Source organism: Selenomonas sp. AE3005, assembly GCF_000686945.1.
Taxonomy (GTDB): domain Bacteria; phylum Bacillota; class Negativicutes; order Selenomonadales; family Selenomonadaceae; genus Selenomonas_A.
This window is the reverse complement of record NZ_JMME01000006.1, coordinates 1-57671: the sequence shown is the minus strand read 5'-3', so window position 1 is coordinate 57671 and position 57671 is coordinate 1. Positions and strand designations below refer to the sequence as shown.

Annotated in this window: 48 protein-coding genes, 2 tRNA genes and 1 rRNA gene (1 of these 51 running past the window's edge); 12 read left to right on the top strand and 39 right to left on the bottom strand. The window is 47.0% G+C overall.

The annotated features are described in order from the left end of the window. From DL94_RS0105535 to DL94_RS0105525, 3 genes are all read left to right on the top strand, one after another. Nucleotides 1–798, top strand: partial view of a response regulator gene (locus tag DL94_RS0105535; protein ID WP_028129303.1) — the 3' portion only. It extends 69 nt beyond the left edge of the window; only the last 798 of its 867 coding nucleotides appear in the window; its start codon lies off the left edge, out of view; the stop codon is at nt 796–798. 166 nt (nt 799–964) lie between these two features. After that, the gene (locus tag DL94_RS0105530; protein WP_028129302.1) at nt 965–3160 is read left to right on the top strand and encodes a GGDEF domain-containing protein; all 2196 of its coding nucleotides are present in this window, start codon (nt 965–967) and stop codon (nt 3158–3160) included. A 68-nt stretch (nt 3161–3228) separates the two neighbouring features. Next, nucleotides 3229–3789 carry a hypothetical protein gene (locus tag DL94_RS0105525; RefSeq protein ID WP_028129301.1) on the top strand — a complete coding sequence of 187 codons (561 nt, stop codon included), beginning with the start codon at nt 3229–3231 and terminating at the stop codon, nt 3787–3789. Nucleotides 3790–4022: 233 nt separating this feature from the next. Here the strand turns inward: DL94_RS0105525 and ptsP are convergent, their stop codons facing one another. The 3 genes from ptsP to DL94_RS0105510 form a co-directional block, all read right to left on the bottom strand. Beyond that, nucleotides 4023–5735 carry a phosphoenolpyruvate--protein phosphotransferase gene (gene ptsP, locus DL94_RS0105520; protein WP_028129300.1) on the bottom strand — a complete coding sequence of 571 codons (1713 nt, stop codon included), beginning with the start codon at nt 5733–5735 and terminating at the stop codon, nt 4023–4025. A gap of 106 nt (nt 5736–5841) precedes the next feature. Then, on the bottom strand, nt 5842–6108 hold the full coding sequence (locus DL94_RS0105515) for an HPr family phosphocarrier protein (RefSeq protein WP_028129299.1): 267 nt from the start codon (nt 6106–6108) through the stop codon (nt 5842–5844). Between the two features lie 287 nt (nt 6109–6395). Beyond that, nucleotides 6396–8078, bottom strand: coding sequence for a sigma 54-interacting transcriptional regulator (locus DL94_RS0105510; protein WP_028129298.1), 1683 nt, complete (start codon nt 8076–8078; stop codon nt 6396–6398). Between the two features lie 200 nt (nt 8079–8278). On the opposite strand from DL94_RS0105510, the gene DL94_RS16290 reads away from it, so the two are divergent. Together DL94_RS16290 and DL94_RS0105500 are read left to right on the top strand one after the other, a co-directional pair. Continuing rightward, complete coding sequence (locus tag DL94_RS16290) at nt 8279–9439, top strand: tetratricopeptide repeat protein (RefSeq protein WP_197020716.1); 1161 nt, start codon at nt 8279–8281, stop codon at nt 9437–9439. A gap of 14 nt (nt 9440–9453) precedes the next feature. Then, nucleotides 9454–10377, top strand: coding sequence for a PRC-barrel domain-containing protein (locus DL94_RS0105500; protein ID WP_028129297.1), 924 nt, complete (start codon nt 9454–9456; stop codon nt 10375–10377). Between the two features lie 378 nt (nt 10378–10755). Here DL94_RS0105500 and DL94_RS0105495 read toward each other — a convergent pair whose 3' ends face one another. The 16 genes from DL94_RS0105495 to DL94_RS0105420 form a co-directional block, all read right to left on the bottom strand. Then, a complete protein-coding gene (locus DL94_RS0105495) occupies nt 10756–11151 on the bottom strand; it encodes an IS66 family insertion sequence element accessory protein TnpA (RefSeq protein WP_028129296.1) in 396 nt (131 codons plus the stop codon). 666 nt (nt 11152–11817) lie between these two features. Then, nucleotides 11818–12846, bottom strand: coding sequence for a pseudaminic acid synthase (pseI, locus tag DL94_RS0105490; RefSeq protein WP_037371383.1), 1029 nt, complete (start codon nt 12844–12846; stop codon nt 11818–11820). A 2-nt stretch (nt 12847–12848) separates the two neighbouring features. Next, entirely contained in the window at nt 12849–13946 is a 1098-nt protein-coding gene (locus DL94_RS15820) for a GNAT family N-acetyltransferase (protein WP_051586328.1), read from the bottom strand. Between the two features lie 8 nt (nt 13947–13954). Next, nucleotides 13955–14995 (bottom strand): UDP-2,4-diacetamido-2,4,6-trideoxy-beta-L-altropyranose hydrolase, encoded by a 1041-nt coding sequence (gene pseG / locus DL94_RS0105480; RefSeq protein WP_028129293.1) that lies wholly within the window; start codon nt 14993–14995, stop codon nt 13955–13957. A gap of 71 nt (nt 14996–15066) precedes the next feature. Continuing rightward, the gene (locus DL94_RS0105475; RefSeq protein WP_197020715.1) at nt 15067–16221 is read right to left on the bottom strand and encodes an N-acetyl sugar amidotransferase; all 1155 of its coding nucleotides are present in this window, start codon (nt 16219–16221) and stop codon (nt 15067–15069) included. A gap of 17 nt (nt 16222–16238) precedes the next feature. Beyond that, a complete protein-coding gene (locus DL94_RS0105470) occupies nt 16239–16964 on the bottom strand; it encodes a cytidylyltransferase domain-containing protein (RefSeq protein WP_028129291.1) in 726 nt (241 codons plus the stop codon). Further along, nucleotides 16958–17761, bottom strand: a complete 804-nt coding sequence (locus tag DL94_RS0105465; RefSeq protein WP_028129290.1) for an SDR family oxidoreductase — start codon at nt 17759–17761, stop codon at nt 16958–16960. Before DL94_RS0105465 ends, DL94_RS0105470 begins: the two co-directional genes overlap by 7 nt. A 3-nt stretch (nt 17762–17764) precedes the next feature. Further along, nucleotides 17765–18637, bottom strand: a complete 873-nt coding sequence (locus DL94_RS0105460) for an aldo/keto reductase (RefSeq protein ID WP_028129289.1) — start codon at nt 18635–18637, stop codon at nt 17765–17767. Then, nucleotides 18634–19791 (bottom strand): UDP-4-amino-4,6-dideoxy-N-acetyl-beta-L-altrosamine transaminase, encoded by a 1158-nt coding sequence (gene pseC / locus DL94_RS0105455; RefSeq protein WP_028129288.1) that lies wholly within the window; start codon nt 19789–19791, stop codon nt 18634–18636. Before pseC ends, DL94_RS0105460 begins: the two co-directional genes overlap by 4 nt. A gap of 25 nt (nt 19792–19816) precedes the next feature. Next, nucleotides 19817–20800, bottom strand: coding sequence for a UDP-N-acetylglucosamine 4,6-dehydratase (inverting) (pseB, locus tag DL94_RS0105450; protein ID WP_028129287.1), 984 nt, complete (start codon nt 20798–20800; stop codon nt 19817–19819). Between the two features lie 19 nt (nt 20801–20819). Then, nucleotides 20820–22241: a capsular polysaccharide export protein, LipB/KpsS family gene (locus DL94_RS0105445; RefSeq protein WP_028129286.1), complete on the bottom strand. Its 1422-nt coding sequence runs from the start codon at nt 22239–22241 to the stop codon at nt 20820–20822. A gap of 9 nt (nt 22242–22250) precedes the next feature. After that, on the bottom strand, nt 22251–22979 hold the full coding sequence (locus tag DL94_RS14310; protein ID WP_051586327.1) for a glycosyltransferase family 32 protein: 729 nt from the start codon (nt 22977–22979) through the stop codon (nt 22251–22253). Nucleotides 22980–23024: 45 nt separating this feature from the next. Beyond that, complete coding sequence (locus DL94_RS0105435; RefSeq protein ID WP_028129285.1) at nt 23025–24203, bottom strand: glycosyltransferase; 1179 nt, start codon at nt 24201–24203, stop codon at nt 23025–23027. A gap of 68 nt (nt 24204–24271) precedes the next feature. After that, on the bottom strand, nt 24272–25186 hold the full coding sequence (locus DL94_RS0105430; protein ID WP_028129284.1) for a VirK/YbjX family protein: 915 nt from the start codon (nt 25184–25186) through the stop codon (nt 24272–24274). 10 nt (nt 25187–25196) lie between these two features. Further along, nucleotides 25197–26336 (bottom strand): glycosyltransferase family protein, encoded by a 1140-nt coding sequence (locus DL94_RS0105425; RefSeq protein WP_028129283.1) that lies wholly within the window; start codon nt 26334–26336, stop codon nt 25197–25199. Between the two features lie 3 nt (nt 26337–26339). Further along, entirely contained in the window at nt 26340–27068 is a 729-nt protein-coding gene (locus tag DL94_RS0105420; protein WP_369793704.1) for a glycosyltransferase family 2 protein, read from the bottom strand. 228 nt (nt 27069–27296) lie between these two features. On the opposite strand from DL94_RS0105420, the gene DL94_RS0105415 reads away from it, so the two are divergent. The 6 genes from DL94_RS0105415 to DL94_RS0105390 all read left to right on the top strand — a co-directional run bounded on the left by DL94_RS0105415 (nt 27297) and on the right by DL94_RS0105390 (nt 34952). Further along, nucleotides 27297–28739 carry an MBOAT family O-acyltransferase gene (locus tag DL94_RS0105415; protein WP_028129281.1) on the top strand — a complete coding sequence of 481 codons (1443 nt, stop codon included), beginning with the start codon at nt 27297–27299 and terminating at the stop codon, nt 28737–28739. 18 nt (nt 28740–28757) lie between these two features. Continuing rightward, the gene (locus DL94_RS0105410) at nt 28758–29726 is read left to right on the top strand and encodes a DUF1574 family protein (RefSeq protein ID WP_028129280.1); all 969 of its coding nucleotides are present in this window, start codon (nt 28758–28760) and stop codon (nt 29724–29726) included. 145 nt (nt 29727–29871) lie between these two features. Next, nucleotides 29872–31257, top strand: a complete 1386-nt coding sequence (locus DL94_RS0105405; RefSeq protein ID WP_028129279.1) for an MBOAT family O-acyltransferase — start codon at nt 29872–29874, stop codon at nt 31255–31257. A gap of 15 nt (nt 31258–31272) precedes the next feature. Beyond that, a complete protein-coding gene (locus DL94_RS0105400; RefSeq protein WP_028129278.1) occupies nt 31273–32397 on the top strand; it encodes a hypothetical protein in 1125 nt (374 codons plus the stop codon). Between the two features lie 124 nt (nt 32398–32521). Further along, entirely contained in the window at nt 32522–33964 is a 1443-nt protein-coding gene (locus DL94_RS0105395) for an MBOAT family O-acyltransferase (RefSeq protein ID WP_028129277.1), read from the top strand. A gap of 19 nt (nt 33965–33983) precedes the next feature. Further along, nucleotides 33984–34952: a DUF1574 family protein gene (locus DL94_RS0105390; RefSeq protein ID WP_028129276.1), complete on the top strand. Its 969-nt coding sequence runs from the start codon at nt 33984–33986 to the stop codon at nt 34950–34952. 45 nt (nt 34953–34997) lie between these two features. On the opposite strand, the gene DL94_RS0105385 is transcribed toward DL94_RS0105390, so the two are convergent. From DL94_RS0105385 to DL94_RS0105310, 15 genes are all read right to left on the bottom strand, one after another. Beyond that, nucleotides 34998–36536 (bottom strand): L-lactate permease, encoded by a 1539-nt coding sequence (locus tag DL94_RS0105385; RefSeq protein ID WP_028129275.1) that lies wholly within the window; start codon nt 36534–36536, stop codon nt 34998–35000. A gap of 45 nt (nt 36537–36581) precedes the next feature. Beyond that, nucleotides 36582–37106: a D-glycero-alpha-D-manno-heptose-1,7-bisphosphate 7-phosphatase gene (locus DL94_RS0105380; protein WP_028129274.1), complete on the bottom strand. Its 525-nt coding sequence runs from the start codon at nt 37104–37106 to the stop codon at nt 36582–36584. Between the two features lie 22 nt (nt 37107–37128). Next, nucleotides 37129–38115 carry an ADP-glyceromanno-heptose 6-epimerase gene (gene rfaD / locus DL94_RS0105375; protein WP_028129273.1) on the bottom strand — a complete coding sequence of 329 codons (987 nt, stop codon included), beginning with the start codon at nt 38113–38115 and terminating at the stop codon, nt 37129–37131. Nucleotides 38116–38262: 147 nt separating this feature from the next. Next, on the bottom strand, nt 38263–39240 hold the full coding sequence (gene rfaE1 / locus DL94_RS0105370) for a D-glycero-beta-D-manno-heptose-7-phosphate kinase (RefSeq protein ID WP_028129272.1): 978 nt from the start codon (nt 39238–39240) through the stop codon (nt 38263–38265). Then, nucleotides 39240–40394, bottom strand: coding sequence for a glycosyltransferase family 9 protein (locus DL94_RS0105365; protein ID WP_028129271.1), 1155 nt, complete (start codon nt 40392–40394; stop codon nt 39240–39242). Before DL94_RS0105365 ends, rfaE1 begins: the two co-directional genes overlap by 1 nt. Nucleotides 40395–40409: 15 nt before the next feature. Continuing rightward, on the bottom strand, nt 40410–42347 hold the full coding sequence (locus DL94_RS0105360; RefSeq protein WP_028129270.1) for an LTA synthase family protein: 1938 nt from the start codon (nt 42345–42347) through the stop codon (nt 40410–40412). 1 nt (nt 42348) lies between these two features. After that, on the bottom strand, nt 42349–43371 hold the full coding sequence (locus DL94_RS0105355; RefSeq protein WP_028129269.1) for a glycosyltransferase family 9 protein: 1023 nt from the start codon (nt 43369–43371) through the stop codon (nt 42349–42351). A 4-nt stretch (nt 43372–43375) separates the two neighbouring features. Next, nucleotides 43376–43837, bottom strand: a complete 462-nt coding sequence (gene rfaE2 / locus DL94_RS0105350) for a D-glycero-beta-D-manno-heptose 1-phosphate adenylyltransferase (RefSeq protein ID WP_051586325.1) — start codon at nt 43835–43837, stop codon at nt 43376–43378. Nucleotides 43838–43847: 10 nt separating this feature from the next. Next, a complete protein-coding gene (locus DL94_RS0105345; protein WP_028129267.1) occupies nt 43848–44834 on the bottom strand; it encodes a bifunctional heptose 7-phosphate kinase/heptose 1-phosphate adenyltransferase in 987 nt (328 codons plus the stop codon). Nucleotides 44835–44848: 14 nt separating this feature from the next. Then, on the bottom strand, nt 44849–46381 hold the full coding sequence (locus DL94_RS0105340; protein ID WP_051586324.1) for an organic solvent tolerance protein OstA: 1533 nt from the start codon (nt 46379–46381) through the stop codon (nt 44849–44851). A 173-nt stretch (nt 46382–46554) separates the two neighbouring features. Then, a complete protein-coding gene (locus DL94_RS0105335; protein ID WP_028129265.1) occupies nt 46555–47829 on the bottom strand; it encodes a putative porin in 1275 nt (424 codons plus the stop codon). 268 nt (nt 47830–48097) lie between these two features. Further along, the gene (locus DL94_RS0105325; protein WP_028129263.1) at nt 48098–49450 is read right to left on the bottom strand and encodes a putative porin; all 1353 of its coding nucleotides are present in this window, start codon (nt 49448–49450) and stop codon (nt 48098–48100) included. 340 nt (nt 49451–49790) lie between these two features. After that, nucleotides 49791–49867, bottom strand: a tRNA-Val gene (locus DL94_RS0105320). A gap of 2 nt (nt 49868–49869) precedes the next feature. Then, nucleotides 49870–49946: transfer RNA gene (locus tag DL94_RS0105315), tRNA-Val, on the bottom strand. A 49-nt stretch (nt 49947–49995) separates the two neighbouring features. Then, on the bottom strand, nt 49996–51183 hold the full coding sequence (locus DL94_RS0105310) for a multidrug effflux MFS transporter (RefSeq protein WP_028129262.1): 1188 nt from the start codon (nt 51181–51183) through the stop codon (nt 49996–49998). A gap of 327 nt (nt 51184–51510) precedes the next feature. On the opposite strand from DL94_RS0105310, the gene DL94_RS14305 reads away from it, so the two are divergent. After that, the gene (locus tag DL94_RS14305; protein WP_051586323.1) at nt 51511–52914 is read left to right on the top strand and encodes a hypothetical protein; all 1404 of its coding nucleotides are present in this window, start codon (nt 51511–51513) and stop codon (nt 52912–52914) included. A 68-nt stretch (nt 52915–52982) separates the two neighbouring features. Here DL94_RS14305 and DL94_RS0105300 read toward each other — a convergent pair whose 3' ends face one another. The 5 genes from DL94_RS0105300 to rrf form a co-directional block, all read right to left on the bottom strand. Further along, a complete protein-coding gene (locus DL94_RS0105300) occupies nt 52983–54230 on the bottom strand; it encodes a M20 family metallo-hydrolase (protein ID WP_028129261.1) in 1248 nt (415 codons plus the stop codon). 15 nt (nt 54231–54245) lie between these two features. Further along, a complete protein-coding gene (locus tag DL94_RS0105295) occupies nt 54246–55550 on the bottom strand; it encodes an amidohydrolase (protein WP_028129260.1) in 1305 nt (434 codons plus the stop codon). A gap of 22 nt (nt 55551–55572) precedes the next feature. Beyond that, the gene (gene dcuC, locus DL94_RS0105290) at nt 55573–56844 is read right to left on the bottom strand and encodes a C4-dicarboxylate transporter DcuC (protein WP_028129259.1); all 1272 of its coding nucleotides are present in this window, start codon (nt 56842–56844) and stop codon (nt 55573–55575) included. A 180-nt stretch (nt 56845–57024) separates the two neighbouring features. Beyond that, on the bottom strand, nt 57025–57456 hold the full coding sequence (mscL, locus tag DL94_RS0105285) for a large conductance mechanosensitive channel protein MscL (protein WP_197020714.1): 432 nt from the start codon (nt 57454–57456) through the stop codon (nt 57025–57027). Nucleotides 57457–57548: 92 nt separating this feature from the next. Continuing rightward, nucleotides 57549–57665 (bottom strand): 5S ribosomal RNA (rrf, locus tag DL94_RS0105280). Nucleotides 57666–57671: the final 6 nt, after the last annotated feature.

The following is a 57671-nucleotide window of genomic DNA, read 5'->3' as shown; positions in this document are numbered from 1 at the left end:
GAGCTGGGCACCGTCAGCCAGTCACTGCCGTCCGCGGTTGACCTGAGCGCCGCCCAGCTGTCCGCCATCGACATTCTCATCATTGATTTGCTCATGCCGGGCATTGACGGCATCGAGGCCGTACGCCGCCTCAAAGGCGGCTTTGCCGGCAAAATAATCATGCTCTCCCAGGTGGAAAGCAAGGATATGGTGGGCAAAGCCTATGAAAACGGCATTGACTATTACATCACCAAACCGCTGAACCGCAACGAAATCGTCAGCGTTCTGCGCAGTGTCAGCGAACACCTGCGGCTGGAATCCTTTGCCCAAAATCTGCAAAACTCCCTGCAAAATCTCACCCCTAAGGCACCAATGACGGCTGCTCCCAAGTTGACAAGTCAGCAGCGCTGTGACTCTGCCTTAAAGGAACTAGGTATCCTGAGCAGCCCGGCCGCCCCGGATTTATCTGACATCATCAGCTATATCGCCCAAAACAACGGCCAGCTCCCAGCCCTCAAAAACCTGTTCTCCGCCGTTGCCCAAAAAAGGCAGGCCCCCGAACCGGAAAAAGAGGCCAAAGCCATGGAACAGCGGCTGCGCCGGGCTATTTTCCAGGCTCATGTGAATATCGCCACCATGGGTTCGCTCGATTACACCAATCCCCGTTTTGAAGAACTGGCTCCCCTGTACTTTGACTACAACGATATCCGCAACACCATGCGCCTGCTCGAAAATGACGAAAAACCTGCCATGAGTCAGGTTCATATCAACACAAAAAAATTCATTCATGCGCTTTACGATACCGTTTATAGCAGATAATCACCCAGTTATCCACAAACTTATCCACATTATCCCCAATTTAGGTGTATAACCTGTGTACAACCCCGGCTTTATCCACATAATCCTGTAAGATAAGCAGCAGGAAAATCACCGCTTTTTCACGAATAAGTGCCTATATAGCTATGCATACAAGGTGGTGAACAAAATGAAGGCCCTTATATCCTGTATCTTAGCCCTGTGGATAATTTTTTCCCCAGCGTTCCCCGGACAGCTTTCTGCTGAGGACCGTTGTGTAAAAATTGGCTATATTCAACCGGATGCCTCCCTGCTAAATTCCCACATTATCCGTCAGTACTATATTCAATATCTGGACGAATTATCCAAGCGGACTGACCGCGGCTATGAACTTATCACCCTTACCCCGGAAGACGCCTATAACAGCTTGTTCAATGCCGACATCGACCTGCTGCTGTCTGTAGAATATCCCACCTCTTTAAACAACACCCACGCCCTGGTCTTTGGCGAATCCAACTTCGGTTATGACGTGGAGGGATTTTACACCGCACCGGGCGATACCCGTTTCAATCCCAAGGATTTAAACACCCTTAGCGGTGCCCGTGTCGGCATTATAAAAGGACGGCCTGCCAATGCTGCCTTTACCAGATTCCGGCAGGAACACCAGCTGACCGTTTCCGTCTATGAGTACCCTGATCAAACGGCCATGCTGACGGCCCTGAAGGACAAAGACATTGATTTAGTCGTCGATACAGCCACCAATATCACCCCTGCCGAGAAATTCTTACTGGCCTATGCCCGTATCCCCGTCCACGTGGCAACTGTCAGCGCCAAACAGGAACTGCTGCAGGAAATGAGTACCGCCCTGCAAAAACTCTCGCAGGAAAATCCTCATTTAGAACCGGGTCTTTCCCAATTTCTGGCTCAGCAGCTGGACTTCCAGCTGGTACACTACACCCCGGAGGAAAGCCAGTTCATTGCCCAGCAGTCCCCCTTGCGCGTAGCCATTTACGGTGCTGCGCCCCCTTATATCGAATACGATGAAACTAATCATAATGCCCGGGGAATTTACCCTGACCTCATAGATATTCTGGCCAGGAATTCCGGACTCAAATTCACCTATGTCCACGCCGTGGACTACGAGCAGGCCATCAACCTGCTGACCACCGGCCAGGCCGATATGATGCTGGATATCTATGCCGGTTCAGCGGCCCACATGCCGTTTTACTATACCACGCCGCTGCTGGAAGTGGCCTACTCCTACATTGGCAAGGTCCGCAATCTGCCCTCTATCGGGGAAAATGTCAATCTGATTCTCCCCCGGAGCACGCCCTCCATGCTGACTTATTTACGGCAAAAATTCCCTGACTGGCATTTTTCGGAAAGTGCGTTTTCCGCCAGTGAGGCCATCAATCTCGTAAACGAAAATCAGTATGACCTGGCCCTGATTGGCAACAGTACCTTGGATATTGACCGCCCCTTGTCCCTCTACCCGGAACTGACCATCATTCCCGACGCCTCCATAAGCGTCCCCATGAGCGTGGTTATCTCCAATAATCAGCCGCGCATACTGCAGGGGATTTTAAACAAAGCCATCACCCAGATAAATCCCGAAACACGCACGCATATCATTCAAAAACATATCATTGCGAAGGAGCCGGATTTCTCCCTGCAGCATCTCATGACCTTTTACCCCTTGCAGACAGGGCTGGTCTTTGGACTTATCCTCCTGATGCTTGCCGGAATAATCTTTCAGCACCATCACCAGACAGCCATGGAAAAGGCCCGCGCCTTGCTCGAAGAAAAAAACAACGACCTGACGTCGACCATTGAGGAACTGAAAGAGGCCAATCATAGTAAAAAAATCTACAAAGCCATGGCCGAAACCGATGCCCTGACCGGTGTGCTGAACAAAGCTGCCATCGAGGCCGCCGGGGGCGAAATACTCGCCCAGCCGCCCACCGATGGCCATTGCCACGCCCTGTTCATCATCGATTTGGACCACTTCAAAGAGGCCAATGACACCTTGGGGCACCAACGCGGCGACGATATCCTGCGGCGGTTTGCCCTGAGCCTCACCCATATAATCCGGGGCGGTGACGCCCTGGGACGGTTCGGCGGTGACGAATTCATTCTGGTTCTGGACAATATCCCCAGACATGCCATAGAAAAAGTCGCCCGCCGTATCACCGAGGCCGCCCACAAACTGGAGCCGGACGCTCAGCCGCCACTCTCCGCCAGTATCGGCATCGCTCTCTATCCTGCCCACGGCAGTGATTACCAGGAACTATTGCAGAATGCCGACCAGGCTCTGTACCATGTAAAAGAACGCGGCCGCGACAGCTGGAGCATAGCCCACTACCATAGTTCCCATCCTCATAACTAATTGACAGTTATCAGGCACAGTCCTATACTTACATTATATATTTACAACTTTACACAGGAGGCCTATACATGAGTAAATTAACCCTCGCCCGTGCCAAAGAACTTTTAGCCAAATACACCAGCGAAGAACACCTCTTCCACCACGCAGCTGCCGTCAGCGCCGCCATGGGCGCCATGGCCGAGGCCTATGGTGAAGATAAGGACCACTGGGCCGCCATCGGCTGGCTGCATGACGTGGATTACGAACAATATCCTGACGAACACTGCCACCATGTTCGGGAATTCCTCGCCCCTGCAGGCGTGGACGAGGCTGATATCAAAGCCATTATCTCGCACGGGTACGGCATTACCACAGAAGAGGCTCAGCCTGCCACCAACCTGGAGAAAAGCCTCTTTGCCGTGGACGAACTCACCGGTATTATTCAGGCCTACGCCCTCATGCGCCCGGAACGTCTGGACGGCATGGCCGTAAAATCTCTCAAGAAAAAATACAAGGACAAGAAATTCGCCGCCAAATGCAACCGGGAAATCATCGACCGCGGTATCGAAAATCTCGGTATGGAACTCGGCGAAGTCATGGGACACTGCATCAAAGGCATGCAGGAGCACCACGAAGAAATCGGTTTGTAATAAAAATACCGGCAACGTACCTTGCCGGGCCGTCGCTTTACGGGTGCAGCGTATGACGGCTGGCGTTAAGAAACTAATATTTGCATACAAAAATCCCTGCCTAAAGGCGTTGTTTGAGCGTAAGCGAGTTTAGCCTTTAGACAGGGATTTATTTTTTTGCAAATATTGGTTTTAGCCAGCCGTCTCAGCGGAGCACGTAAAGCGACGGCCCGGCAAAACTATGCAGCTTGAAATTACAGCACCTTGCTGAGGTATGCCTTGATTTCGTCGCCGTCTTCCATCTTCATCACGTCAGCGAGGATTTCCTTAGCCTTCGTGGAGCTGATGTTGCGGATTTTTTCCTTAACGCGCGGAATGGACGGAGCGCTCATTGAAAGTTCGCTGATGCCCATAGCCATAAGGATTACAGCAGCGTTCGGATCGCTGGCCATTTCACCGCACATACCAGCCCAGATACCGTTTTCACGAGCGCTGGTGATGGTGCGCTGAATCAGCTGCAGAACAGCCGGGTTGAAGTGGTTGTAGAGTTCAGCGATGTTAGCATTGCCACGGTCGCAAGCCAACGTGTACTGAACCAGGTCATTAGTACCAATGGAGAAGAAGTCCACGTACTTAGCCAGTACCGGCGTCATCACAGCAGCAGCCGGAGTTTCAACCATGATACCAACCTGAACATCATCAGCATAAGCCTTGCCCTCATGCGCCAGTTCCAGCTTAGCCTCTTCGATGAATTCCTTAACTTTCTTGAACTCAGCCACGTTGATAATCATCGGCACCATGATACCAACCTTGCCGTATACGCCGGCGCGCAGGATAGCTTTCAGCTGCGGCAGGAAGAGGTCCTTGCGCTGCAGGCTGATACGGACTGCACGATAGCCCAGGAACGGATTTTCTTCTTCCGGAATGTTGAGGTACGGCAGGGGTTTGTCACCGCCGATATCCATGGTACGGATAACGCAGAGGTTGCCCTGGCACTTTTCAACAGCTTCCTTATAGGCCTTGAACTGGTCTTCTTCATTGGGGATATCCTGACGGCCCATGAATACGAACTCAGAACGGAACAGACCTACACCCTTGGCACCATACTTCAGAGCGTTGTCCACGTCCATATGCGTACCGATGTTAGCCATGAGGTCAACCTTCACGCCGTCCGTCGTAACAGCCGGCAGGTCTTTGAGCTGTGCATAGTGAGCAGCCAGTTCCTGCTGTTTCTTGATTTTTTCGTTGTAGCCAGCCAGTTCTTCTTCGCTGGGGTTCACGATAATCTTGCCTTCTTCACCGTCCATGATTACATGGTCGCCATCAGCAATCTTGTCGATACGGTCTTCCTTGTTGAGGCCAACAATGGTGGGGATAGCACGGGCTTTAGCGATGATAACAGCATGTGCCGTCGTGGAACCGGAACCTAAGATTACACCGGCAATCTTGTCAGTCGGCATACCAGCGATAACGGAAGGCTCGATTTCACGGCCGCAGAGGATAACCTTTTCGTCACCCAGTTCCGGTTCCTTAACGCCCAGAATGTACTTAGCTACACGCTTACCAACGTCACGCAGGTCAACAGCGCGGGCAGCGAAGTATTCATCGTCCATCATTTCAAACATCTGTGCCTGTTCTTCAGCAGCTTTCAGCACAGCCTGCGGAGCATTGGCATCTTCTGCCAGTTTCTCTTCGATTTTCTGAGCCATCATGGGGTCCTGCACCATCATACGATGTGCTTCCATGATTGCAGCCTGTTCTACCATATTCTGCTTCTGCAGACGGTCAATATTTTCACGCAGCGTTTCAGCTACAGCCGTCAAGGCGTCCTGAGCTTTTTTTAATTCTACTTCTTTGCTTTCCGGCTGGTAGTTGACGAGATAACCGTCAAGATTCTGCCCTGCCAGCATGATTTTACCGATGGCGATACCGGAAATAACGCCTTTACCTCTGATTGCTTCTGCCATTTTCTTTCCCCCTGATTCACATACCATTATATATACACAAGAAACGCCTTCCTCCAAAGTTTCCATCTCCTTGGAAAGAAGGCGCCCTAACCTTACAGGTTAATGATTATTCTTCGCCGAACTTGGAATCAACCAGTTCCTTCAGAGCTTTTACAGCATCAGCTTCGTCCGGACCATCAGCAACGATCGTGATTTCCGTGCCTTTTACAAGACCCATGCTCATGATCATGAGAATGGACTTGGCATCAACAGTCTTGCCCTTAGCCTGAATCTGAACCTTGGACTTGAACTTCGTAGCCGTCTGTACGAAGATGGATGCCGGGCGGGCATGGATACCAGTCTTGTTTTCAATCGTTACAGTTTCCTGAGTCATTTTTAAATCTCTCCTCTTTACATAACCATATTCCAACCGCCTGACGCGGCCTGCGAACATGAAATAACTTAACTGCCCTATAATAATGCAACTGCCGTGCCAACTTTAGAAATCATTGGTATTTTTTTCTAAAACAGGGCATATGTCCCATAATATAAGGCCTGCGGAACTTTAAAAATAATATGCATTATGTGTCAAACACCAACAGTCAATAATTATTTTGGTAAATATTACCAACTTTGCTGTTTTTCTTGGTAATATTTACCAATCATGGTATATTTTACCAATCACTCTGACAAACCATACTTGCGCGCCTTGGCGGCCACTGTTTTATGCGTAATTTTCAGTTCCTTGGCAGCCGCATTAAAACTGCCGCACTGTTTCAGTGCTTTGGCGATAATGCGTTTTTCATATTCCTCCCATGGCAGAACCGCGCTGTCCGTATCAAGCTGCCGTACTTCCTTGTCCGCCGCCTCCCCTTTAATATAGGAAGGCAGGGCGGCCACGGTTATGGTGTCGCTGTCCATCAGGGTTATCACCCGTTCAATGACATTTTCCAGTTCACGCACATTGCCCAGCCACTTATAACGCATGAGGATATCCATCGCCTCCGGCGTAATGCTGCTGACATTCTTGCCTGTGGCCACGCTGATTTTCTCCACAAAATGCTCCACCAACAGGGGAATATCATCAATGCGCTCACGCAGCGGCGGCAGGATTATGGGAATAACGTTCAGACGGTAGTACAAATCATCACGGAACGTCCCGTCCTTGACCATAGCCTCCAGCTGCCGGTTGGTTGCAGCAATAATACGCACGTCTACATGCACGGTTTCCTCGCCGCCCACCCGGTCAAATTCCTTCTGTTGCAGGACACGCAGGAGTTTCACCTGCATTTTCTTGTCCATCTCCCCGATTTCATCGAGGAAAATCGTCCCATGGTCAGCCAGTTCAAACTTGCCCAGCTTGCGCTTTACCGCTCCCGTAAAAGCCCCCTTCTCATGGCCGAACAGTTCTGACTCCAGCAACGTCCCCGGAATGGCGCCGCAGTTCACACGGATAAACGGCCCCCGGCGCCGTTCACTGGCGTAATGTATCCCCTCGGCAATAACTTCCTTACCAGTACCGCTTTCACCGCGAATCAGTACCGTAGCCCCGGACTGCGCCGCCTTCGTGGCCAGTGCCAGCACGTCCACAACCTTGCCGCTCTTGCCTATGTAATTGGCAAAAGCATTGGCTGTTTTCTTCGTCCGCAGCAATTCCTGCTCCAGATACTCAGCCTTGGCCGAAACCTGCGAGAGCCGGGCCATAAGATTCTGCAGCTCCGTGATATCCTTAATAACGGACACCACGCCAGCGATTTCGCCGTTGACGAAAATCGGATTGACATTGGCCACAACCGTAGTACCGTCCTTTTTGCGGCTGATACTGCCGATACGGGCCACGCCGGTGCGAAGCACCGCACAGCGGTTGCCTTCCGGTGCCGTCTTAAAGACATTCTGCCCCATGACCATTTCCGGCGTCTTATGGACAATCCGCAGGTAAGATGGATTTACATAGGTAATCTCCCCAGTGCGGTCCACCACACAGATGCCGTCCTGCACAGCCTCCAATATCATCTGCAGGCGTTCCTGCATCAGAGCATTTTCATGGAGCAGTTTATCCATCTCATGAATCTTCTGCGGTTCGCACATTTCAAAATCGCTTTCCAAAAAGCGCACCATTTCATAAACCGCCTGCCGGCCGGCGTCCCCCTCAGCCGATACAAACAGCGAATCGCCCTTGCAAATTTTCAGCGCCACCAATTTCATCAGACTGCGCATTTCAAACCGTTCACTGTGCCTGCTGCGCAAAAACAGAGGCGTCGCGTACTTTTCCCCCAGCTCCTTGGCCCGCTGCACCACCATCGCTGCAATGCGGGCATGGATGCCACTGGCATGGTGTACCACCGCCTCCTGCTCAAACATCATTGCCGACCATTCCTTTCCTAATAATATATTGAAGAATAATTCCGCTATCATCGTGCTTTAACAAAAATTATACACCAAAACACGCATAAATGTGCTATAATATTGAAGACGGTTTGCTAATTTTTGCATAATGCATACATTAGCAGAATTTTTCAGACTTTCATTGAAAGTCGAATAACTATATTACCTACCAGGAAGAGGTGAGTAACACGACATTCATCCTGATAACAGGTTCCATTATGGCCGTCAGCATCTTCCTTATTTATAAACTTTGCCACTTTTTCAGTATTGAAATAAAGTGGAGCTCCTTGGTCTTCTGTGCCGTTATGGCGTTCATTGTCAACGGTGCGGCTATTTCCATGAGCCCATTCCTCGACCGCGCCCATTATCTGCGGCTGGGAATATTAGTAATAACAGCAGCCGCTGCCGTCACCTTTTTCAACGAACGCCTGCTGCGCCGGGAAGAGGCTGTGGCTGGAAATTACACATCATTGGCTACGGAAATCCTGGCACCGGAAGATATGCCGGCACCTCCACCTGAGGAAAAATTGGCTGCGGAAACACCGAGCCCAGCACCAGCAGATGGCGAAACTACAACACCGGCAGATCCTGCCGTGGCTGCACGCTTAGCAGCCAAACAGGAGGCAGAAGAGGCCGTGCGTGCCGCCGAGGCACTGGCTGCTGAAAAAGCTGCTGCTGAAAAAGCTGCTGCCGAAAAAGCCGCTGCCGAAAAAGCCGCTGCTGAAAAAGCGGCTGCTGAAAAGGCGGCTGCTGAAAAGGCCGCTGCTGAAAAGGCCGCTGCCGAAAAGGCCGCTGCTGAAAAGGCCGCTGCCGAAAAAGCTGCTGCTGAAAAAGCTGCTGCTGAAAAAGCTGCTGCTGAAAAGGCCGCTGCTGAAAAAGCCGCTGCTGAAAAAGCCGCTGCTGAAAAAGCTGCCCACCAGCAGGAATTGCAGGCTAAGCTAGGCAACATGAATTCTTTGGACGACATTCTCGACTTTGCGTATGCCACCAAGGACCAGCAGCCTCAGGATGCAATTTTTGCCTATCAAGAGGCAATCGCCCGTTTCAGCGACGACGATTACATGCCCTTCCTCATTATCGAGCTGGGCAACCTTTATAAAGAGCAGGCCGACTACCGTGGCGCTGTTGCCACCTATGCCAAGGCCATGCATTTACCGATAATTGCTGACAACGATGCCATGCGGCAGGAGTTTGCCAAAAACATCCGCTATCTTGGTATCGTTCAGGATATACTAGCCAAACATTCTGCGCTCTCTACGCCCTTCCCCAAAATACCGGGAAGTATCATGCAGGAAATCGAAACCGAATTCCAGTCACAAAATGACAGAGCCGCAAATTAATTGGAGGAATTTTAATGAAAAAAAGTGTAGAAATCTTGGGCCTGCCCATCATTAGCATCACTGAAGGTCGTGAACTTGGTGTCAGCAAGACACTCCTGATTGATGCCAAAAACGGCACCGTAGCAGCTATCACTATCGAAGACGCTGACTGGTACCGCGGCGTAAAACTCATTCCTTATGAATCCGTTATCGCCATCGGTGACGACGCTGTCACCATCACCAACAGCGAAAATATCCTGACGCTCGATGCTGCCGGCGACTATGAAACGCTGCTGGATGAAAATATCCGCATCATCGACACCAAAGCCATCACCAAATCCGGTACCATTCAGGGCAAAGTAACTGAACTGTACATCGGCGACGATGGCAAAATCGAAAAATGCGAAATCACTGCCCCCGATGGAACCACTTCCGATATCGGCACTGACCAAATTTCTATCTTTGGTAAGCAGGTAACGGTTATTGACCCCAACGGGGAAAAAAAAAATGATGTAACGCCTAAGGCTGAACCGGCACCGGTTCAGGCAGCAGCACCGGCACCTGAGGCTCCGAAAGCCGAAGAAAAATCGGAAGAACCCAAAGCTGAGGCTCCGGCTCCGAAAGCTGAAGAACCGAAAAAAGAAGAGGCTTCCAAAGCTGAAGAAGTAAAACCGGAACCCAAAGCTGAACCCAAGAAAGAGGCCCCGAAGGCTGCTCCGGCACCCAAAGCAGAGCCTAAGAAAGAGGCTCCCAAGGCAGACGCCGCTAAACAGGCCGCTGCCGACAAAGCGTCCGAGGAACGCCATCGTCGATTTCTCCTGGGTAAAAAAGCCGCTCGCGACATTAAGATGGATAACGGCATCGTTATCGTAGAGGCCGGCCAGGACATCACCGAAGAAGTCCTCCAGAAAGCCAAACTGGCAAACAAGTTCATTGAACTGTCCATGAACGTACAGTAATAGCAAAAGAGATTCGTCCACAGCGACGAATCTCTTTTTTACAGCCCGCCTTACATTTGAACAATCAGATACGATACTACAAAAATATCTCTAACCTACGAAGGACCTGACCGTTACCGGTCAGGTCCTTTTCGTATATGGAATACACCGTATTGTTTTGCGGTTACGATTGCTGGCCAGCTTATGTCTAATAATGGCCAACTCATGCTGACGGCCTATGAACCTCATATCCACGCCACCTTTTCTTAAATAAAATTAACTTAAAACGTTTTAAGTTAATTTTACTACAAGCCTCCCTAATTCTCAAGCTCTTAGACATTGTGGCCTACATGGCCGCGGCACTCCCCTACCAAAACATTCTTGCCCACCTTCACAGCCTCATGTGCAAACTGAATATACCGAGAACACATCCTTGATATACGCGAGCGTTCTGGCAAGCAAATCTCTCGATGTTTTCTCATTGACTTCCAAGCTCACGGGACCACAGGAAAGTTTCAGCATAGATGGGAGTGTTGCGGTTTGAACTGTGGCCGTAACGGTAGCGGTTGCCAACGTAGCAAATTCAGGAGCAGGCGCATCCTTTTTTGGGATCTGAAGTGCAGAAGTCGCAAAATCTTCGCGAATTTTGCGTTGCCAATAGTAAAAGGCATTGTACTTAATATTCTGCTGGCGGCAATATTCTGAGGCAGTAAGCCCGCTGTTCTGTTGGGCAAGAATGGTCTGCTTCCAGGATGCTAAAGAATGTTGCTGCTTGAGTTGCTGAATTTGAGTCATAACAAAAACCTCCCGGACAAATTTTGACTAAAACGGCTTTTTCACGTTTTTCAGCTTTTTCATGTGGCTTATTTTAGTCAATTATCTCATTTGGGAGGAAAAATTTACATACACCGTATTATTTTGCGGTTACATCACTAAAAACCTCAGATAAGCTATTTTAAAAATTTAAAATTTGCAACAACAACATCTAATTCCTTATCTGTAATACCAGTACTACATGGCAATGTAACAATCCGTTGCCAAACCCCTTCAGCAATTTTTATATCGCTACTGGGACAATCCGCATAAGGTTTCTACAAATGCACCGGTTTCCAAAATGAACGTGCCTCAATTCCTTTTGTCTTTAACTCAGCACACAATTGTTTTGCATCTTCTAATGTTGCTTCAGCAGGCAAAACAATTCCAAAGAACCAGCAGGAAGAACCTTCTGTCGTGGGGAAGAGTGTCACATTCTTTTTCTTAGCCCAATCTGCTAAATTATCTCTCGCCCACTATTGATAATATGTTTACATCTCTGTAATGTTCCTTTATCCAGACTAATACTGGTAAAGCTTCATGTAGTGCATTCCAACCAGTTCCAAGAACGAAGCATATATCAAAAGAAGTGGTTTTAGATTCCTTTATCCATTTAAAATACGTCTTCACCTTTTCCTCCTGCAAATATCACTCTAACAAATTCCACTCCATGGCAGAACCACGCTTTACAGCTTGGCTCACTTTCTTCCCTAGCAGCACATCATAATACTTCGGAGCTAACCCCATCCCTGGACGTATGCTACGCAAGTTTTTTTCTGTCAGCACATCGCCTTTTTCCATATCTTCGACGATGTATAAACTGCGCCGAAATTGCAAAGATTTCTTTTCCTGTTCCTGTGTATTATAGCAAATTTCCCCTAGTGCTTGATATGCGGTATTACATTCCCGCACCAGCAGCTTCATCTCTTCCGGTTCTAATGAAAATGCACTATCCACACCGCCATCTGCTCGTGACAACGTAAAATGCTTTTCAATAACCGTTGCGCCTAGTGCAATACTGGCCACTGCAGCTCCTATTCCTAACGTATGGTCGGACAATCCCACTTTACAATTAAACAAGTCCTTCATATGAGGAATCGTCCGCAGATTTGTCCCTTCCGGTGTCGCTGGATAGCTACTAGTACATTTAAGCAAGGTCAAATCCTCACAGCCGTTTTCCCTCGCCGTCCGAACCATATCATCCAGTTCGGCCACGCTGGCCATACCCGTAGAAGCTATGATGGGCTTACCTGTTTTCGCAACCTTGCGAATCAATGGCAAATCTATATTTTCAAAAGACGCTATTTTATAAATCGGACAGCCAATACCTTCAAGAAAATCAACTGACGTATTGTCAAAAGGCGTGCTAAAACAAATAAGGCCTAACGCCTCAGCATGACGAAATAATTTCTCCTGCCAATCCCATGGGGTATACGCCTTCTGGTATAAGTTATACAACGACTCTCCTTGCCAAAGACTCTCCTTATCTGTGATAAAGAATTCATCTGTATCCTTATCGATGGTCATTGTATCGGCCGTATAAGTCTGCAATTTTATCGCATCCACGCCAGTTTCTGCTGCCGCCTCGACAATTTTCATGGCACGTTCTAACGACTGGTTATGATTGCCACTCATTTCCGCTATGATAAAAGGCTTATTATCATCAAATTGCAACATTTTCAGCTCCTTACGTTAAATTCTCTCTTAAACTCTGCAATGGTCATATCGTAAGAAAATGACCGCCCTTGCAAAAATTCATGTAAATCCTTCATTGTATGCTTACTACCACCATAAGATTGCTTATTAGGACGCCAACCTCCCCCATAGATGTATGACCAATTATCTTGCAATAACTCTACGATTTCTTGATTTAACTTTTCGTAAGAGGAACGTAAGGTATCCCGCTCCTCATCAAAGATTAATTCCTTTTGCAACAAGATGTCACCAGTGTCCAATCCTTCATCTAGCATATGAATAGTTACACCTTTAGGCGAATTCTCAATAAAACTCCATAAATTCGGTGAAGAACCACGATTCCAAGGCAACAGAGATGTATGCAGATTAATAATCCGCCCCTGCGCCGCTTCAATTACATCCCGATTGACAATATACCGATAATTGTAGCTAATAACCAGACTTGGATGGATTCTTTGCAACATTTCTGCATTCAGTTTGCCACTATAAAAAAGCACCTTCACTCGCTTCTCCAACCATTCCAATAGTGGGAAACTGTTGGCATTTTTTCTTAACAGCAAGACTGCCCCCCCCCCCCCCGTAGTGGGCACAAGTTCGTCATTATTGTATAGGGTGGACTTCACTACTTTAACATAGGCATAAGCGTCACTACGCTTACATTCCACCTTCCGATACCCCAGCTTTACAAAAATCCACTGCGAGGCAATATTGTCTGCTTTTACTTCTGCCCAAAGGACCTCCCCCACATGACCGTCTCGAATCATCTCATTTTCAACCAGTTGTAAAATAATTTTGCCGTACCCATGCCCGCGATATGAAGAGACAATACTGTAACTTATCTTCCATTTGCTATCCACCAATGCCAAGCGAACCTGACCGATAGGATTATCATCCTGTATCAATACATAGATAAGAACACCTTCATCTTTCAGGATCCTATCAAACCACTTCTGATGATCTTCCCAAGGAATAGGCTCTGTATTGAAGGAATTTGCTCTAACAGCAGGTTCATTCACCCACATATAGAAAAGTTTCATATCCTCCCTGATAGCCTGTCGCAAATAAATCTTCTTTTTGTCCATATCATCACCTATTCCATCAGCTGGCTCATTTTTCTTTGCATAGCCAGCATTTTATCTGGCGCAGACATTTCTTTTATTGCCCTGCAAATGTCCCCCTGCTTCACTTGATCCCAATGCCCTAGATAATAAATCAAACCTGCCGCAGCACAATCCTCACAAATTTGAAATTGATTCTCCGCAACGGCAGTGACAATAGCAGGAAGCTGCAGATAACAGCGTTCCCATGTTGTACTGCCGCCTGCGCCTAGCATCAAATCAGCCTCTGCCATCAGTTCTGCCATATTGCTGACTTGGCAAAGATAAGTAAATCCTACCTCAGTACAACGCTTGGCAATGGCTTCCTTACGTCCATTACCAGCTCCCACTACCACAGTAACCTTTACTTTAATGAGTCCACCTAGTTGCCGCAAAACCAACAAGTCATCGATTGCCTTACTGGTTTCATCAGTCGCATCTACGCCACCATAAAAGACTACAATATTTCTTAGCCTGCCATCGCGTTCTCGCATCTGCGCTTTAACACGATAAAACTCTTCTCTCAGCAAAGCATATTCAGGCCCCAAAAGCATCCTGCAATGTGCTGGCACTAAGCCTTGATAGCGCATTTCTTTATGCAGATAAAAATTCTGATCTAACAAAACATCACAATCATGCTGGCGATTGGCCAAATCATCAATGACCATAATCTCCCCCACATAGGGACGAAGCATCTTTTCCCAAGTGCAATCAATAGCATAACTATCCACAACCAGTCGTTCTGCCTTATCCATTTTACGAACTATCTCAATGGTTTCTGCGGCATCCTGTTCCTGGGTAACCGTCAGCCATTTGCCGTAACCTGTCAAATAATCATTAGGATCTGCCACAGGCAGTATTTTTAGCTCAAAGCCTTGCTCTCGAGCTAAATCATTCATATTCCCTAGCAAATTCCGGCAAATAAAAGTTACATTTTGGCCATCAATACAATAGTACCGTGCTAGCGTCAAACAACGCATTAAATGCCCACTGCCTATTGTTGTCGAGGAATCACATCTTATAACAACGTTCATATACTACCACTAAAACACAAACCAAAATTTTTCTCGTGTTTGTCTTCATCACAAGGTTTTAACATTGTGGCTTATACATCAAAGTCTTCGCCAACTTTAAATTTAGGGCACCATTTCCCCTGCTCATCCTTATAGAACAAGTCTTTATTAACAAACTTATCAATAACATTCCAAAATTCATCAACAGTAATTTCTAAGTATTTACAAGCAATTTTTATATACTCTTCACCACATTTACCATCATACTCACGAATTAACCACTTTGCATCCTCTCTACTCAGTCTTCCTTCCCTTATATCATAACAAGCCTCATCGGTTGCAAAGCCAAAACCAAATTTAAGATATTTAATCATCTGATTAGCTATCTGCAAATCTGAATCAAGTGCCGAATATCGTCTGTATCTCCCAATATTGTGTAAATCTACTCTTGTACGTCCCCATAACCCTCTTGCTATAGAAAAATCTGCATTGTATACCTGGGACCATTCTTTTGCATAATACTGCAACCATATTGCCTTGATTCCCTTGCGCTTCATCTCATCAATATTCGGCAAATTATAAAAATACATATCTCTCTTCGATATATCTGTTCCAGCTATCAATTCATCTATATCAAAACCTCTTAACGTATCCAATTTCGATACGTTAAAAGCATCACCAGATGTATCTTGCCTTAAAACAGTCCCCAAAGTCAGCGCTGCATTTTCCCCTTGGATTATTAACGGTATATTGAATTTATTAGCAATTATATAAGAAGATGCCCATAAACAATACTCTGAGCCAGCTATTATATTTCCTCTTTCAAAAAATGATTTCCTAGCTAGTTTTTTTGCAACAACCGGATTCAACTTTATAGATATAATATCAAATCCTCCAGACAACTTATTAAGGTTATCTATATTATGCTGTCCCACTTCAGTAATTTCATCAGGTGCACAATTCACTAGCAGCGGATTGAGTCCAAGTTTTTCTTTTGCATAGATAGCTTGAAAGGTACTATCCTTTCCGCCAGAAACGCCTATCACACAGTCATACAAATTTCCTCTATCTTTTGCCTCTTTTTTAGCTTCATCTGCTATTGCTTGGAGTTCCGAAAACCGCTCATCCCAATCTATCTTCTTTTTTTCCTCTTCCCACAAACATGCATAACAAATCCCTTCTTCGTTGAATTTAATCCCCGGTCTCGTATCCGGTTGTAAACATCTTTTACAATACTTCATATGCATAAATCATTCCTCCCAATTTATTCTTTAACTTCTTTTTGATGTACATGACTATTTATTTCTATAAATGAAGGGTTTTCCTCCATAACTTTATTTATCTGTTCTATTGTTATATCATCTGCACCCGCATATAATTTCTTATACAATTTTTCTATCAATTTCCAATCATCAATAGTATCCAAGGTCAAACGGTATTTACTGTAGCACACAGGATAATCAACTTGAACTTTTGAAGGATGCATTTCATATATATATGGCGTAACATGCTCTCTATGATATCTTTCCTGACCACATTGAAAAGCCTCTTCCAGCATAGAAAAAGAGAATATCTCGCACCCTAATCCCAACGGGACATTTTCACCAGGAACTACTACAGAATTTGCTACTGATTTATATTTTTCTATCTCTCGGTCTATCAGCGACCAATCGACAAATGTATTATCAGCGCACACTCTAGCTACATCAGTTAAGTTATACTCACAAGCAGCATGGTAAAATCGTCCTAAAACATCACTATCGCTCCCGCGAAACACCTTGACATCATACTTCTGACATTCCTGTACCAACAAATCATCAGCAGGCAAAGCGCTGGTAGCAATAATAAGCTCATCTGCATTTTTTACCAACTTTAACCGCGATATGACATGTCCTATAACCGTCTTACCGCACAAATCTTTTAACATTTTGTTTGGTAATCTAGTTGATCCCATATGCGCCTGTACTATTATTCCTAGTCGTTTTACCATGCTGTCCAGCCTCCATCAACAGCAATATTTTGTCCTGTGGTATATCTGCTTGCATCTGATGCTAAATATATCACTATTCCCTGCAAATCTTCTGGCTGTCCTATACAGCTCATAGGATTTTTTCGACATAATTCTCCTATAAATTTTGCATTTTTCTGTACCTCTGGATTAGGGAAAGGACCTGGAGATATCGAATTTGCTCTTATTCCATTCTTGGCGTATGTACATGCAATATATTTTGTGAGCTGAATTATTGCCGCCTTTCCCGCACCATAATTAGCTGGATTATTTTGCCCGCTATCTCCATATATTTCCATATTGGGTGCTACCATACCATACATAGAGCCTATATTAATTATATTGCCATATTTTTGCTTCATCATGATAGGGAGCACCTGCTTCACCATACGAAAAACCCCATTTATGGTGCCCGATAACCCTTTTTGCCATTCTTCAAACTCATATTCATGCAGGGCCTTGGCACAGCTATAAGCTGAGTTATTGATCAAGACATCTATTCTGCCCGTTCTCTTTAACACTTTGGATAATGCATTACCAATCGAGATATCATCATCGAGGTCATACTTAATAGCTTCACAATCAGCACTAGGATATTTTAGATTCAATTCATCAGCATACCTCTTATTTTTTCCTTCATCGTGCCCTAATATAAACAGTTTTGCCCCAAAAGCTACTAATGCTTCGCTCATTGCTTGGCCCAAATGCCCTGCACCGCCAGTAATCAGCACCGTTTTCCCCGTTAAAGAAAAAATATTCTTTACACTATCTCTCACCATATATCATCTCCACAAACTTGGAACTATAATTTCTCTGGGCACATCAAGAAAAAATCTTCTAAAATCCTTATAGCAACTGGAAAAACCGTCAACTTTTTTCTGGATAGACAAATTCATCACCAGTTGTCCTAAAGTTTCCACACCAAAGACAACATAATCTATCCCTTCATTACATAGACTGTAAAGCATAGCCGCCTCTGTAGGCGTGTACCCTTGTGCTTTTGCTATCGTTTGAAATTCTGCTATGAATCGCCCCGATTGTGGCACACGTTTTTCGGCCTCATCGGGCTTCATTAGCAACAGTCCCTGCAAAAAAGAACTGCGGGCATAGATTTCCTTGTTGTTCTTTTTCGCTTTAACAAAGAAGCCCGCCTTATCCAATCTTTTATCCAGCACATTATAGGGAATCTGGATAATATCCACTCTGTTGTCATCGACAGCCTGCAATGCTTCTTCCGGCTCATATATGGAAACACCAATTTTTTCCACAAGTCCCTGTTCCTTAGCTGCCACCATACCAGCCATCACAGCATCCTTTTGCATATCAGCACCACGATGGAGCATGTAACCGTATAACTTAGTCAGACTCAGACGCTGCAACGATTTTCTAATTTTCATCGCCACAGCCTTATCATCATTAGGGCATTCCGGTGACAATTTAGAAATGATATGTGGCGTAAGCCTTCCCCAGGAAAACTCCCCCAGCAAAGATTCTGCCGTGCCGTAAGCACTAGCTGTATCAAAGCATGATATTCCTGAGTTTAGAGCTTTTTCGATAATTTCATAACACTCCTCCTTATCCGGCTGACGGCCTAAAGCATTATTAACACCATATTTCATGCCGAACTGGACTGTCCCCAAGCAAAGTTTGCTCATACCAGAACTTCCTTCAACGCATTCACCACTTCGTCCTGCTGTTCATTGGTTAAACTATAATACAACGGCAGTGTTAGTGCTTCACGATAATAATCCATCGACACGGGGCACTCTTCCGGTTTGTGCCCCATTTTTTCGTAATATGGCTGAGTATGTACCGGAATGTAGTGCAGATTCAGGGTAATCCCCCTTTCCTTCATCTCCGCAAAAATTTTTATCTTCGTTTTCTTAACCTTGCTGAAGTCAATCCGCACCACATAAAGATGCCAGGAGGGATTTGCTCCTTCCATAACGGAGGGTGTGCGCAACGGCAGATCCTGCAAGAGTTCATCATAGCGGGCCACTAATTCCCGGCGACGAGCCACAAACTTATCCAGTTTCTGCAACTGGCTGTAACCCAATGCCGCCTGTATATCCGTCATACGGTAGTTAAAGCCTAAATCCACCTGCTGGTAATACCAAGGCCCGTCAGATTCATGTGACATCAACTTCGGGTCACGAGTAATACCGTGGCTGCGATAGAGACACAGCTTCTCATACAGGTCTTCGCTATTAGTCAGCACCATACCGCCTTCGCCAGTAGTGATAATCTTCACCGGGTGAAAGCTGAACACCGTCATATCAGAGAACTGACAAGAGCCCACCTTGCCCTCAAGATAATCTGCACCCGTAGCATGAGAAGCATCTTCCAAAACAGTAAATCCATATTCCTGTGACAGCTCATGAATGCGCTTCATATCACAGGACTGTCCTGCTAAATGTACAGGCACAACAACCTTGGGTAATCTTCCAGCTGCTTTAGCAGTTTCAAGCTTTTCAGCCAACACCGCAACACTCATGTTGTAGGTTTCATCATCTATATCCACAAACTCTACATCTGCACCACAGTAGCGGCCACAGTTAGCCGAAGCGGTAAAGGTAATTGGGCTTGTCCAAAGGCTGTCACCATTCCCCAAGCCTGCCGCCAGGCAGGCAATATGCAATGCGGACGTAGCATTTGTTACTGCCACAGCATACTTAGCGCCTACATAATCAGCCATTGCTTTTTCAAACCGCTCAATGGCGGGCCCCTGCGTAAGGAAATCAGATGTCAGCACTTCATTGACCGCCGTGATATCCTTTTCGTCTACTGTCTGTTTGCCATAATAAATCATACTTGCGCCTCCATAGCCTTATAGCTTAGGGATTCATTGCCCGTAATTCTTCCACTGTCAGGAAATGTGGATTATTGCCAGAGTTATAATCAAAACCATCTTCTACCAGCTTGCCTTTCTCGCCAATAGCATTCACCGTATAATCAAAGTCTCCAAAGTCAATCGACGGTTTAATAACAAAGTGGTCTGCAAACTCAATGGTTTCATAATACAAATCGCTCGGACACATAACTTCATGCAATTTTTCACCAGGGCGGATACCGATAACTTTAATAGGCAGCTCTGGTGCAATGGCCTTAGCCAAATCAACCACACGCATAGACGGTATTTTGGGGATAAATATCTCCCCCCCCTGCATACGCTCAAAATTTTTGAACACAAAGTTAACACCATCTTCCAGCTTTAGCCAGAAACGGGTCATACGCTCATCGGTAATAGGCAGTTCTTGGGCACCATCAGCGACGAGCCTCTTGAAGAACGGCACCACCGAACCACGAGATCCAACAACATTACCATAACGAACAACCGCAAAACGCGTCTCACGGTCACCTACCATAGCATTAGCTGCCGTAAAAAGTTTGTCCGAGCAAAGCTTCGTAGCCCCATAAAGATTAATCGGATTAGCTGCCTTATCCGTAGACAGGGCGATAACCTTCTTCACTCTGCAAGCAATCGCAGCATTAATTACATTCTGAGCGCCATGTACATTGGTCATGATACATTCCATAGGATTATACTCTGCTGCGGGAACCTGTTTGAGTGCTGCCGCATGTACCACATAGTCAACTTTATACATGGCCTTTTCCAGACGAGCCTCATCCCGCACATCACCGATAAAATATCGCATACACGGCGCATTAAACTTCTGCTGCATCTCAAATTGTTTAAGCTCATCACGAGAATAAATAATAACCTTCTTAGGGTCATACTTTTCCAGTAACATCGAAACAAACTTCTTGCCAAATGACCCTGTCCCGCCTGTAATTAAAATTGTTTTACTATCAAACATATAAAAACCTCTCTCCATGCTATGCTGTATGCTTTTCTATATACGAAAGCATAAATGTCAAAAAATCATAAATATACTTATTGTTCTTATCTAAATCAAAGTTTTTTACACTAGGAATGCTATCATTGCTTATGATTCCCGTTCCCATTTTCTTCATCATTTTAGCCACAGCCTTTTCAAATTCCCCATGGTCTATCTTGTAATTCATTATTTCATCTAAGGTTATCCCTTCATGATAATGAAACACGCCAGGTAAAGCCCCATACCAAGCCTTACCAAAGACTAAGGCATTCTTGCCGCCACTTATTGCCTCCCAGCCAGTCGTCCCAACTAGTGTGGCTACAAACTGGCTATGACGATTCAACTCATAAGTATCTATCTTATTGCTAACCAGATGAACTTTAGGGAGCAGCGCTAATTGTTTGAAGAAATACTCTCCACGCATATATTCTGTCTGCAGGGGATGTTCCTTAGCATATATCACCCAATCATCAGGAATCAACTGCGAAAGGTGTTCCAATAATAATAACTGATTACAATATATGCCGCCCAATGTATCCGTAGTCATTTCCGGTTGCAAATGCAAAGGGTAATAAACATACGGCTGATTGTAATCGACCTTCTCCAGCACAGTATTTTTGTAAGCTTTTTGATAATTCTTATGTTCAATAGTGCGGCCGATTTTTTCTACCAATTTCTTCTGCACCATCTTTTCAAAGGCACCGTATTTCTGCCGATTCATAGCTAGAATCTCTTTGCGTTCATTCAGCCATTTATTGGGCTCCAGCAATGCCCGCAGCTTTCTTTTTACACCTTTATGACTAAATTCAGCCAACCAGTCTTCATCCATATCAAACCAATCATTTTCTATTTTTTGCTCAATATGAACCGGTTCTGTTCTTGACTCATATTCTGGTACGTCTTTGAATGTGCCATAATCATCCAACGAAAAAGCATAGGCAAAACGATTTTCCAAACGAGTTACACTACAAAAGAAAGTCTTTACTCCCATTGCCTCGGCTACATAATAAAGAAGTAACATCCAGCCTCCATGAGGCACATCACCAAATATAACCAAATCCGTTTCACATTGGTATAGGAGCGTATAGTAGTACCGCGTGACAATATGTATCATATTTTGCAGTTCGTAAAATGGCTTTCCATAAAAATACATATCCCTTGAAAAACCAATGGCCAAAATACGCGCATGCTTTTCTATATATTTTTCAACATCTATAGGCACAACCTTTAAATCCAAATCCGCATAGTTGTTTACAAATTCATCAAAAAAATATTCTGCACAATCAACATCCGCGAACTCTTGTTTATAGTGTTCTCCAACAAACCACTTTTTTAAGTCGATCTGCCCATTCTTGTTTAGGTTAAAAATAGCTTTTCTAGCTATTATATTATCAAATCCCCAAATAAATGTTTTTAACATTGAATTGACTCACTTTCCTAAATCCGTAAAATGATGTATTGCATATGTATTATCCGTTATTTTCCAACCATCACCTTGTTTTTCTGGCAATAAGTAATCCCTCGAAAAAAACACACCATCTCTAAATCTTTGCGTTTGACCATTTCTTTTTAGTCCACAATATAGCTGTGTAAGTTTTGTCACAATCCGCGTATTAGCCATTATATAGTATATATTGCCTAAATTTCTATTAACATACCAGCCCAAAAGTAATTTTATGTAACGGCTTCCTTTTTTTGCCCCCGCAGTGCCTATTGATGCATGCCGATAAGATTCAAAAGATGCAAAGAAATCATTCTCTAGCAAATCATCTAGTGGCTTGATAATTTCCACATCTGTATCCATATATACGCCACCATAATTATATAAAGCATGCAAACGCGCCACATCAGCCACATACGCCCACTTGTGATCTTTAAGAGCCTTTCGTGCGAAAGGGTAGTCATCCATAGGGAAATTATCTTCGTTCCAAAGCATAAACTCATACTCTGGCAAATACTTATGCCACGATTCGATACACATCTTTATAGTGTCATTCATTTCCCCACGACCAAACCAGCAATAGTGAATTATTTTGGGAATCTTTTCCGTTAGCTCTAATCTAGAATCTGATTTGTCATTTAGATACTCTCTACCAAAATGCAGATAATGGTCAACTATATCCTTATAAAATAATAATTGTTGTAAAAAATGAATCATATTATTCCTATCACTATTCCTTTACTGAAAAAACTATATACTAAGTTATTTTTTCTTAACAACTTTTCTTATAAGCTCTTCCCACTTTGTCCAAATATATTCTGAACTGTATTGTTTCATTGCTTCACGAGCAGCACTTCCCATTGTATATCTAAGATTCCTGTCAGACATCAAGCACTCAAGTTTTTCTTCCAGCGGTTTCTCCCCGTCATCACACAGATAACCTGTTTTACCATCTTCTATCAAGCCTGCTAATCCCGTGCATCTTTTATATCCTACAGCAGGTAACCCCATACTCATTCCTTCAGCTGCGGCTAAGCCAAAACCTTCACCTGAACTTGGCAAAACAATTATATCACCATTGTATAATACACTTTCAACATCATGAGTAATGCCCTTTATAAAAATCCGATTATTTAAATGCGCATTATCTATCAATTTTTGCAAATATGCTTTATAACTTTTTCTGTTCTCTGCCCCCCATATTTCAAGCTTCCATTGAGGATATTTATCCGCCAAGTTTACAAAAGCCTTTATCAATAAATGTGGTCTCTTTATAGTCTTAACTAATTGCCCGATAAAAATAATCTTATATTCGTCCTTGTTACGTAACAAATTTGCTTGACGCTCATATTGTGGAACAACATTTCCTATAACTTCCACCATCGTGCTCGGGTATCGTGATTTTATTGCATTGACAAAATGCGGCATCAGTACTTGACAGGCAGCACTACATTTTACAGCTTCTTGCTCTTTCTTAGGATAGTTATGAAAATAATCCTCAGGATCACCATGTGACATTGTAATAACTGGAATATCTGATTTTAAATCCAGTATAAAATTTTTGCTTGCTGCTGGCTGAAATGACACAATCACATCCGGCATATTGTTTTTTAATATTCTCTGCAAATTACCTAAAAGATGTTCACTAACAAAATAGTTATTCACACTTTTTGCATATGTTTTAGACAACGGGCGCACCAATTCCCGCACTATTTTATAAGTTACTGGATACTTAAAATCATTTCCTTCATAATGACGAAGATTATAGCATTTTACAGTCTTATCAATTGGAAAGAAAAAATCACCTTTTTTATCATCACTATAAACCACAGTCACATCATGACCACGTTTTGACATCGCGTTAGCAAAAGAGCACGTTACTTTAGACAACCCCCCAGCATCATTAACCATCGCAGTAAAATTCGCCAACATTATCCTCATTACTTCAATCTCCCATTATAAAAACATCTTAAAAATTGCACTTTCTCTTAACAACTTATTATTCGATATCAAGAATGCATCGTCCCCAGCTTTATCTCCTGCATGTTGGCTTCTATTTGCGCATCCACATCATCTTGGAAGGCAAAACGCTTACGATATACAGCCCGTTTACGTGTTGGCACTTCTTCCATGGTTTTGCGTGTCTCCACTAGCGGCAGTTCATAAAATCGCAAATCATCGGTCAGTCGACCGCCGGTTTCCTCCCAAAATGCGCCAAAGTCCGTCTTCAATTTCCTATCAAGGCGAATATGGTTCATCGCATAATAGCCGTCATTTGACACAGCATAAATCCGCTTTACCCCCAATTCTCTGGCTAATGCCTGTGTCATATAGAGAATAAGGTTTTTCGTCCGATAGCGATATGCCCGTTTGGTAGTTTCTTTGACAAACTCTCGTGCATTCTCGGTATTAGGCCCTTGCATGGCTCCAATCCAAAGAGCAGGCTCACCATGCTTGTCCTCGTTAAGCCAAAACAACATATGATAAAGATTCTTCCCATCATAATGCATCTCTATAGCCATCATGCTTTCTTTACGCTGACCAGAATGTGATGCCAATACTGCATGCCAGTCCACGTCTTCATCCGTAGCCTGCCAAATCTTTATCTCCTTGTCATGATATATGTCACTGATAGCCTCTGGCTTTAAACGCGCCTGCAGATACTGGAAGTGATATTTTATCAGATTCGTACGCTCCGTCAATGTCGACCCTTTGTAGAAAAAAGCCCTTGTAGCCTGTTCGATTGGGAACTTATTATAAGCCAAAATATCATTGCGCAATTCATCTTCCTGAAAAAAGGCATACAATTCCCGCATGGCCGGATAGTGTAAGTAAGCCCGGCCGGCAAATATAATTAGACGATGGGCTTCCCGCCATTTTTTCACCCTATACATCTGCTTACCGATAGCGATAAAATCTAACATTTACTTCTCCTTACATCTGCGCCAAAGCCGCAATATTTTTCGCCAGTCTGGTTGGGGAGTAATCACAGTAGGCTCGTTCCAGCTCCTGCTCATAGCGGACCTTGTTCCCATCGTACTGATTCACAAATTTTTCCAGACTGGTCTTTAAATCTGCCATATCACCATTTTTAAAAGACACACCAATATCGTAAGTTGCCAAGATTTCCGGGTTAACATTATCCGCCACAATCACGGGCTTTTGATAGCCCATGGCATTGCTGATAAGGGCTGAAGTGTGATAAAGATACCGCTCATTGCCGTATGGAATCGCCAACGCGTCAACACTGGCCAGTCCCTTTTGCCAGTCTATACCTATCAAAGGCTTGTGCAAAAAATCAATATTAGCATGATTGCTGTACTTTTTGATAATGCGGTCAAAATCCGCTCCATCCTCAGCCGTCTGCGTAGCTCCTTGAACAAAGAGTTTTACCGGCCGCGTATAATGCCCAGCAATAAAGGCCTCCAAGAAAGCCTCCAAATTCTTTTCCCGGCGGTACTGACCAAAAAAGCCAATCGTGAGCGGCTCATCACCCTCCGGTAAATGGGGTGTATACTCGATATCCCGAGGCAGATAGTTGGGCGGTCCATATATTCGTAGATGTTTGGATTTTAAGTCCAGTTTGTCCTTGGCAAAGGTCTGGACACCGATACGGATATTGCCCTGCTCTACAAAAGCCGCCGCTTCATGATTAAGTTTTTCTGCTTCCTTTGGTGTTACCCCATGAATCAGAAACAACACCGGCACGGGGGAATTTTTCAAATTACTCAGTTTTAACGCTCGCAGATAGCGATAAGTAGCCGAAGGGAAAATTATCGCATCAAAAACCCCCTGACAGGCATGTTCGTACATAGCCCGATACCATTTCTGCCGATGCCATTCCCTTCTGGCAGACAGGAGCAACTTGCGCAAGCCATGGGCACCGCGATAGGAGACGCCAGTTCCTGGAATATGATGCACAGGCACACCGTAATTCCATTTAAATTCGTGACCTTCCGGCACATAGAACTCCACCGTATGCCCTAATGCTGTCAGTTCCTCCACCAAAATGCGGTCAAAATCTATCTCATGTCCACCAGGAGTCACTACACACTCCATAATCGCAAACCGCATATTCTATCGTTCCTCCCGTTGTTTATAATATAATTTCACATACTTCGTCATCGTATAAAAATAATGATTCAATGCAAAGATAAGCCCCTGCTTGCCGTCCAGCATACCTAATCGCAGGAAATAAAAGCGTATAAAAGCAAAAGCAGGATGAAGCAGAATAGCAGAAAAGGTTACACGCTTTCCCTGTTCCCACATACGCTGTGCCATCAAATCGGTATATTGATTAAATTTTTCAAAGTAGCGATGCCAATCCGTATAAGTATAATGTAACATCGGATGCCGCAGATTAATTATTGGCAAGTTAAACTGGGGTGACTCATGCACTGCCCCCAACCACTGAACAGTTTTACGCGGGAACAGACGAACACACCAGTCCGGACCGTGTTCACCGTACTTCATCATCTGTCCAAATACGATATTCATCCGCTTTATCTTATACGCTGCCTGTTCATTCCTTGCTACCACCTGTTGTATCTCTTCAACAGCTTCTGGTGTTAGTCTTTCATCCGCATCCAGATAAAACACCCATTCAGCATCTGTCTGTGTAAGCGCAAAATTCCGTTGCCCAGCAAATCCAGCATCATCCATAGGATGAACAATGAATTTTGCCCCATGCTCTTCTGCTAACTTACCAGTTCTATCTGTACTGCCAGAATCAATTACTATTATCTCATCAGCAAAAGCTGCGCTTTCCATGGCCGCTGCAATATTTGCTTCTTCATTTCTTGTCAAGATTATGACTGCCAGTCGCACCGCTACACCTCTTCATTGTTCATGTCAAGATTGATTACTAACATCCTATTATACTACATTCCCCTCAAAAAATCCGCACATTTTTTATTGTGCTTTCCTCAATATTCAGACATCACTTTTTAAACTGTCTTGTGGGGGGGGGGGCATTTGTGCTATTATGATATAGTTATTGACAATCGCTATTATATATGGAGGGAGTATATCTACGTGCTGTTTAACTCTTATGTATTTATTTTTTTCTTCCTGCCACTAACCTTTGCAGGATTCTTTCTGCTAGGGCGCACGGAAAAATACAGCCTGGGTACAGCTTGGCTGGTTTTCGCTTCATTTTTCTTTTACGGCTGGTGGGATGTTCGCTATGTGCCACTATTGGGCGCTTCCATTGTATTCAACTATCTGGTAGGCCGCCGGCTGGAAAATCAGCCCGGACATAAACCGTGGCTGATTTTAGGAATTGTGGTCAATGTACTGTTGCTAGGGTACTTCAAATATACAGACTTTTTCCTATCTACAGTTAACACCTTGGCCGGCGTTGATTATTTTGACCTCCCCCATATTATCCTGCCATTAGGCATATCCTTCTTTACATTTACACAGACAGCCTATTTAGTGGATGCCTACCGTGGTGACGCCCGCAATGAATCCTTTCTTACCTACTGTGAGTTTGTAACCATTTTCCCTCATCTCATTGCAGGACCAATTATCAACCATAAAAAGATGATTCCACAGTTTGTGGCTAAGGAAACTTTCCATTTAAATTACGACAATATCGCCATGGGGATCAGCCTGTTTACCATGGGCCTGTTCAAGAAAGTTATCATTGCTGATATGCTTTCTCCCTGGGTAAAGGATGCATTTACCAATGCTGATAAGCTGACCTTCCTGGAAGCCTGGATTGGAGCACTGGCCTATACATTCCAGCTGTATTTTGACTTCTCCGGCTATAGTGAAATGGCCATCGGTCTGGGCTTGATGTTCAACCTGCGGCTGCCAGTAAACTTTAACTCGCCCTACCAAGCAAAAAGCATTATCGATTTCTGGCGACGTTGGCATATGACGCTGGGCAGCTGGGTAAAGGATTATCTTTACATTCCCATGGGTGGCAACCGTCACGGCGAAATCAAGAAAATGCGTAATCTTTTTATCTCGATGCTGATTATCGGACTCTGGCACGGCGCGGGCTGGACATTCGTAATTTGGGGCGGTCTGCATGGCCTTTTCCTGATGATTAATCATCAATGGCGCAGATTGAAAATCCAGCTTCCCAATTTTGTCAACTGGGGCATAACTTTTCTCTGTGTAGTAATCTGCTGGGTATTCTTCCGTGCCGACAGCATTAGTAGTGCTTTTAATATTCTGGCAGCCATGACAGATATTACCGGTTTTGCCTTGCCCCTGGACAGTTCTTGGGAGCGTTCTCTTTCCAGTACTAGCATAGCTTTTGTTGAGTGGCATATCCACCGGCCTTTCCATCAATGTCTCTTAGTCCTTCTGTTTTTAGGCATCCTGCTCTACAAAGTAAAGAATCCTATATTATGGATGGAAAAATTCAAGGCCAATTGGAAGTGGTTTATTGGCACCCTTATTGTTCTGCTGTACACGCTGTACAACACCAACAGCTACACAGAATTTTTGTATTTTCAATTTTAAACGGAGGATAACATCATAATGAATGCCAAGAGATTTGTATGGCTGACGGTGGGCATATTATTGTTCTTAGCCATCAGTATTTACACTCTGGTTCTGCTTTTACCAGAAAACCGTTATATGGATGATGAGTACCCCAATTGGTTGGAACAAAGAGACTATGTATTTACAGATGATACCAAGCAAGAAATCCTGTTGCTAGGAGATTCCCGCATGAAGATGGGAACTATCCCCACAGAAATGGGCGACAATGTATATAATCTGGCATTAGGCGGCGGTTCTCCTATTGAAATGTACTACACATTGAAAAACTATTTACAGCACCACCCACGCCCTAAAGCTGTAATTTTAGGCTTTGGCCCCACTCATTTTACACAGATGAAATCTTACACAGGCCGCACCTTGTATTTTCATTACTTAGACGATAAAACCGTAAAGGACATAAATACAACAATAAAGGATTTGGATGGCGTAGATTTGCAAACAGAGGCCCTGGCCTATAAATACCGCTGGCCCAATGTCTATATGCGGCCTGTCTTACGCAGTATTTTTAAGCCCCGTGAGAAAAAGAATGCTATGCTTTACCAACAAGCTCGTGAAGCAAAAGGGCGACTTATTAAAAATGACAAATCCGAAGAACAATATATCGTTACACCAGAAAGCAAAGATGGCCCTTTTGCACCCCTGAAAAGTCTGACCTATTATACAGAGCAAATACTGGCCCTATGCAACGACAACAACATCCCAGTGTATATGGAACAGCTTCCTATGGGCAATCCCGGATACCAGCGTCTGATCGACAACGGTTATATGGCTGATTATCATGCCTATCTGCGGCAAATGCAAGAGAAGTATGCTGTAAACATATATTATGACATTCCTCTTTATGAACCTTATTATTTTCAAGACGAGCATCATCTAAATCGCAAGGGAGCTCTACGGTACTCTAATGAACTAAAAGAACGTTATCCCTTTATATTTAACAAATAAAATATTACGCCAACAATAAGAGTCTGTGAAATCGCCACTTTTTCACAGACTCTATTTTTTCGCCGCGGCTTGTACGGGGGGGGCATGTGTGCTATGATAGTGGAGGATTCGCATAATAGGTACTATTGTGAAGGGAGTTATCCATTTGTTATTTAATTCTTTTGAATTTATGTTTTTGTTCCTGCCACTAACTTTTGCAGGCTTTTTTTATTTAGGACATAAGGGCCAAAAACAGCTGGCAACACTCTGGCTAGTACTGGCCTCCTTTTTCTTCTATGGATATTGGGATATGCGTTATGTGCCGTTGTTGTTCGGTTCGATCTGTTTCAACTATCTGGTAGGGAAGCAGTTAGAGGCCAATAATGGACACAAGGGTTGGCTAGCCTTTGGCATCGTTATAAATGTTCTGCTACTGGGTTACTTCAAGTACACAGATTTTTTTCTGAGCACGCTCAACGATGTGACCAGAACAAATTTCTTTGATTTACCACATATCATCCTGCCCTTGGGCATATCATTCTTCACCTTTACCCAAACAGCTTACTTGATGGATGCCTATCGGGGTGAGGCTAAAAATCAATCTTTTGCAACTTATTGTGAGTTTGTTACCATCTTCCCTCATTTGATTGCAGGGCCCATTATCAACCATAAGGAAATGATCCCCCAGTTCGTGGCGGATAAAACCTTCCGCATCAACTATGAAAATATCGCACTAGGTCTGATGATTTTTACCTTTGGCCTGTTCAAAAAAGTGGTTATTGCCGATAAACTGGCTATTTATGCGAATGAAGCTTTCAGTCATACGGATTCACTGACCTGTGTGGAAGCATGGATAGGCGCTTTGAGCTATACCTTGCAGCTCTATTTTGACTTCTCTGGCTATAGTGAAATGGCTATCGGATTGGCTCTACTTTTTAATCTGAAAATTCCTGTGAACTTTAACTCACCTTATCAGGCACGAAGTATTATCGATTTCTGGCGACGCTGGCACATGACCTTAGGTTTGTGGGTGAAAAATTATCTCTATATTCCCATGGGCGGCAACCGTCATGGTGAATTAAAAAAAATGCGCAATCTCTTTGTGTCCATGTTGATAATTGGTCTTTGGCATGGTGCAGGCTGGACATTTATCATCTGGGGAGGCCTGCATGGGCTGTTACTGATGATTAACCATGCTTGGCGCAGGACAAGCATAACTTTACCAAAAGTGATGAATTGGGGGATAACGTTTCTCTGCGTTGTGATTTGTTGGGTATTCTTTCGCGCGGGCAGTCTTCAGGAAGCGCTATCCATATTGAACAGTATGACCACTATGCAAAGCATGTTCCTAGGGGATAAAAAGAATAATGAACTTTTAGCCGAACTATTTCTTGTCATAATTATTTTGACACGGCTGCCGAATACTTTGATCTTGCTGAGACACTTCCAGCCCAATAATAAATGGATACTAATAGCTAGTATAATGTTACTATTCAGCCTGTATGGTGTAGCATTAGTTGGTACTGGAGAATTCCTTTATTTTCAATTCTAATACAGGAGTATAAACATGGATGAAAAATATCACTTATTTATCAAAAAATTTATCCTTATAAATTTTACCTTAATTTTCTTCGTGGTAAGCATCTCCGATATAGTCATGAGACTCTATCGGGAAAACTATAGCGATAACGAAGTTTTGCAGAATTACGAGAACGTACTTTACGGCAGCATATTAAAAGATGGAAACACTCTAAAGTTTCCCATCGTAGAAAAGAAGCAACCCAACGTAATAGCATTAGGCTCTTCCCGCGTTATGCCCTTTAGAGCAGCATTCTTCCTAAATAAAGATTTTTACACCATGGGGGGCCTGGGCTCCAGTGTTGATGATGTTGTATATACTTGGAATAAGATAAAAACAATATATACCCCAAAAGTTGTTATTCTTGGAATAGATCCCTGGTGGATAAATCCCAATTACAAACTCGGTGTAACTTTTTTAAATATTAATAAGCAACAGCAATATAGAAAGTATATCGAACTGTTCAGGAATAACAAAATTCGCCGTCAGTTATTGCACCTTGATGAAATCAAAGCTATTGATGACTACGGTCAGCGCCAAACAGTAGGCCTAAATGCTGCTGTAAACAGCAACGGCTTCAGGCTTTCTGACGGCAGCTATCAGTATGGTCGGGAAATCAGGCAAAATGCCGATAGAACAACAAAATTTGCTGACACATATAAACGAATGCGAGAAGGAAAACAGAATGACCGTTTTGTTTGGTGCGATACCATTGATCACAAAGAACTTGGAAAAATAGATGCATTATTACAAGATATTACTACATCCGGTGCTAAAGTTATCGTATTCTTACCACCATTTCCTCATGAAGTATACACTTATATGGACGACAGTATTCATTATCATGATTATCTGCATGCCTATATGGATAAAACCGAAAAAATGTGCAGTAAGCTGGACATCCCATTTTATAATTTTTGTGATTTAGCCAGCATCGGCTCTTCAGATGACGAAACCGTAGATGGCTTCCACGGTTCAGAAATAGCATATGCACGAATTACAGCATTACTGGGACAAGAGGAAACATTAGCACCATACATTAATCACGTTGTTCTAGATGAAGCTATAAATCACCCATTGGATAATATGCAAGCAATACCAGCCGCATACTGATAAAAAGCAACGCATTTTAGCGCAAAGATCCCTCTCCGCAATGTCTTGTGTGGGGTGGGATCTTTATGTTACAATAGGGGGAGTTCTTGATGACTTCTACTATCTATGGGGGGAATATCTACTCGTGCTGTTTAACTCTTATGTGTTTATCTTTTTCTTCCTGCCACTAACCTTTGCAGGATTTTTTCTGCTGGGACGCAGGGAAAAATATCGCTTAGCTACAGCCTGGCTGGTTTTCGCTTCATTTTTCTTTTACGGCTGGTGGGATGTTCGCTATGTGCCTCTGCTGGGTGCTTCCATTGTGTTCAACTATCTGGTAGGCCGCCAGCTGGAAAATCAGCCCGGACATAAACCATGGCTGATTTTGGGTATTGTGGTCAATGTACTGTTGCTAGGTTACTTCAAATATACAGACTTTTTCCTGTCTACAGTTAACACCTTGGCAGGCGCTGATTATTTCGACCTCCCCCATATTATCCTGCCGTTAGGCATATCCTTCTTCACGTTTACACAGACCGCCTACTTAGTAGATGCCTACCGTGGTGAAGCCCGCAACGAATCCTTTCTTACCTACTGTGAGTTTGTAACCATTTTCCCTCATCTCATTGCCGGGCCAATTATCAACCACAAAAAGATGATTCCACAATTTGTGGCTAATGAAACTTTCCACTTAAATTACGACAATATCGCCATGGGTATCAGTCTGTTTACCATGGGCCTGTTCAAGAAAGTTATCATTGCTGATATGCTTTCTCCCTGGGTAAATGATGCGTTTACCAATGCTGATAAGCTGACTTTCCTGGAAGCTTGGATTGGAGCACTGGCCTATACATTCCAGCTGTACTTTGACTTCTCCGGCTATAGTGAAATGGCCATCGGTCTGGGCTTGATGTTCAATCTGCGGCTGCCAGTAAACTTTAACTCGCCCTACCAAGCAAAAAGCATTATCGATTTCTGGCGACGTTGGCATATGACGCTGGGCAGCTGGGTAAAGGATTATCTTTACATTCCCATGGGTGGCAACCGTCACGGCGAAATCAAGAAAATGCGTAATCTTTTTATCTCGATGCTGATTATCGGACTCTGGCACGGCGCGGGCTGGACATTCGTAATTTGGGGCGGTCTGCATGGCCTTTTCCTGATGATTAATCATCAATGGCGCAGATTGAAAATCCAGCTTCCCAATTTTGTCAACTGGGGCATGACTTTTCTCTGCGTAGTGATCTGCTGGGTATTCTTCCGTGCAAACAGCATTAGCAGTGCCTGCAATATATTAATTACAATGACAGACATCTCCAGTCTGGCACTCCCCATAAATACTTTCTGGGAGCGAGAGTTGAGCTGGCTGCCTGTACCTTTTGTCGAATGGCATATTGACAAAAGCCTGCATCAATGTTTAATCATCCTGCTTATTTTGCTAGTTTTAACTACCAAAGTAAAAAATCCTCTGCAATTCATACAATCCTTCCACCCTGGCTGGCGTTGGGTTGTCATTACTATAGCTATGCTGGTTTACTCTTTGTACCAAATGAATACATTCACAGAGTTTTTGTATTTCCAATTTTAATTTCACAGGAGAAAATATCGTGTCTGCAAAAAAATATACATTTATTATCTCTGCTACGGTCTTCCTGTTGCCCATTATCATCTATGCCTTGGTTTTGCTAACACCTCCCGAACGCTATATGGGAGAAGACTATCCCTATTGGATGCAGCAAAAGGACTACGTTTCCACCGCCAATAATCAACAGGAAGTCTTACTTTTTGGCGATTCACGTATGAAAATCGGCGCTATTCCCACAGAAATGGGCGATAATGTCTATAATCTATCCCTAGCCGGCAGTGATCCCATTGAAGCATACTACAGCTTGCGAAAATATCTGGCTAATCACCCCAATCCCAAGGCTGTAATTCTTGGGTATGGCCCCACTCATTATACAAAAACCAGCGGCTACTTAGGTTTTGCTGTTTACTATCGTTACCTGGATGATGATGAAATCGTAGAAGCCAACAGACATATCAAAGAATTGGATGGTACTGACTATAGCATGGAAGATTTCATGTATAAACACAAGTTCCCCCAATTTTATATGCAGCCAATGCTGGCAGGGATTCTAAAAGACAAGACAAAACGCAACCACGCCCTTTATCAAGATGCTTGCAACAAAAAAGGATATTGGCCTAAAAATGACAAAAAGGAAGAACACTTTATTGTAACACCAGAAAGTAAACAGGAGCATTTTACCCCCTTACCATCCGTCACTTTCTACACCGAAGCTATCATCAACCTTTGTCAGAAAAACAATATCCCTGTCATCATTGAGCAGGTTCCCTTGGGTAACCCAGGACTTCAGCGGATGGTTGACAGTGGGTATACGGCTGAATATGCACAGTATATACAGTCCTTCGCAGATAAATTCCATATCACAGTAAACACTACCATCCCCTTATATGATGCACATTATTTCCAAGATGACCACCATCTCAACAAAAAAGGGGCAGAACGCTATAGTCATGAACTAACAGCAAAATACCCCCATATCTTCACCAATTAAAATCATCCCAGACTAATTTTAGTCTGGGATGATTTTAATATTCTTTTATAACCAGGTACCACCAAAGTAGACCAGCATCCCCAGCAGAATTATGAACGGCAGATATATTTTCATGGTCAGGCCTAGCAGCTGGCTTTCGGTGCCGCGGCCGGCTATGCCGATGGCCGCTACGCCGATGGCGATACTCTGGGGAGCAATCAGTTTGCCGGCGCAGGCCCCTGTAGCATTGGCGGCGGCAATCCAAATCTGCGTGTTGAGCGGCGCGCCGATGGCCACAGCGGCATCCATCTGGAGCTTGCCCAACAGAATGCAGGTACTGGTGGCCGAGCCAGTGATAAAGCCGCCCACGGAGCCGATAAAGGCAGCAATGGCCGGGTACATAAGCCCCGTTGCTGCCACGGTGTTGTCAGCAATCGTAGTGGTCATGCCGCTATAGCCCATAACTTTGGCGGTTGCGATAATGCTGATGATGGTGATAAAGGTCGGCCGCAGACTGGTCAGTGTCTTGCGCAGAACGGTCAGCATATCCCCCAGCGGCGTTTTTTGTATAAAACCGCTCAAGAAGGTTGCAAAGAAAATCACCATGCCCGGGGTAGCTATCCACTGGAAAGTGTACGGGCTGCCGCCCTCGCCCCTATAAATCAGCACGGACGTCCTGACCTGGGATATGGAATCGTAAATCGTCGGCACGAGTTTGCTGGTCAGCAGCAGCAGGACAAAGATAAGTCCAAAGGGCAGCCAGGCATAAAAAGCCTGTTTTCGCGATACTGCCGCAGCCTCATCGCGCTGCAGAACATACGCCGAATCCTTAGGCGGGAAAAAATGTACGGCACCGATTATGGCTCCCATTGTACAGATTGCCCCGGCCACACCAGCCAGCTCCGGCCCCATAAAGTAGGACACGAGCAGCTGCGCCAGCACGTAGCTGACACCGGCCGCGCCACACACGGGCACCATGCCCTTTATGGCCTGCATGCCGCCGCCGGCGATAGCCACCATCAGGAAGGGACAAAATAGCCCCAAAATACTTATCTGTAAAGCCACATAGGTGGCCAGCTGCGCAGAATCAGTCCCCATAATGCCCGACAGCGTCACCAGGGGAATACCGATGGAACCATAAGCCGATGGCACGAAGTTGGCCACCAGGCACACAGCCACAGAACTTACGGGATTTATCCCCATGCCAGCGAGCATACTGGCCGGGATAGCCACAGCCGTACCAAAGCCGGCCATACCTTCCAGAAAACCGCCAAAACCAAAGGCAATCAGCAGGATAAGCACACGGTAATCGCTGCTCACCGAAGTGAGCATGGCTTTGATAATATCCATGCCCTTGGTATGTACGGACAAATGATAGGTGTAAATCGTAGCCGTGATAATCAAAAGTATCGGCCAGCAAGCCAACGCCGTCCCTTCCAGAACTGCACTGGCCATATAATCCCAAGGCATGCCAAAATACGCGATACTGGCAAATAATGACAACAAGAGGGCCACAGGGCAGGCCTTCCAAGCCGCCATCTTCAGTCCTGACAGAGCCACAATCAGCCACAAAATAGGCAGAACACCCATAAATAGCAAAGTCACGAGGAATCACCTCTTTTTTTTATATTTTTTGAGATAGTTCGACATTCAGCGAATAATTTCCTTTACGCAGCTCAGCAAATTGCCATTTGTATACTTAATACCTGTTACACCAGCCCTGGCTGCGCACTCCATATCGCTGTCACTATCCCCGACAAAGTACGATTTTGACCGGTCAATTTCGTACTCCGCGCAGGCAGCATCCACCATGCCCGTTGCCGGCTTGCGGCAGCTGCACACTTTGCGATATTCTGCTAATTTCGCCTGCGGATGATGCGGGCAGTAAAAGAGCGCATCTAAATGCGCTCCTATTTTTGCCAGCTCCCGGTTCATCCAGTTGTAGACATTTTTGATATCCGTTTCCGGGTAATAGCCCCGGCCAACGCCGCTCTGGTTCGTGACTAAAATCGCCAGGTAACCTTTGCTATTTACGTATTTTATGGCCTCCTGCGCACCGTCTATCCAAACAAAATCTTCCGGACGGTGCAGGTAGGCGATATCGACATTAAGGGTGCCGTCACGGTCAAAAAAGACGGCTTTTGACACCTCATCCGCCTCACTTCTGTTCGGCACCTTCCCCTCAAGGGGAAGGCTTTTAGTTGTTATAGTCAAAATAGCCACCCTTATCGAGGAAATCAACATACTCCTTAACAGCGTCCTTCATATCATGGAAACCTTCATCATAGCCGGCAGCCAGCAGGTTCGTTGTATCGGCCTCGGTGAAGTTCTGATATTTGCCCTTGAGGACTTCTGGGAATTCACGGTAAGCGATTTCGCCCTTGCCCAAGGCGCTGATAACAGCGTCAGCCACTTCATTGTAGGTATGGGCATGACCAGTACCGCAGTTGTAGATTCCGCTCTTGCCCTTGTTCTCCCAGAACCACAAGTTCACGTTTACTACGTCCTTGACATAGACAAAGTCACGGCGCTGTTCGCCGTCCTTGACCGGCGTACCGGCAATCTCGCCCCAGCCCTGGAACAGACGTGCTTTGCCGGTTTCATTTACCTGATTGTACAGCTGATAGAAGATGGAGGCCATCTTGCCCTTATGATGTTCCTGCGGTCCGTAAACGTTGAAATATTTCAGGCCTACAATCTGGCTCTGCGCCTCCGGCATAACCTGACGTACATAGCGGTCAAAGGCCAGCTTGGAGAAGGCATACGGATTCAAAGCGTCCTCACACTCATCGCCTTCGCGGAAACCATTCTTGCCGCTGCCGTACGTGGAGGCCGACGATGCATACAGGAAAGGAATACGGTGCTGCAGGCAGAAATGCAGCAGGGACTTGGAATACTCATAGTTGACGCGCATCATGTAGTTGACATCGTATTCCATAGTATCGGAGCAGGCCCCTTCATGGAATACGGCATCAATATCAGTGCCATCGAAATCATCGTTTTCAATGCACTGCAGGAAATCGTCCTTATGCTGGTAATCGATGAATTTCAAGCCACGCAGATTTTTATAGTTCTGCCCGTCTTTCAGGTCATCAACCACCAGAATATCCGTACGGCCACGACGATTAAGTTCCTTTACCAAGTTGCTGCCAATAAACCCGGCACCGCCAGTTACGATAATCATAAATAATCCTCCCATGCAATCAGCAAACTAACCAAATATCGTGCGCCCAAGGACGGGCGCCCGTGACCGTAAATCCCCGGACGGGATTTCAGGTCACAGTTTTCTTTTGGTTACTTTTCTTTGCACCAAAGAAAAGTAACACGATGTTTATCTTAATACTGCCAAAAGTTCCTCTTTACTTACCGCGTAAGTACCAACCTTCGCCACTACGACGCTGGCCGCCATATTGGACATATAAGCGCAGATTTCCGGCGCCAGGCCGCCGGCCAGCCCCAGGGTAAAGACAGCGATAACCGTATCCCCGGCACCTGATACATCAAAGACCTCCTGCGCCTTGGTCGGAATATGCTTAGCCTCCGTCTTGGTGACCAGTGACATGCCGTATTCCGAACGAGTGGCCAGTACCTGCTTGATACCGAACTTACCCATAACATAACGGGCCGCCTGCTCAATAGCTGCGTCCTGATTCTTGATTTTTTCCGGCAGCACCGCATTGAGTTCCTTGAAATTCGGCGTTATATAGTCAGCACCGCTGTACTTGCCCCAGTTCGTGCCTTTGGGGTCCACCACCACCGGCACGCCCTGCGCATGACAACATTTTATGACAGCCTGGCAGGTCTCCGGCGTACAGGCTCCCTTGCCATAGTCAGAGATAATTACGCCGTCCACGCCTTCGCTAAGCCGCGTACTGACGTAATTCTGCAGACGCTGGGCGTACTCACCCGTCATGGGGTCAGCCTCTTCAAAGTCAAGCCGCAGCATTTGCTGATGGCCGCCGATAACGCGCAGTTTCGTCGTCGTCGGTCTGTCGGTGTGAATCAGCCCCCGAAAGTCAATGCCCCGGGACGTAAACTTATCCGTCAGGCTTTGGCAGTGATAGTCATCACCCACATATCCGGCAATCTGCGTCTGACAGCCCAGCAGGGCCAGATTGTGCGCAACGTTGGCCGCACCGCCCAAAGTTTCCTTCTGGCTCAGTACTCTTGTCACCGGCACCGGTGCCTCCGGGGAAATTCTCGTCACTTCGCCGTAATAATACTTATCCAGCATTACGTCCCCGACCACGAGCAAACGGCATTTACCGGTAGCCTGCGCCACGAAATCATACATTTTCTGTTTATCCATCAAAATTCTCCTTTTGAAAGGTCAATCACCCGGCACTGATAATCACCGTAATGCGGAGGCAATTTATAAGCCGGTTCACCGTGGTACTTATCCAGCAGCTCCCAAACAAAGTTCATTACCGCCGCCACGGGGATATTTTTCATACAGGCCAGATTGCCCTCGCCTTCGCGCTGGCACTGATGTATGCCGCAAGGATGACAGGCCTCCGGTGTCTTAACGAGCACCGACCGTCCGTCATAGGGATAAAAACCTGGTACCGGCGACGCCCCAAACATGGTCACTATGGGCACATTCATAGCCACGCCGATATGCATCGGCCCGGAATCCGTGGTCAGCATCAGTACACAGCGCCGCAGCAGCCCGGCCAGTACAGCCAGACTAACCTTGCCGGTAAAAATATGCACGAGGCCGCTGTCCTTGTATTCCATCTGCTGGCAGCATTTAGCCACGATATCCTTATCCATCGGGCCGCCGAAAAAGGCGATATGATAGCCTTTGCCTGCCAGCATATCCGCGGCCTGCGCGAAGTATTCCGTCAGCCAGCGCTTGGTCTCCCAGCTGGCACCGATATTAAAGGCAATAACTTTATCTGTGGGGGTAAATTCCTGCTGCCAAAGTTCCTCTGCCTGCTGGGCAGCGGCCTCCGACAGGCAAAGTGTCAGCCCCACATCTTCCGGCTGGGCGATGCCGAGTGCCTCACGCAGCACCGCCATATGCGAATGCACCTGGTGCTGCGTGCCGGGAATCCGGCGGTTGCCGTCCCGGCGTGCCAGTGACGGATTTTTCATTACCTTATCAAAGAGCAGTGACCAGGGTGGCTTACTATAGCCTACAATCCTGGGTGCCCCACTCAAAGCTGCGATAGCGGAAGAACGTTCATTGCGGTGCAAATTGATAACCAAATCGAATTTCAGTTTCCGCACCCTGCGAGCAAAAGCCAGCAGGCGCAGGGTTCCTTTATCCGCGCCCTTTTTATCCATAAACAGGCAGGTATCCACATGGGGATTGCACTCCACCAGGTCATGCCAGCGGCTGTCCGCGAGCAATGTCAGTCTGGCCTCGGGGTAAGCCTTACGCAAAGCCCCCAGCACAGGAGTCGTCAGCATGAGGTCGCCAATCTGCATGAGATTTATGACCAATATATTTTTATACAAGCGTGTCCCCCCTGTTTACTGATTACCGCCATGCGTGACCAGCCAGTAGCCCATGGTACGCATTTCCTTGAGGAAACTGTCCAGTTTGCCCCGTTCGGCCTGCATATCTGCGTCCTCTATCCCGGGCAAAAGTTCCGTCTTGTCGTCCTCAATACGGCCGATGACTTTGTCAGTCAGGAATGTGCTGCGGTTAAACGCCGCCGGCCAGTCACCGATAGCTGGTGCTACCGAATTGTATTTAAAACCTGCCGGTGCAATGAGGTTCAGCAGCGTCGGCGTAATGCCGATACAGCCGCCCACCGCATTATGCGGCAGAATATCCTTGTTTACCCCGTTTCCGTACAGGACAAACGGCACGGACTGGAATTCAAACAACGTGGGCTTGGGCCCCGGATTCGAACGCACCGCATGGTCGCCGGTAATGACAAACAAACTGTCCGGATAGGCAGCCAGTGTCTCCCGGGCAAAATTCGTCACCACTTTGTCCATGTACCAGTAATGCCCGAGCTCAACCGCCAGATTATGGGGGTCCTTTTCATCGGGAATCAATTTGCGTACCAGTTCCTCAGCCTTATCTACATCAAACCCTTCCGCCTGCAAATCCAGATTATATGGCGGATGGTTGCTGGTGGTCATAATGACATGCACCGTTGGTTCTTCCTGGTCTAAATGCTGTTTAAGCGCGGCAAACAGATAGCCATCGTTCGTGCCCCACGGTGTCGTCTTGGGTGCATGCAGTTCCGGGAACCCGTAGAAATTATCAAAGCCTTGCGCCATCGCCAGGCGGCTTATCGCGTCCCAGGACGGTGCACCGCCGTACCAAAAGTCAACTTTGTAGCCCAGCTCATGGAACGGAATCGACAGCGCAGTGGGATAAAGCCCCTTATAACTGCGCGGCTGGTAATTTACCCGGACATTTATCTCGGGAATACCTGTAATAATACCGGTAATCGCCACGGAAGTGAATTCCCCATTGGGCATGAAGTTCGGCGTATAATAGCCTTGTTCGTCCTTGCCCAGGCCCTTTATACCATCAGCGATATGCAATTCCTCATACTTAGCCAGCAGCGGCCACTGCATGCCGGTTTCTTCGAGAATGATAAAAATGTGACGCGGTTTGGCCAGCTTGGCTCCCGGTGTCTGTCTGGCAATAGCCCGGGCAGCGTCAGCCTCCTGTATCTGCGCCAGGGCTGCCTTGTCCACGCCATAGATATCCCCCTGCTGCATGCGTTTTTCCGTATTGATGGCGCGGTATATGCCCTGCACATCGTCCAGAATACACTCATTGAGGAAATCATCTTTGGTCAGGGCGCAATGTTCCCAGTTCACGCCGGTGGCGTAGGAAACACCACCGCCCCAGCGGCAGAAAAACATAAAGGCAAAGGTGATGACAAACGCCAGTATACCTGCACCCCAGCTGCCTATGGGCAAGTTTATTTCCTTCGTGGGCCGGCTCAGCAGTTTATGCAGGATCCAGGTCAGCACAGCCGTGACGATTACAGCAGCTGCCAGCCCCTGAATCAGACCGTACTCATGCACCATCGTACCGAGCAGGGCTGTCTTATCATCGTGCCAACCCTGAAAAATCTGCATGCTGTATGTCATGTGAAATTCTTTATAATATGGAAACCGGGCGATAAACAGCACGGTCAGCAGAAAACTGGCCAGGCCGCCCACCACGAGCCGCACCCTGCCCCAGTGCAGCCTGGGAATAACCAGGGCCGGCAAAGTTGCCAGCACAAAGCCCAGCAGGGCAAAGCCGCCGGCACTTTTTAAGGACAGTCTGATGCCCACAAAGTTGGAAACCAGAATATCCTGCATATCCGCCGCCGGGCCCATAAAACTGCTCATGCCGGCCATAAATAGCACGCGGTACAGCGCCATCAACAATAGTAAAAAGAAGAACAACCGTAAATCCAATTGGATATTGTGCCAATATCCCCTAAGCCTCATGTCAATAAATCTCCTTTATTTTCCGTGCCACCATGTCTACGGTTATGTCCTCCATACATTCCTTGTCCAGGCCCTTGGGACAGCTGCGTTTCCAACAGTAGCGGCAGTCACGGCTGATTTGCACAGCATTTTCCATCTGCGTATACGGGCCGGTGCGATTGATATTCGTCGGGCCGATAAGCATGATGGTCTTTGTCCCCAACGCCAGGGATAAATGGCCGGGACCGGTGTCACCGCAGACCGTAAAGGCCGCCCCCTGCAGCACCGCCGCCAGCTGCGACAGCGTCGTGCGTCCCACCAGATTTACCGGCGGCACGTCCGTCATATACTCAATTTCCTGCGCCCATTGTTCCTCACGCGGGCCGCCGCCCACCATAACGGGAATCAGCCGCTGCTCATAGAGCCAGTCCGACAACTTGGCAAAGCCCTCGGACGTCCAGCGCTTGTTGGGACTGCTGGCGCCGATAACCAAGGCCACATAAGGATTGCTGGCATTCATACCGCACTGAGCGAGCAGCCGGCGCGCGATATCCTGTTCCCGTTCCGGCACTTCGATGCCAAACTTTATCTGATCACCATTACACCCCAAAGCCCGGGCCACATCGAGATACTGCTCAATGACATGATTACGGGCATTCGGCCCCACGACGGGACGGCTTATTTTGTCGCTGCCCTCGCGCATAAAGCAGGTACCGATTTTTTCCTTAGCCCCGGCCACCCAGGTGATAGCCGCCGATTTAAACAGCCCCTGCAAATCCAGGGATACATCATAATGCCGCTTTTTTAGCTGACGGCGCAACGGGCCGAAGTTTTGCATAAAGCCGCCGAGAGAACGGAACTCCTTCTTCTTGAACAGAATCAGCTCGTCAATCACCGGCACCATTTTGAGGATTTCATAGGCTGCCGGTTCCACCACCCAGCTGATATGGCAATCAGGATACCTGTCCTTCAAGGCATAAGCCACCGGCAGGGCATGGAGCACATCGCCGATGGCACTTAATTTCACGATTAAAAAATTCTTCATTTCCTTAACTCTTTATCTTCTTGATTATATTCGTCGTCGAGCGCCCCTCGACCATGTCAATAAAAGCCACTTTGCCGCCGTAGCTCTGCACTATTTTGGCCTCGGGCAGGGTGTCCAGCGTATAGTCACCGCCCTTGACGTACACATCGGGACGCACTTCGGCAATCACGGCCTCTGCTGTCTGTTCGCCAAAGAACACTACATAATCCACGGCCTTTAACGCCCCCACGACCTTGGCCCGGTCGAGCTCACCGTTGATAGGACGCTCCGGCCCCTTCAGACGACGCACCGATTCGTCTGTGTTCAGCCCCAGCACAAGAATATCGCCCTGTGCCTTGGCCGCCTCCAGATACGTAACATGCCCGGCATGCAGAATATCAAAACAGCCATTGGTAAAGACGATTCTCTTACCGCCCTGCCGCAGGATTTCACAAAAAGTCTTTATATCTTTACGTGCAACTAACATATATACTCCTTCAGCGCAACGCTCGGCGCAGTTCCTCACCGGAAACTGTAGCGGTGCCCAGCTTGCGCACGGCGATACCGCTGGCCACATTGCTGAGTTCTGCCGCCCGGGCAGGTTCCACCCCGGCCGCCAGTGCCAGAATCACCGTAGCCACGCATGTATCACCGGCACCGGATACATCGAAAACTTCACTCTTGTCGGCCACGGGGATATCATGAATAGCCCCGTCCTTTTCCAGCAGCACCATGCCCTTTTCGCCGCGTGTGATAAGCACACCATCAGCCGCCAGCTCCGTCAAAAGCTCCTGTCCGGCCGTGAACAGGCTTTCGTCATCGGGCAGACTCCGTCCGACAGCCGCCGCCAGTTCGGCATCATTCTGCTTGACATAGCCGATATTTTTAAAGCGGTGAATATCATAACGGGAATCGACCATACTGGGGATATTATACTCCCGGCAGTATGAGATTATCATGGCCTGCAGGGCCTCCGTTATCGTCCCGGAGCCATAGTCACTAAGCACCACGCCGTCAACCTGCGGCAGCAGCCCCTTGACATACTGCAATAACAGCTGTTCAAATGCCGCCGTCATGGGTTCGTCACTTTCCCGGTCAATGCGGACAATTTGCTGGCTGACCGTCGCCCGCCCCCCGGCAATAACTCTGGTCTTGGCAATTGTAGGGCGCTTTTCATCGCAGAACAGCCCGTCTGTATGTGCGCCGTTCTTCTCCAACGCCGCTTTCAAGCCCTTGGCCGCATTATCGAGCCCCAACAGCCCCACGGCAAAAGCCTGACCGCCCAAAGTCGCCACATTATTGACCACGTTGGCCGCACCGCCGGCGATGATTTTTTCCCCGGCCTGCTGCAGCACCAGGACAGGCGCCTCCCGGGAAATCCTAGAAATGCGCCCCTCCAGATAAATATCGGCCACCATGTCACCGATAACCAATATACGTTTGCCCTGTATCTCGTCAATGATACCGGCTAATTCTTCTTTCATAAAACACGACTCCCTTACCAGGGTGTAAACTCCCAACGTACATTCCAGGAATTTTCCTTGGACTTATATCGCAGAATAAACTGAGTACAATGCATATCATGATACCAATAGTAGTCAATGTTTTTCCATTCCCTATGGTCCATATCGTACTTAGTACCTACAGCCAGGCGGTTTTTGTCGTCTATACGATAACTGAACCCGGACTCCAGTTTACGTGAGTAATCGTCCGTATTATAGGTAAACAGGGTATTTCTGCTGTTCTTCTTGCTGTAATGATATCCCACATAAGCAGCCCAACGGTCATCAAAGTCCTTGGTCAGCACAGCATCAGCCGTAAAACCATTCACCTTTGAGGCATTGTAAGATTCTTTGGTGATATTATAACCTGTATGCAGGTAAAGCGTGTAGCGGTTGAACTTTATCGGGTCATAGCCTAAGCCGAAATTATATTCCGTGTGATCACTATGAACACCATTGCCGTACCATTCACCATGTTCAACGCCCAGACTGTAAGTAAAATGACTGTGTCCCAGCCGATGTCCATAATTCCAAAAATAGGACGGCTGTTTCTTTATCCACTTATCATTGCTATCTTGAAAATAACCATATCTGACGCCTGTGGACATACCACGGTTGCCCCACGTAATATCATAATTGCTGCGCCAACCATCGGCACCTGTTACCATAAAATTAGTATTAAGAGCTACGTTCGGACGCAGACCGAATTTTTGTCCCCAGCTAATCCACAATTTATCCTTACTGTTGTAACCAACTCTGGGCCATGTTTTATCGCCACTGGCATTATCCCCAATGCCGGCCTCATAATGGTCACGCGTAAAAATCGTTTTTCCTTTGATGCAGAAACGTACCTTATCCATAACTACTTTATCGTTAGGATAAATGACCATCTTTTCTGCCGCCATGTGGTAGTCCGGCTTTTGGGCACCGCACTTGGTATCAGTACCGTTGTAAACAACGATTTTTTCAGGGTAAAACTCAAAACGCTTACCCGTGATATAATGTGCTCCGGCCTTGCCCTTGCCATCTTCCATGGAGCCAATCTTTTTGCCGTAATTATATTTGACCTTGTAACCATCCAAAGTCACTCTGGTCTGCCCCGGCGTCATTTGCAAAACATGTGCCTTATCCGGGACACTGATATCCTCGGTCTTGGTATTACCCGTGACTAATTCACTTTGAAAACGATGCGCGTCGAGTTGCAAAATATCCACTTTGCCCTTGGCTATAAAACTGCCGTCGCGTTCATCGTAAGTAAGGTCTTCACCTTCAAAAGCTATAGGCGAGGCCTTCTTTTTATCCAGTGGGTACTGCAATGACTTGCCAAACTCCGCTGCATCAGCCAACAGTTTTTTCTGTTCTTCTGTTAGGCGGTTTTCGCGTTCTGCACGGTGAGCATTTTCGATATAATCCAGTGCCGTAATCCCCGTGTCCGAGTCTGCACTGTAAGCAGCCATGGCTGTCCCGCTCAGTGACGGTAATAGCATGGCGGTCATTATCACCCCGGCCAGTTTTGCATTTTTATTCATTAAATCTCTCCTCACATCGAGATAATCATACAATCCAACACTTTAATATTATACCGCCATTGCCGTTATTTTTCCATAGGGAAACAATTTATGCCATATAGAAAATGCACAAGAAAAAGGCCTCCACTCTAGTGGAGGCCTTTCTTGTGTCTGATAATCCGCTAATCGTAGGATTAGAAGAAGAACTGTACACGACCGAAGTAGGTGTTAACAGTCTTGTCAGTATTGAGGGTCTTGTTACGACCATAACGGAGCGTAGCTACAACATTCTTGAAGATAGTGTAGTTACCACCGATTTCCCAACCCTTCTGGTTGCGGCCGATAGCATCCCAAGTCGGTTTTACAACGCCGTATTTACCAATATGACGGTAAGCTACCCAGGCACCCCAGGTGCCCTTGTTTTCAGCCTGTGCGCCTTTGTAGTCTACTTCGAGGCCAGCTGCTTTCTTGTAGTTTTCAGCGTTACGGTTCTGAGCATAGAAACCATTTACAGCAACGTTCTTGTTGAAACGATAGCCTGCCTGAGCGGAGATAATGTTATACTCGTCCTTGCGATCGTTAACAGGATCATCTGTATAGCCGCCTAAATTAGACAAATCGCTGGAGCTGATATGATGCCAGTACAGGCCACCATTGAATTTGCTCTTCTTGCCTTCTACACCAACATACTGGTAGTTAGCAGCAGAGCCGCCAAGCTCATTAGCCTTAGTGGTCTTATTATAAAAACCAAAGTCATCAGAACTAATACGGCCAGCACCGAGAATAGCCTTTACATCCTTACCAAAGGAAACTTCAGCACCGGAGAACTGGGTATCAGCAATGGTGTTGTTCTGCACCGGAGCGAACTTACCAAGTTTAACCTTGAAGTTTTTGTAATCGCCCTGTGCCCAAACACGTTTCAAGGAAACCTTGTCAGAATCGTCCTCACCAGCGTCAGTCTTTGCGTTAGTGGAAACATCAAGACGAGCATTTACATGCCAGTTGCTGTTTACTTCCGCAGACGGTTCGAGACGGAACAAGAACTCATTCTTGCTGGAATCATTACCGTTTTCTGTAGAAGTACGGGAGAACGTGTAACGAGCCTGGCCATTCCACTTAACCATGTCAGCATTGCGTTCGAGGTTAGCAACGCGAACACCCAGGTTGTTCAGTTCAGCAGCGAATTCAGCAGCCAGTTTGTCAACGAGGGCCTTGTCAGCACCCTTGGTGTTCTTGGCCATAGCCTTAGCTACCATCTGAGCCATTTCGTAACGGGTGATGTTACGGTTGCCCTTGAAGGTGCTGTCGCCATAACCTTCGATTACGCCGTCAGCAGCCAGCTGGCTTACAGCGTCATAGGCCCAATGGTCAGCAGGAACATCGGAGAACGGATTTGCAGCAGCGAAAGTCGTGCTGGCAGCACCAACAACCAGAGCGGTCGTCAGAGCGGATACGAGAGTCTTCTTCATGAGAATCTCCTCCTTCAATAAAATAAAATTAACACTTGTCTTGAAGGAAGATTGGTTAGGCCTAAGAGTGTCCATGTTTCCTCTAAGTTTGCCAATTTTCCTTTTAGATTACGTACAGGATACCATTATTGATTTTAAAAGTCAAATTAAAATTCCGTTAGAAAATATGAAAAACACCTGAAAAAGCCGTCCTGTGCGTGGCTGCGTCATTATTGCAAATAAAAAACCTGCCCCGAGAGGCAGGTTTTTGTATGCTTGCAACTTTTTCTTAGAAGAAGAAGTTTACACGAGCAAAGTAGTTGTTTACAGTCTTGCTGTCGCCGAATTCGTTCAGCGTCTTGCCATGGCCGTAGCGGAGGGTGATAACCGTGTTCTTGAACAGAGCATAGTTACCGCCGATTTCGAAACCCTTCTGGTTCAAACGAATTACATCCCAAGGAGTGGCAACGAAAGCATTGTTGCCGAAGTAACGGTAAGCTGCCCAAACGCCCCAAGAGCCTTTGTTTTCAGCCTTAGCGCCCTTGTAGTCAACTTCGAAGCTGTAAGCTTTCTTATAGAAGTCAGCCTTCTGGTTCTGAGCATAGAAGCCCTTTACACCCCAATCCTTGGTGAAGTTGTAGTTAGCCTTTAACAGCCAAATACCAGCCTTATCTTCATTTGCATTTTCGGAATAGTTCTTAAGAACTCCCGGTACAAGACCTCTCGGTGTAACACGAACATATTTGTAATTGAATCCATCACCAGCAAGATAATGGTAACGGAGAGCGCCATCGAACTTCTTCTTCTTATAGCCAACGCCTACATAAGCATAAGCAGCAGACTGGTTTTGCTGACGAAATACGCCATATTTATCGTCCCAACCAAATTTGCCATTTGCAACGCCAGCGGCATCCCCTGCATTAGTTTTCAAACGACCAGCACCAATAACAGCATTGAACCCCTGAGCCGGAGCATAAGCAACTTCAGCACCGGAGTAAGCGGTATCAGCGATAGTATCGTCATCAGGAGTAGCGAACTTACCGAGTTTTACGGTAACGTTGTTGTACTTGCCTTCAGCCCAAATACGTTTCAGCTCTACCTTGTCACCATTATCATCGCCGGCATCCTTCTTGGAATTGATGTTAGCATCGAGACGAGCCTTTACATGCCAGTTGCTGTTTACTTCAGCGGACGGCTCGAGACGGAACAAGAAATTGTTGGTCTGACTATCAGTTGCACGATCTTCCTGCGTATAGTTGGAGAAAGTGTACTCTGCAGTACCATTCCATTTAACCTTGTCAGCATTGCGTTCGAGGTTAGCAACGCGAACACCCAGGTTGTTCAGTTCAGCAGCGAACTCAGCAGCCAGTTTGTCAACGAGAGCCTTGTCAACACCGCTGGTGTTCTTAGCCATAGCCTTAGCTACCATCTGAGCCATTTCGTAACGGGTGATGTTACGGTTGCCCTTGAAGGTGCTGTCGCCATAACCTTCGATTACGCCGTCAGCAGCCAGCTGGCTTACAGCATCATAAGCCCAATGGTCAGCAGGAACATCGGAGAACGGATTTGCAGCAGCAAAAGTCGTGCTGGCAGCACCAACAACCAAAGCGGTCGTCAGAGCGGATACGAGAGTCTTTTTCATAAAGAAACTCCTCCTTCAATAAAATAATATTAACATTCGTCTTGAAGGAGATTGATTATCTTTAGAGTGTCCATGTTTCCTCACAGATTACCAATCTTTCCCTAAGACCATCGTAAATATACCACAATTTATTTTTACTGTCAAATCAAATTCACACAAAACAATAAAAAGCCTCCACAAAGGGGAGGTTTTTATTGCAATTTTCCTTTTTCTTAGAAGAAGTTTACACGAGCGAAGTAGTTGTTTACAGTCTTGTTATCGTTATCCAGGGGCTTAGCACGACCATAACGCAGGGTAAAAACAAAAAAGGAGGCCCTCACGGCCTCCTGAAAATTCTACGTGGTGCTCGCCGAGGGATTCGAACCCCCGACCCCCTCCATGTGACGGAGATGCTCTAGCCAACTGAGCTAGGCGAGCAATGGTGGGGTTAACAGAATTCGAATCTGTGACCTCCTCGATGTCAACGAGACACTCTAACCAACTGAGCTATAACCCCATTACATATTTAACAACAAAAATAATTATAGCGAAGAGCACCGTTTCTGTCAAGGAAATAATTCCCCCTTCACCCACAGCCTGTACACCATATACCCTAGTCCATAGCCCGCTATCATAATCACGCACATGGGCAGGGCTGTGTTTTCACCGGCGATGCCGACCAGCGGCATCATACAGCCGCCCAGTATCATGGAAAAAAAGCCGATAAGGGCACTGGCACTGCCGGCGTTTTTGCCCTGCCGGGACAGCGCCAAGGAGAAACTGGCGGCCCCCATAACGGACAGGGGGACGATGGTCAGAAAGAGTACAGGCAGGATAATGGCCATGCCTGCCTGAAAATAAAAGGCCATAAACAGCAGCACGGAACCCATCAGGGGGAGCACCAAGGACACGTGGAGCAATTTTTCATCGGGAACACGTCCGGCCAGTCTGGCCGGCAGCATACCTGACAAAAGCAGGCCAGCACCAATGCCGCCAAAAATCAGACTGTAAGTCTGCGGTGATACATGGAATATATTTTGGAAGATAAAGGACGAGCCGGCCAGATAGGAAAAGAACGCGCCAAACACAAAACACTGCACCAGACAGTGCCCCAGAAAATACCTGTCCTTTAGCAGCTGCGGAAACTTGGCAAAGGAATCCTTCAACCCCGGAATCCGTTTAGCCGCAGGCAAGGTTTCCTGGTACATCAAGGTCGCCAGCAGCTGGAATATCCCCACCAGGACGAGCATTACAAAGACACCGCGCCAGGAGGTAAAGAGCAAAATCTGGCCGCCAATAACCGGAGCCAGAATCGGCGCCAGCCCGTTGACCATCATCAGCATGGCAAAGAACTTGGTAAGTTCCGGTCCCTCACAGACATCTCTGGCAATGGCTCGGGCTATGACAATGCCGCTGGCACCGGCAAAACCGGCCATAAAGCGGAAAAACAAAAATATATTGATATTTTCCGCCAGCACACAGCCAACAGTCGTCAGGGTAAAGACCAGCATGCCGATGGTCAGCGGCCCCTTGCGGCCATAACGGTCGCTGAATGGCCCGGCAAAAATCTGTCCCAGCGCCATGCCCAGCATGGTCATGGTCAAAGTCATTTGTGCCAGGGAGGCCGATATGCCCATATCCACCTGCATCGTGGGCAAGGCCGGCAGGTACATATCAGTAGACAGCGGTGCCATTGCTGTCATCAAACCTAAAAATACCGTCAGCCAGAGCTGCCTGCCCTTTGTCATTGCCATATAATAAATCCTCCTCAGTCAGTTTGTTGATAACGTGATATTCTAACTGCCCAAGATTAAAATTTCCTTAGAAAAACCACAAAAGTTATCCCCACTTATCCACAGTATTCACAGGAGAAACTGTGGATATTGTGGATAAGTGCCGTATTTTTCCTGAAAACTCCCTGAAAATCCCCATCTGCCGTCGTCTTATTCCCGAGTTTCTGTGGATAAGTCTGTGATAAACTTTCTTAGCTAAATTTAATCGCCCCCAAAAACTAATTTAATTTTCCCTATCTATAATGATGTGCAAAGAAAGTTTTCCACAGATTTGCAAAGGAGACTACTATGAATATACGTACAAACAAGGGGCGCAGACTGGCCGCCCTGGCCTTATCCCTCACCTGTCTGGGCAGTTTTTCCGCTTTGGGCTATGCCGGCATGAAACAGCAGCCGCTGGCCATCTTTACCAGCACGAACCCGGCAGCACCGCCGCAGGGACAGCTGCCGCCCGGACCGCCGCCTGATGGCAAATTCGGTGGTATGCAGGATAGCGCTAATGATGCCAGTCAGCTGACAGCGCAAAAAATCTGCCAGCAGGATACAGAAACTTTGACCGGTCAAAATTATACCGCAGCCAGGACAGACGAAAGCGCAGTACTGGTACGTCAGGGCGCGGTTTTAAACCTGCAGCAGGCGACGCTGAGCAAGACCGGTGATACCTCCAGTGCTGACGCCAGTAATTTCACCGGCCAGAATGCCATTATTCTCGTGAACAACAGCCAGGCTAATCTGGAAAATCTCACGTTGACTTCTGACGCTGACGGGGCTAATGCGGTATTCTCCACTGGAGCCCAAAGTGTGGTCAATGCCAAGCACCTTGTTATCCACACCAAAAATAATTCCTCCCGCGGGTTGGATGCGACCTACGGCGGTACTATCAATGCCGCAGATGTGGATATCACCACCGAAGGTGCCCATTGCGGCGCCCTGGCTACGGACCGGGGTGAAGGCAATGTCATTGTCAACGGCGCGAAAATCAAAACCTCCGGTGAGGGCAGTCCCTGCATTTACTCCACAGGCAACATCCAGCTGACCAACGGGATTGGCGAGGCCAGCGGCAGTGAAATTGCCGTGGTGGAAGGCAAAAATTCCATCACGCTGCAAAATTCGACACTGACCGGTCATATAAAACACGGTGTCATGCTCTATCAGAGTTTTTCCGGTGATGCCAATGTCGGCGTGGCCAGATTCACTGCAAAAAATTCCACCCTCAATAATAAATCTGCCGGCCCCATGTTCTATGTCACCAATACCACGGCGGAGGCTGCCTTGGAAAATACCGAACTTGTACAGGCCGGCGATATCCTTGTCAAGGTCGCCAGCGACCGCTGGGGCAGCACAGGACAAAATGGCGGGGACTTTACCCTTAACGCACAGCAGCAGCACCTGCAGGGCAGAATTATTGCGGATAACATCAGCAAAGTCACGTTAAAACTCGGCCCGGCTGCCGAGTTCACCGGCACTATAAATGACGACTATCAGGCCGAAACCGCCCATATCAGCCTGGCGAAAGATGCTATCTGGAATCTGACGGCTGATGCTTATGTCAGCACCATAACCGACGCTGCCGCTGATTTCAGCAACATCAACAGCAACCATCACAATATTTACTACGATAAAGACAGCAATCCCAGCCTTAAGGGGCAGACCATCACGCTCCCCGGTGGCGGCAAACTTATAGCCAAATAAGCATAATAAACAGCCCTGGAAGTAACGTTTTCCTCTAACATTACTTCCGGGGCTGTCGTCTTATCGAATCAGAATTTCTGCCCGGCTTGGGCCGTTTCCTTCACGGCCGCTGCCAAAACTTTGGTGACATTTACAATATCCTCGATGTCCGCAAACTCGGCGGCATTATGACTAATACCGTCCTTACAGGGAATAAAGAGCATGCCTGTCGGCGTTGACTCCGCCCAGTGCATGGCATCATGGCCGGCACCGCTGGGCATTGTTATACACTCTGCCCCACTTTTCCGGCAAATGTCTTGGAGGAACGCCACCATCTCCGGCCGCATAGCCACCGGCGTTTCCTTGGACACCACTTCGATATCATAGGGAATATGCCGCCGCTGGCAAATTTCCGCGATGGCCTGCCGCAGGGCCGTTTCAACTTTATCCTTGGCCGCGGCCGATATACTGCGGATATCAATCCCGAGCTCACATTCGCCGGGAATCACATTCATAACACAGGGCTGCACCTTCAGAATGCCAACAGTCCCTACCACTGGTATTTCCTGCATGGCCGCCGCCAGTTCTTCCAATTTGAGAACAACTTCGGCGGCGGCACACAAGCCGTCCTGCCGCAGCCCCATAGGCGTGGCACCACTATGGTCAGCCTTGCCGTGCAAATGCAGGCGCAGGCGTGTGGGCGCTGCTATTCCCGTCACCACACCGAGGGATATCCCTTGATGTTCCAGCACCTTCCCCTGCTCGATATGCACTTCAAAAAAGGCTTTCGGCGGTACAGGATAAGTGACCGTCCCCACGTTCTCCGGCTGCAGGCCGCGTTCCTGCAGCACCGCATACAGTGTTTTTCCCTGCGCGTCCTGCAGCCGCTGGAGGTCAGCCTGGGAAAGCCTGCCCAGCATGGCGCGGCTGCCCAGAGTCGCGGCCCCGAACCGGCTGGATTCTTCACACATAAACAGCACGACTTCCAGTGAATGTTCGGGCGCAAAGCCCTCCTCCTTCAGACTGCGTATGACTTCCAGTGCGGCCAGTACGCCTACGACACCGTCATAATTGCCGCCATGAGGCACACTGTCACCATGCGAACCAAACAGCACCGCCGGCAAATCCTCCCGGCTGCCAGCCCAGCGGCCGATGACATTGCCGAAGGCATCTATTCTTACCGTCAAGCCAAGTTCTTTCATCTGCCCGATTATATAAGCCCGTCCCTGCCAGTCGCTGTCAGTAAAGGCCAGTCGGGTAATACCGGCCGTTCCCTGTGTATCACTGCACTTAGCCATTTCCGCCAGGTCACGGGACAGACGTTCCTTGGATACCATGTTATATCATCACCTCTAATCCTGCAGCAAATCTACTGCCGCTGTGGCGAGCAGACTGGCAGACAATACCATGGCATGCTCATCAAAATCAAACCGGTCATTGTGATTGATGGCCGCCAGCGAACCACCAACGATGATATACGCTGCCTGTTTGCCCTGCTTTTGCATGCGTTCCATAAAGTAGGTAAAATCCTCACTGCCGCACATATCATAGGTATCGGTAATCTCGTCAAAAATCCCGAGCCGTGCAGCCGTACTCCTGATTTTTTCTGCCAATCCCGGCGAATTATTACCTCCCGGGGCACTGCCCATCGGCGTAATGCGCACAGCCACATCGTACATCTGCGCAGCACCTTTAATCACCTGCTCCGCCCGCTGACGGACAAAGTCGTTGATTTCTGTGGTGGCGCCCCTGGTTTCAATCTCCATATGCGCAGTGGCCGGGACGACATTGCGCCCTGTTCCGGCTTTGAGCACCCCCACGTTTATCCGGCTGCTGCCGGCACTATGTCTGGTAATGGCATGGAGGTTTAGTGCCGCCGCCGCGGCCGCCAGCAACGCATTTTTCCCCTGCTCGGGAGCACCGCCGGCATGCGCAGCCAGACCTGTAAAATCCACGTTCAGTTTGCTGGTTGCCAAAAAGTTTTGCACATCGTAAGCCAAAAAACCAACCTTGGGCATCATAAAATGCGAGCCTATAAGATAATCCGCATCATCGACCACGCCCTTGGCGGCCATTGCCCGTGCTCCGCGCACACCTTCTTCAGCCGGCTGAAAAATCAGCTTTATCTTCCCAGTCAGTCTGTCCTGCAGCTTGGCCAGTATCTCTGCCACGCCGAGCCCCACACTGGTATGTCCATCATGGCCGCAGGCATGCATACAGCCTTTATGCTCAGAGGCAAAGCCCGCCTTGGCTGGCCGATGCTTGTCATCAGCTGCCTCCGCTACGTCATTACAGTCCATATCAAATCGCAGGGCCACGGTTTTACCGGGACGGCCGGTAGCCAGCGTGCCGACTACGCCGGTATAACCCCCGGACATTTTTTCCACGAGCTCCTGCGGCGCGCCCTCGCGCAGCGCACGCTCGCTGGCCGCGGTCAGCACCGGCTCAGCCGGCACGCCCATGCGTTCGGATTCCGCCAGCACGTCACGGCCAAACTGTACCTCATAGCCCAGCTGCCGCAGCCGTGTTATAACCAAAGAGGCTGTACGAAACTCCGTCCAACCATTTTCCGGGTGGCGGTGCAAATCCCGGCGGCGCTCTATCAACACCGGTTCCATACTCTCAGCCAGGTCCATGATTTCCTTGTCGAAATTCATTTCCTCGCCCCCTTGCCGCCTGTCAGCCAAACAGAACCATAAAGGCAATTACTGAGGCCAGCATTGGCAGGGCATTGCGTTTGGTCATTTCCATGGGGCTGACTTTGGCCAGGCCGGCGCAGACAATAGCTGCACCTGCTACCGGGGACATGGAACGGCCGATAGCTCCTGTCATCTGGGCCAAGGAACCGAGATTCATAATCGTCATGCCAAAATCCGTGGCATGCGGCGTAATCGCGCCATTGAATGCCAAAGCCGCGGCATCACCCGAGCCGGAAATAATCGCAATGATAAAGGGACCGAAAGCGCCGGCAATCTGCGCAATAGATTCCGAACCTTTCATAACATTGATAAGTGCGTCCGTCAGGCCCATAGCCTTCATACCGGCGGTAAAGACGGCAGCCGCCACGATAAGGCCCACAACACTGCCATAGGCATTGCCCATGCCTTCAAAAAATTTCTTCGTAGCCTCTTGCGGATTCGTAAGCGTAACCAATAGCCCGAGTAACACACCGGAAATCATGGCCATCGGCACACTGACCAACGGCAGCACAGCAATCTGCTTGCTGCCCAGAATCAACAGAATCAAGGGAACAAGCGGAACAAGCGCCTTAAGCGGATTTACCTTAAACTCCTCTACGGCTGCGGAATCCTCTCCTTCAGCCAAATAAGCCTGAGCCCGGTCCTCCGAAGGACCTTCTTTACGAACCACCGCTACGGCCGTTAAAACAGTTATACAGATAAGCGAAGTAATAATAGCTGCCGGGGCCTCATTCATAATAACCGTCATAACGTCCACACCAGCCAGGTCCGCCACAAAGGGATTGTGGGAGGTGCCGGGACTGATGGCACTGCCCCAGGTACCAGCCAGAACGACACTGGCTGCCATAGCCGGATGAACCCCGGCTGCCATCAAAGTCGGAATCAGAATACTGCCTACCGCGGCAGCACAACCGGCAGCACTCGGAATCGCAATGTTAATCCACCAGGTCAGCAGAAATGCCAGGGGAATCAGGAAAATCCTGCTTTTTTTCAATACCCCGGAGATTGATGAAACCAAATGTTTGTCACATTCCGTCAGTTTCATTACATAGGAAAAACCCATAACCGTACAGATTGTCGGCACCAGACTGTTATGAACCATCTGCTTGGAAAAAGTCGTGATGGCTGTATCCGGCACTCCACCGATGATACACATAAGCAAGCCTGCGCCAAAGAGAACCATCCTTGTCTCATACTTCTTGATAATGGCCGCGAACGCCAAAATCACAATGATACCGCCCATAATTTGCATAAAAATCCCTCCTGTTAAGCCTGTGGCGTATCAAATCTCACACGGCTATGTATTCTACTCATGTCATAATAAATCCTGTATATTCTTAAGATTTTTAATATTAAATTTCACGCAAGAAAAAAGGACCACTCAACAAAGAGCTGGTCCTTTAGGTTTTAAATAATGACAGACCTTGTCCAATTACAACGCCGAGGTGCAATGCGGGCACTTCGTAGCCTCATCAGGAATTTCCGTTTTGCAATAAGGGCAGAGGCGCGGCTCCTTGGCCGGTTCTTCCTCTTTCTTCGGCATCAGGCGGTTTACCTGCTTAATCAGCATGAAGATGGCAAATGCCACAATGAGGAAATCAATAACCGCATTGAGGAACGCACCATAAGCGATAACCGGCAGACCGGCAGCCTTTGCCTCAGCCAAAGTTGCCGCAGGTGTAGCCGACAGATTGATAAACAAATTGGAGAAATCCACTTGCCCCATAATAAGTCCAATCGGCGGCATCAAAATGTCATTGACGAAGGAGGTGACAATCTTACCGAAGGCCGCACCAATGATGATACCAACGGCCATATCCAGGACATTGCCACGCATGATAAACTTCTTAAATTCTTCTACCATAAAACAAATCCCTCCCATAATAGTAATGTATAACAACAATCACAGTATAGCACAAAGACACAAAAAAAGCACCCCACAGGGTGCTTTCGTCTAACTGGCAACGCCCTATCCTCCCAGTCCGTCTCCAGACAAGTACTTTCGGCGTATGAGTGCTTAACTACTGTGTTCGGTATGGGAACAGGTGGAACCACTCAGCTATCGTCACCAGATATTCT

What these genes read in the sequence shown, in the direction of transcription:
- DL94_RS0105445 (WP_028129286.1), bottom strand. Translation starts at nt 22,241, where the DNA reads ATGTTAAAAACATTTATTTGGGGATTTGATAATATAATAGCTAGAAAA.
- DL94_RS0105515 (WP_028129299.1), bottom strand. Translation starts at nt 6,108, where the DNA reads ATGACTCAGGAAACTGTAACGATTGAAAACAAGACTGGTATCCATGCC.
- pseG (WP_028129293.1), bottom strand. Translation starts at nt 14,995, where the DNA reads ATGAACGTTGTTATAAGATGTGATTCCTCGACAACAATAGGCAGTGGG.
- rfaE2 (WP_051586325.1), bottom strand. Translation starts at nt 43,837, where the DNA reads ATGTTAGTTGCACGTAAAGATATAAAGACTTTTTGTGAAATCCTGCGG.
- rfaD (WP_028129273.1), bottom strand. Translation starts at nt 38,115, where the DNA reads ATGATTATCGTAACTGGCGGTGCCGGGTTTATTGGCAGCAACTTGGTA.
- DL94_RS15820 (WP_051586328.1), bottom strand. Translation starts at nt 13,946, where the DNA reads ATGGACAAAAAGAAGATTTATTTGCGACAGGCTATCAGGGAGGATATG.
- DL94_RS0105435 (WP_028129285.1), bottom strand. Translation starts at nt 24,203, where the DNA reads ATGAGGATAATGTTGGCGAATTTTACTGCGATGGTTAATGATGCTGGG.
- DL94_RS0105475 (WP_197020715.1), bottom strand. Translation starts at nt 16,221, where the DNA reads ATGCATATGAAGTATTGTAAAAGATGTTTACAACCGGATACGAGACCG.
- DL94_RS0105295 (WP_028129260.1), bottom strand. Translation starts at nt 55,550, where the DNA reads ATGAATTTCGACAAGGAAATCATGGACCTGGCTGAGAGTATGGAACCG.
- DL94_RS0105410 (WP_028129280.1), top strand. Translation starts at nt 28,758, where the DNA reads ATGAATGCCAAGAGATTTGTATGGCTGACGGTGGGCATATTATTGTTC.
- DL94_RS0105400 (WP_028129278.1), top strand. Translation starts at nt 31,273, where the DNA reads ATGGATGAAAAATATCACTTATTTATCAAAAAATTTATCCTTATAAAT.
- DL94_RS0105325 (WP_028129263.1), bottom strand. Translation starts at nt 49,450, where the DNA reads ATGAAAAAGACTCTCGTATCCGCTCTGACGACCGCTTTGGTTGTTGGT.
- DL94_RS0105335 (WP_028129265.1), bottom strand. Translation starts at nt 47,829, where the DNA reads ATGAAGAAGACTCTCGTATCCGCTCTGACGACCGCTCTGGTTGTTGGT.
- dcuC (WP_028129259.1), bottom strand. Translation starts at nt 56,844, where the DNA reads ATGCAAATTATGGGCGGTATCATTGTGATTTTGGCGTTCGCGGCCATT.
- DL94_RS0105510 (WP_028129298.1), bottom strand. Translation starts at nt 8,078, where the DNA reads ATGATGTTTGAGCAGGAGGCGGTGGTACACCATGCCAGTGGCATCCAT.
- DL94_RS0105345 (WP_028129267.1), bottom strand. Translation starts at nt 44,834, where the DNA reads ATGAAAGAAGAATTAGCCGGTATCATTGACGAGATACAGGGCAAACGT.
- DL94_RS0105465 (WP_028129290.1), bottom strand. Translation starts at nt 17,761, where the DNA reads ATGGTGAGAGATAGTGTAAAGAATATTTTTTCTTTAACGGGGAAAACG.
- DL94_RS0105470 (WP_028129291.1), bottom strand. Translation starts at nt 16,964, where the DNA reads ATGGTAAAACGACTAGGAATAATAGTACAGGCGCATATGGGATCAACT.
- DL94_RS0105430 (WP_028129284.1), bottom strand. Translation starts at nt 25,186, where the DNA reads ATGTTAGATTTTATCGCTATCGGTAAGCAGATGTATAGGGTGAAAAAA.
- pseI (WP_037371383.1), bottom strand. Translation starts at nt 12,846, where the DNA reads ATGTTGCAATTTGATGATAATAAGCCTTTTATCATAGCGGAAATGAGT.
- DL94_RS0105360 (WP_028129270.1), bottom strand. Translation starts at nt 42,347, where the DNA reads ATGAGGCTTAGGGGATATTGGCACAATATCCAATTGGATTTACGGTTG.
- DL94_RS0105300 (WP_028129261.1), bottom strand. Translation starts at nt 54,230, where the DNA reads ATGGTATCCAAGGAACGTCTGTCCCGTGACCTGGCGGAAATGGCTAAG.
- DL94_RS0105355 (WP_028129269.1), bottom strand. Translation starts at nt 43,371, where the DNA reads ATGAAGAATTTTTTAATCGTGAAATTAAGTGCCATCGGCGATGTGCTC.
- DL94_RS0105340 (WP_051586324.1), bottom strand. Translation starts at nt 46,381, where the DNA reads ATGAATAAAAATGCAAAACTGGCCGGGGTGATAATGACCGCCATGCTA.
- DL94_RS0105530 (WP_028129302.1), top strand. Translation starts at nt 965, where the DNA reads ATGAAGGCCCTTATATCCTGTATCTTAGCCCTGTGGATAATTTTTTCC.
- ptsP (WP_028129300.1), bottom strand. Translation starts at nt 5,735, where the DNA reads ATGGCAGAAGCAATCAGAGGTAAAGGCGTTATTTCCGGTATCGCCATC.
- DL94_RS0105525 (WP_028129301.1), top strand. Translation starts at nt 3,229, where the DNA reads ATGAGTAAATTAACCCTCGCCCGTGCCAAAGAACTTTTAGCCAAATAC.
- DL94_RS0105495 (WP_028129296.1), bottom strand. Translation starts at nt 11,151, where the DNA reads ATGACTCAAATTCAGCAACTCAAGCAGCAACATTCTTTAGCATCCTGG.
- rfaE1 (WP_028129272.1), bottom strand. Translation starts at nt 39,240, where the DNA reads ATGGATAAACAGAAAATGTATGATTTCGTGGCGCAGGCTACCGGTAAA.
- mscL (WP_197020714.1), bottom strand. Translation starts at nt 57,456, where the DNA reads ATGGTAGAAGAATTTAAGAAGTTTATCATGCGTGGCAATGTCCTGGAT.
- pseB (WP_028129287.1), bottom strand. Translation starts at nt 20,800, where the DNA reads ATGTTTGATAGTAAAACAATTTTAATTACAGGCGGGACAGGGTCATTT.
- pseC (WP_028129288.1), bottom strand. Translation starts at nt 19,791, where the DNA reads ATGATTTATTATGGCAAACAGACAGTAGACGAAAAGGATATCACGGCG.
- DL94_RS0105460 (WP_028129289.1), bottom strand. Translation starts at nt 18,637, where the DNA reads ATGAGCAAACTTTGCTTGGGGACAGTCCAGTTCGGCATGAAATATGGT.
- DL94_RS0105500 (WP_028129297.1), top strand. Translation starts at nt 9,454, where the DNA reads ATGAAAAAAAGTGTAGAAATCTTGGGCCTGCCCATCATTAGCATCACT.
- DL94_RS0105425 (WP_028129283.1), bottom strand. Translation starts at nt 26,336, where the DNA reads ATGCGGTTTGCGATTATGGAGTGTGTAGTGACTCCTGGTGGACATGAG.
- DL94_RS14310 (WP_051586327.1), bottom strand. Translation starts at nt 22,979, where the DNA reads ATGATTCATTTTTTACAACAATTATTATTTTATAAGGATATAGTTGAC.
- DL94_RS0105310 (WP_028129262.1), bottom strand. Translation starts at nt 51,183, where the DNA reads ATGGCAATGACAAAGGGCAGGCAGCTCTGGCTGACGGTATTTTTAGGT.
- DL94_RS14305 (WP_051586323.1), top strand. Translation starts at nt 51,511, where the DNA reads ATGAATATACGTACAAACAAGGGGCGCAGACTGGCCGCCCTGGCCTTA.